Origin of the sequence: Aquabacterium sp., assembly GCF_016234775.1 — a bacterium.
In the GTDB taxonomy this organism is placed as follows: domain Bacteria; phylum Pseudomonadota; class Gammaproteobacteria; order Burkholderiales; family Burkholderiaceae_C; genus Aquabacterium.
The window spans coordinates 1-42329 of record NZ_JACRAH010000024.1 but is presented as its reverse complement, the minus strand read 5'-3'; the positions used below and the strand labels follow the sequence as shown (position 1 = coordinate 42329).

39 protein-coding genes are annotated in these 42329 nt (G+C 61.3%); 17 read left to right on the top strand and 22 right to left on the bottom strand.

What is annotated here, in order from left to right; all coding sequences use genetic code 11:
• Positions 1-73: 73 nt before the first annotated feature.
• Positions 74-553: a transcriptional regulator NrdR gene (nrdR, locus tag HY836_RS07590; protein ID WP_290675132.1), complete on the top strand. Its 480-nt coding sequence runs from the start codon at positions 74-76 to the stop codon at positions 551-553.
• A 64-nt stretch (positions 554-617) separates the two neighbouring features.
• On the opposite strand, the gene HY836_RS07585 is transcribed toward nrdR, so the two are convergent.
• The 6 genes from HY836_RS07585 to HY836_RS07560 form a co-directional block, all read right to left on the bottom strand.
• Positions 618-1082, bottom strand: a complete 465-nt coding sequence (locus HY836_RS07585; RefSeq protein ID WP_290675131.1) for a type IV pilin protein — start codon at positions 1080-1082, stop codon at positions 618-620.
• Between the two features lie 69 nt (positions 1083-1151).
• Positions 1152-5051, bottom strand: a complete 3900-nt coding sequence (locus HY836_RS07580) for a PilC/PilY family type IV pilus protein (RefSeq protein ID WP_290675130.1) — start codon at positions 5049-5051, stop codon at positions 1152-1154.
• Between the two features lie 26 nt (positions 5052-5077).
• Positions 5078-5650 carry a PilX N-terminal domain-containing pilus assembly protein gene (locus tag HY836_RS07575; protein ID WP_290675129.1) on the bottom strand — a complete coding sequence of 191 codons (573 nt, stop codon included), beginning with the start codon at positions 5648-5650 and terminating at the stop codon, positions 5078-5080.
• Positions 5651-5667: 17 nt separating this feature from the next.
• Complete coding sequence (locus HY836_RS07570) at positions 5668-6666, bottom strand: PilW family protein (RefSeq protein WP_290675128.1); 999 nt, start codon at positions 6664-6666, stop codon at positions 5668-5670.
• 8 nt (positions 6667-6674) lie between these two features.
• Positions 6675-7247, bottom strand: coding sequence for a type IV pilus modification protein PilV (gene pilV / locus HY836_RS07565; RefSeq protein WP_290675127.1), 573 nt, complete (start codon positions 7245-7247; stop codon positions 6675-6677).
• An 18-nt stretch (positions 7248-7265) separates the two neighbouring features.
• Entirely contained in the window at positions 7266-7844 is a 579-nt protein-coding gene (locus HY836_RS07560; protein ID WP_290675126.1) for a GspH/FimT family pseudopilin, read from the bottom strand.
• Between the two features lie 171 nt (positions 7845-8015).
• Between HY836_RS07560 and ribD the strand changes: the two genes are divergently transcribed.
• The 6 genes from ribD to HY836_RS07530 all read left to right on the top strand — a co-directional run bounded on the left by ribD (position 8016) and on the right by HY836_RS07530 (position 13542).
• Positions 8016-9173, top strand: a complete 1158-nt coding sequence (gene ribD, locus HY836_RS07555; protein WP_367114644.1) for a bifunctional diaminohydroxyphosphoribosylaminopyrimidine deaminase/5-amino-6-(5-phosphoribosylamino)uracil reductase RibD — start codon at positions 8016-8018, stop codon at positions 9171-9173.
• 81 nt (positions 9174-9254) lie between these two features.
• The gene (ribBA, locus tag HY836_RS07550) at positions 9255-10370 is read left to right on the top strand and encodes a bifunctional 3,4-dihydroxy-2-butanone-4-phosphate synthase/GTP cyclohydrolase II (protein WP_290675124.1); all 1116 of its coding nucleotides are present in this window, start codon (positions 9255-9257) and stop codon (positions 10368-10370) included.
• 82 nt (positions 10371-10452) lie between these two features.
• Entirely contained in the window at positions 10453-10917 is a 465-nt protein-coding gene (gene ribH / locus HY836_RS07545; RefSeq protein ID WP_290675123.1) for a 6,7-dimethyl-8-ribityllumazine synthase, read from the top strand.
• A gap of 38 nt (positions 10918-10955) precedes the next feature.
• Entirely contained in the window at positions 10956-11450 is a 495-nt protein-coding gene (nusB, locus tag HY836_RS07540; protein ID WP_290675135.1) for a transcription antitermination factor NusB, read from the top strand.
• A gap of 27 nt (positions 11451-11477) precedes the next feature.
• The gene (locus tag HY836_RS07535) at positions 11478-13022 is read left to right on the top strand and encodes a serine/threonine-protein kinase (protein WP_290675122.1); all 1545 of its coding nucleotides are present in this window, start codon (positions 11478-11480) and stop codon (positions 13020-13022) included.
• 19 nt (positions 13023-13041) lie between these two features.
• Positions 13042-13542 carry a TssQ family T6SS-associated lipoprotein gene (locus HY836_RS07530; RefSeq protein ID WP_290675121.1) on the top strand — a complete coding sequence of 167 codons (501 nt, stop codon included), beginning with the start codon at positions 13042-13044 and terminating at the stop codon, positions 13540-13542.
• A gap of 36 nt (positions 13543-13578) precedes the next feature.
• Here the strand turns inward: HY836_RS07530 and HY836_RS07525 are convergent, their stop codons facing one another.
• Positions 13579-15051, bottom strand: a complete 1473-nt coding sequence (locus tag HY836_RS07525; protein ID WP_290675134.1) for a Ppx/GppA phosphatase family protein — start codon at positions 15049-15051, stop codon at positions 13579-13581.
• A 169-nt stretch (positions 15052-15220) separates the two neighbouring features.
• Between HY836_RS07525 and HY836_RS07520 the strand changes: the two genes are divergently transcribed.
• A complete protein-coding gene (locus HY836_RS07520; RefSeq protein WP_290675120.1) occupies positions 15221-15997 on the top strand; it encodes a ZIP family metal transporter in 777 nt (258 codons plus the stop codon).
• A 174-nt stretch (positions 15998-16171) separates the two neighbouring features.
• On the opposite strand, the gene HY836_RS07515 is transcribed toward HY836_RS07520, so the two are convergent.
• Positions 16172-16594: a hypothetical protein gene (locus HY836_RS07515; protein ID WP_290675119.1), complete on the bottom strand. Its 423-nt coding sequence runs from the start codon at positions 16592-16594 to the stop codon at positions 16172-16174.
• Between the two features lie 39 nt (positions 16595-16633).
• On the opposite strand from HY836_RS07515, the gene HY836_RS07510 reads away from it, so the two are divergent.
• Positions 16634-17662 (top strand): glycosyltransferase family 4 protein, encoded by a 1029-nt coding sequence (locus tag HY836_RS07510; RefSeq protein WP_290675118.1) that lies wholly within the window; start codon positions 16634-16636, stop codon positions 17660-17662.
• 9 nt (positions 17663-17671) lie between these two features.
• Here HY836_RS07510 and HY836_RS07505 read toward each other — a convergent pair whose 3' ends face one another.
• From HY836_RS07505 to HY836_RS07495, 3 genes are all read right to left on the bottom strand, one after another.
• Positions 17672-18577, bottom strand: coding sequence for a DMT family transporter (locus HY836_RS07505; protein WP_290675117.1), 906 nt, complete (start codon positions 18575-18577; stop codon positions 17672-17674).
• Between the two features lie 132 nt (positions 18578-18709).
• A complete protein-coding gene (locus HY836_RS07500; protein ID WP_290675116.1) occupies positions 18710-19837 on the bottom strand; it encodes an aromatic ring-hydroxylating dioxygenase subunit alpha in 1128 nt (375 codons plus the stop codon).
• Positions 19838-20133: 296 nt separating this feature from the next.
• Positions 20134-21102, bottom strand: coding sequence for a PEP-CTERM sorting domain-containing protein (locus tag HY836_RS07495; protein ID WP_290675115.1), 969 nt, complete (start codon positions 21100-21102; stop codon positions 20134-20136).
• Positions 21103-21277: 175 nt separating this feature from the next.
• On the opposite strand from HY836_RS07495, the gene HY836_RS07490 reads away from it, so the two are divergent.
• Genes HY836_RS07490 through dxs form a run of 3 tightly spaced genes read left to right on the top strand, consistent with a single transcriptional unit; the run spans position 21278 to position 24459 of the window.
• The gene (locus HY836_RS07490; protein WP_290675114.1) at positions 21278-21535 is read left to right on the top strand and encodes an exodeoxyribonuclease VII small subunit; all 258 of its coding nucleotides are present in this window, start codon (positions 21278-21280) and stop codon (positions 21533-21535) included.
• 58 nt (positions 21536-21593) lie between these two features.
• Positions 21594-22526, top strand: coding sequence for a polyprenyl synthetase family protein (locus tag HY836_RS07485; RefSeq protein ID WP_290675113.1), 933 nt, complete (start codon positions 21594-21596; stop codon positions 22524-22526).
• A 34-nt stretch (positions 22527-22560) separates the two neighbouring features.
• Positions 22561-24459 (top strand): 1-deoxy-D-xylulose-5-phosphate synthase, encoded by a 1899-nt coding sequence (dxs, locus tag HY836_RS07480; RefSeq protein ID WP_290675112.1) that lies wholly within the window; start codon positions 22561-22563, stop codon positions 24457-24459.
• A gap of 96 nt (positions 24460-24555) precedes the next feature.
• Here the strand turns inward: dxs and HY836_RS07475 are convergent, their stop codons facing one another.
• Positions 24556-25065, bottom strand: a complete 510-nt coding sequence (locus HY836_RS07475) for a hemerythrin domain-containing protein (RefSeq protein WP_290675111.1) — start codon at positions 25063-25065, stop codon at positions 24556-24558.
• 166 nt (positions 25066-25231) lie between these two features.
• Between HY836_RS07475 and HY836_RS07470 the strand changes: the two genes are divergently transcribed.
• Positions 25232-25630, top strand: a complete 399-nt coding sequence (locus HY836_RS07470; protein ID WP_290675109.1) for a GtrA family protein — start codon at positions 25232-25234, stop codon at positions 25628-25630.
• Positions 25631-25711: 81 nt separating this feature from the next.
• Here the strand turns inward: HY836_RS07470 and argH are convergent, their stop codons facing one another.
• On the bottom strand, positions 25712-27127 hold the full coding sequence (gene argH / locus HY836_RS07465; RefSeq protein ID WP_290675108.1) for an argininosuccinate lyase: 1416 nt from the start codon (positions 27125-27127) through the stop codon (positions 25712-25714).
• Positions 27128-27198: 71 nt separating this feature from the next.
• Between argH and HY836_RS07460 the strand changes: the two genes are divergently transcribed.
• Positions 27199-28359, top strand: a complete 1161-nt coding sequence (locus tag HY836_RS07460) for a sensor histidine kinase (protein ID WP_290675106.1) — start codon at positions 27199-27201, stop codon at positions 28357-28359.
• Positions 28356-29132, top strand: a complete 777-nt coding sequence (locus tag HY836_RS07455) for a LytTR family DNA-binding domain-containing protein (RefSeq protein ID WP_290675104.1) — start codon at positions 28356-28358, stop codon at positions 29130-29132. The genes HY836_RS07460 and HY836_RS07455 overlap by 4 nt, the downstream gene beginning before the upstream one ends.
• 22 nt (positions 29133-29154) lie before the next feature.
• Here HY836_RS07455 and HY836_RS07450 read toward each other — a convergent pair whose 3' ends face one another.
• From HY836_RS07450 to HY836_RS07410, 9 genes are all read right to left on the bottom strand, one after another.
• On the bottom strand, positions 29155-29832 hold the full coding sequence (locus tag HY836_RS07450; RefSeq protein ID WP_290675102.1) for a protein phosphatase CheZ: 678 nt from the start codon (positions 29830-29832) through the stop codon (positions 29155-29157).
• Between the two features lie 13 nt (positions 29833-29845).
• Entirely contained in the window at positions 29846-30244 is a 399-nt protein-coding gene (cheY, locus tag HY836_RS07445; protein ID WP_290675100.1) for a chemotaxis response regulator CheY, read from the bottom strand.
• A gap of 58 nt (positions 30245-30302) precedes the next feature.
• On the bottom strand, positions 30303-31262 hold the full coding sequence (gene motB, locus HY836_RS07440; protein ID WP_290675098.1) for a flagellar motor protein MotB: 960 nt from the start codon (positions 31260-31262) through the stop codon (positions 30303-30305).
• Positions 31263-31265: 3 nt separating this feature from the next.
• Positions 31266-32123, bottom strand: a complete 858-nt coding sequence (motA, locus tag HY836_RS07435) for a flagellar motor stator protein MotA (RefSeq protein ID WP_290675097.1) — start codon at positions 32121-32123, stop codon at positions 31266-31268.
• A gap of 313 nt (positions 32124-32436) precedes the next feature.
• The gene (gene flhC, locus HY836_RS07430; RefSeq protein ID WP_290675095.1) at positions 32437-32973 is read right to left on the bottom strand and encodes a flagellar transcriptional regulator FlhC; all 537 of its coding nucleotides are present in this window, start codon (positions 32971-32973) and stop codon (positions 32437-32439) included.
• 49 nt (positions 32974-33022) lie between these two features.
• Positions 33023-33343 carry a flagellar transcriptional regulator FlhD gene (gene flhD, locus HY836_RS07425; protein WP_290675092.1) on the bottom strand — a complete coding sequence of 107 codons (321 nt, stop codon included), beginning with the start codon at positions 33341-33343 and terminating at the stop codon, positions 33023-33025.
• 873 nt (positions 33344-34216) lie between these two features.
• Positions 34217-35362, bottom strand: coding sequence for an acyl-CoA desaturase (locus HY836_RS07420; RefSeq protein ID WP_290675090.1), 1146 nt, complete (start codon positions 35360-35362; stop codon positions 34217-34219).
• Between the two features lie 73 nt (positions 35363-35435).
• On the bottom strand, positions 35436-36587 hold the full coding sequence (locus HY836_RS07415) for an acyl-CoA desaturase (RefSeq protein ID WP_290675088.1): 1152 nt from the start codon (positions 36585-36587) through the stop codon (positions 35436-35438).
• Between the two features lie 12 nt (positions 36588-36599).
• Positions 36600-37787, bottom strand: a complete 1188-nt coding sequence (locus tag HY836_RS07410) for a ferredoxin reductase (RefSeq protein ID WP_290675086.1) — start codon at positions 37785-37787, stop codon at positions 36600-36602.
• A gap of 335 nt (positions 37788-38122) precedes the next feature.
• Here HY836_RS07410 and HY836_RS07405 point away from each other — a divergent pair, with 335 nt between their 5' ends.
• Together HY836_RS07405 and HY836_RS07400 are read left to right on the top strand one after the other, a co-directional pair.
• Positions 38123-38836 (top strand): transposase, encoded by a 714-nt coding sequence (locus tag HY836_RS07405; RefSeq protein WP_290675084.1) that lies wholly within the window; start codon positions 38123-38125, stop codon positions 38834-38836.
• Positions 38837-39095: 259 nt separating this feature from the next.
• A partial coding sequence (locus HY836_RS07400) for a glutamate synthase central domain-containing protein (protein WP_290675133.1) occupies positions 39096-42329 on the top strand: 3234 nt, incomplete at its 3' end.

The window sequence follows — 42329 nt, the reverse complement described above, 5'->3', positions numbered from 1 at the left end:
TGACAAACCCGGCTAGGATCAAGGTCCGAAGCCGGGTTTTTTACTTCGTTCTTTGCAGGGAGTTGAAGACACGATGCGTTGCCCTTTTTGCGGTCATCACGACACACAAGTCGTCGAGACACGGGATTCTGACGAAGGGGATTCGACCCGCCGTCGTCGCAAGTGCAATGGCTGCGACAAGCGTTTCACCACGTATGAGCGCGCCGAAATCGAACTGCCGGCGATCGTCAAGCGCGACGGGCGGCGTACCGACTACGACCGGGCCAAGCTCAAGGGCTCGATGATGATTGCCTTGCGCAAGCGGCCCGTGAGCGCCGAGGCGCTGGACAGCGCGCTGGAGGCCATCGAGGCCAAGCTGCGCCAGTGTGGTGAGAAGGAAGTGGTCTCCACACAATTGGGCGAATGGGTGATGCGCGAGTTGCGCAAGCTCGACAAGGTGGCCTATGTGCGTTTTGCCTCTGTTTACCGCAGCTTTGATGACGTGAGCGAGTTCGTCGCGGCGATCAAGGAGACGGGGAACAAGCGGGGGGCGAAGGCGGGATCCGACGAATGAAAAAAGGCCCTCTTGAATGTTCCAGAGGGCCTTTTGGTTTTGAGTTGCGAAGAAGCTGAAAAGGTTATTTCCAGCATTCGGCCACGGTGGTCGATTTGCCTGATGGCGGTGTGACGCTTTTCAAACCGGTTTGATCAATGCCGAACGCGCCACATCTGTCTCCGTTCATCGTGCCGCTGCTCTTTGGCGTCATGAGGAGCTTGTAGGAGGTCGCCGTCGGGCTGTTGGTGTCAAAGCTGAGATCGTAGGCTAGGTCGTTGCTGTTGCTCAAAGCTGAGGCGACATTGGCGGCGGTCAGATCGCTTCCTGCCAGCGGTGTCTTGTAGGAATTGTTCGCAGCATAGTAGCGCTGCATGTATTGCGCTGCTTCCATCAGGGCTGTTTGCGCCTTGGCGCGCTGCCCACGCCGCACGTATTCGGTGTACGAAGGGTAGGCGATGGACGCCAGGATCCCGATGATGGCAACCACCACCATCACTTCGATCAAGGTGAAACCACGTGATGTGTGGATTGAGCGTGTGGATGACATAACTAGCTGTTCAACTCTTGGAAGTATCGGTGGGGGTGAAACAAGCGGGGCAGAGTGCCCCGTTGTTCATCATGGATGCGGTGGGTTGAGGAGTTGACGCCAGATGCGGTCTTTGACTTTGTAGGTGGAGCAGTTTGAGCCCGTGCCTGGTGCCTTGATGCTGAGATCGCCTCCAGCGTTCTGAATGCTGCCAACCACTTCTGGAGGGGTGCTGCCACAAGGGGGCTGTGGGGGGCCTCCACCGCCACCGCCTCCGCCAGTGTCGTCCTTGGTCAGAATCCGTTGTGATCCCCCGCCGTAGGTAAAGCCACTGTAGGCCGCGTCAGCGCCTGTGACCAGTCCGTCGCCATTGGTGTCCAGAATGGCAACCTTGGATTGTTTGCCTGTGATGGCGTCAATCAAGAAGCCATAACCCTTTGCGCCTGCCGCTGTGCAGGATTCTTCTGTGCTGCCAGGTGCAACGGCGCTGATCAGAACGGCAGAGCTGAATCGCTGCGGGTCATAAATAGCCTTGGGGAGCGCGACACCAGAAGATTCTGGTACGGCGAGATCGAGCACCCAACCAAGTTTCGCCGACTCGCCCGTCCATGACATGTCGGCGCTGGTCAGATCGAAGAACGTGGCTGTGTTGCCAGAGGACTGCGTGATCACCTCACGGCTGCTGATGCTTTGGTGCAGCAGATTGGCTCGAGTGATGGCGGGTGGAATCTCCGATGCAGTGGACTTTGTTGTCGAGATCTTGTCCCAGACGCCGTAGGCTGCTTGCCTTTGTGGGCTGAGGTTATCTGCGTCGTACAACAGTTTGCCCGTGTTGAAGACGACCACCTGCCCACCAAGTGGATGCGCGTAGACCAGGGGGGCAGCCAGGACGGGTTGTTCGGTGCCTGCTTCATCCTTGTCGGTTGCCGTAAACAGGGGGGTGCTGTCGTACCCGATGGAAACCGTCCCATTGGCATCCACATCAAATCGCCATATTCTGCCGAGCGTATCGCCTGCGTAAATGGTGGTGACGTAGCCAGTCTTGTTGTCCTTTACCAGGGTGACGCCTCCAAGTCCGTGCGCAGTGCCTGTCGGTGGAATAGCATTTGTTGGCGTCGGCAAATTGATGACAGTGATGCTGCCGTCCGCTGGGTCAATCGAGAGCAGTGAAGGGATGCCTTGGGTGCTGTCAACGCCATTGCCCACAAAGATGCGCGAGGTGCCGTTGGGCAGTTGACCAATTTGCGGTGTGGATGTGATGTAGCCTACTGCAGGCGAGGTCACATCCCATTTGACGGTCGTGGCATTGAGGCTGCTTGTTGGGTCTACCGTATCCAGCTGGAAGGCGAAGATGGACTTGCCTCCCGCGCCCATGGTGCCCACAACGATGTTTTGCCATTGCGTGCCTACATGGACGTCAGACTCCGTGAGCTGGCCATCGACCACGTACTCGTGGTAGTTGTTGGGGTATCCATAGTCCAGGCTTGAGATCTTGTCGAGCTTGGTTTGCGCATCAATTGGGATGTAGGCAAATACTTCTTGACCGGTGGCTGTATTGAACGCGTGCACCATGCCGCCATTACCGCCTACGAACAGCAGTCCACTGGTGCGGGCAGCCTTGCTGGTTCGGAATGTGGTGTAGGACGGGTCGGTAACGCCCAGATTGCTCCCGCTTTGAACGAACAGAGGTGTTGAGTTGATGAAGTCGGGCAGCAGGTGTTTGATGTCGCGTTGGCGAAGGTCTCCACTACCTTTTTCCCCCCTCAGGAACGCGATCATGTCTTTTCCAAGCGCGCTGTCATTGATGGCGACAGCACCGTTTGTTCTCCCTACATAAATGTTGCGATTGGCTGGCTGCGGCATGGTCGGGGTGCCATCCATGTTTTCCGCGTTCCAAAGTTGCGATGTCACTTTGCCAAATTCGTTCAGCGCGTAAGCCTTGATTGTGCCGGTCCAGGTATAAGGCGTGTATTCGGGAACGAACTTGATGTTGCCTGCAATCAAGGATGTGGATGCGGTGGCCAGTCCCCCTTCTTTGAACGAGTCGGAGCTGCTGCGGTTCACGATTGCATCGATCGACTCCTTCACACTCTTGGGGCTGCCAATGTTGAAGAACTGACCCCGTGAGTTCAGCGCAGCGTGCCAGATGTCATCGATGATGTCCGCCGTAGTTGAGGGCTTATCTGGATCGAAGGTTTTCCAGCACTCGCCACCGGTTTGGCCGCACTTGGCCAGACGCAGTAATGCATTGTTGTAATCGACCGAGTTGTTCAAAACATCGTTGGTCAGCAGTGAGCCTGTGAGGCCGAACCCCATGTAGAACTGCGTGAGGTGTCGATAGGTGGCTGGGTCGCTCTTGATCTGAGCCAGCAGTTTGTCGTCATCCGTCGTGCCTTGAGGCGTCACCGTGATGGCTTTGACATTGTCGGGGCCGGGCTTGGCTTTGTCTCCCTGAAGGTCGGTTAGCCAGGCGTCCATGGCGTAGTCCGCCAAAGTGTTGGTGGACTCGTCTTTGAACGGGTAGGTTAGTCCGTCAATGTCGATTGAGCCATTACCGTCCACGTTGGCTGTGATCGCAATGCTGGTTGGAACGGGGTCGTTGTAATAGCCGTCGGTCAGTACCACGTTGTAGGCGCGGCGGCAGCGCAGATGGGCGTTCAATGCGCTGCCATTGACCATGTCAGAACTCCAGGGGCTAAGGTTGTCCGTGCGCGTGAAGTAGTTCTTGACGGACAAGGTGGCCTGACGTGTGGGTGTGCCCCCGTATGTCTTGAGTACCCGAATCCATTTGGTCAGATCGTACTTTTGCTCGGTCGTCCACTCTCGCACACCTCGGTGAACGGTGGACGATGCAACGCCATCGACGGGGTTCGTGCCCTTGGGGTCGTAGAAATCGCTTGGGAGGCCCGTGGCATCTCTCTTGACACCTGGGTGCAAGCCACCCCAGCCCATACGGAACTGATTGCCCAGGGGCAGCAGTGCGTCAGGAAGGGCGCCCTGTGCGATGAACAGGCGTGAACGGTAGAACACGAACCAGTTGGCGTAGTTTTGAAGTTCTGTGGACTTGTCGCAAGCCGTGGTGCGCGTTGTCGTGTCAACGTCGCAATCGGTTCGGTCAGGGTAAGCATCTGGATACTTCACTTTCGACGCGTCAGCATTCAAGTTGAAGTAGGTGTAGCTTCCGGTTTCGCCAGGATTCAAGCCTGGCGTCAAAAGATAGACCAAGGCCGGCGAGTAGGGTCTGTTGACTACTTTGGGGTCGCCAGCTCTGTCTCGATTGACGACTGAATGCCACTTGGCAGTAAAGCCTGATGTGCCGTCTGGATTCGACAGTTCCTTGGTTAAGTCTACGGCCGACGTGGTGTCGACCCAGCCTGCGGGATACTTCGTGGAGTTGGCATCAAGCTGTTTGAAGTTCGAGTCGTAAACCTCTGGGTCATAGGCCAGTGGGTCCAGGTGGGCATTTTTTGGGTCTGCGTTGTAGAAGGGCTTGATGAGCCCATCTTTGGTAATGCCTGTCCAGGGCTTGTACTTGATGGCTGGGTTGTAATAGATCTGGTTGACTTGGGGGGACCTGGATTGGTACTGAAGAACCAGATCCCGTTCGTCTTTTCCGACAATCAGTTGGTTTTGGGAATCAAGTGGGACGGACGTCATGAAAATGCTGTCCGTCCAGTTCTGGCCTCCACCCGTGAAGCGATTCTTTTTCGTTTCAAGTGGATGAGCGAACAGGTATCTTGGGCCTTGAATGCCGAAACTCAGGGAGTGTTTACCGACCTTGAAAGTGCCTTCTGGCAGGTAGTGCTGAGTCATCGATCCCGATTCGTCAAACGTCAGCATCAGGTTGGGCAAGGGCTTGCCTTCTGGACGATTCACCAATGGTGACTGGTCCGGTACGGCATGGGCTGGCATCCACAATTGCTGGAGCATGAAGGCAAGCGTGGTCAGCCGGATTACATGGAACCGGCGAGCAGGTTGTTGGTCGTTCATGTGTGCTTCTCTCTCACTGAATGTGGTCAAGGCGTGCTGTTTGCGGCCAGTTGCAAAATAGACTGGAGCCAGACGACGGATCCTGCTTGCGTCCGCCCTTGGTCGTTTTCAACGTAGTTGTCACTGAATCCACGTGAAGTAACGACCACGACCTGTGTGGTGCCCAGTGCGCGGAACTGCGCCATGCACTCGGGTGGGTTTGCTACGGCAGGCGCACCGCTGTCCTCTTTAGCCAGAAAATCTGCGGGTACAGGCTTCTTTGGGGCTTGGGCGCCACGTTTCCATTTATTGAAGTCTTTCCAGTCTTCGGTGGCTACGGTCGAAACGGCAGCAGAGGGTGTGAGGCTGCCGGACGTCACTTGGTTTTCGCAATAACGCAAGCCAGCTTGGGCGCCTTGCATGGCTTGCCCTTGGCGACGGTTGTTGTCTGCCACGCTATCGGTGTTGATGGCGCCCTTCATGATGGCCACAGATGCCAGGCTGATCACGACCAACATGACCAGCGCGACGATCAATACCACGCCAGATTGGCTCGCATGAGTACGTCGCGATTGGGTTGACCAGTGTGTGCCGGGAAGTGAATAGATTGGAGTTGCCATGTTGCAGTTCTTTCGCATCAGGGCGTTGGCGTTGGCGTAGGCGTTGCTGAAGCAGGGGTGTTGACGCGGTTGTTCAGCACCACCGTACTGGTGAAGGCCCGATAGATGCGGCGGTCTGTTGGGGCTGCTGTGTCGAGCCGGACAATGTCGCCCGCGCAGTTGCGGTAGGGCCTGGCTTTGTCCAGCACGTTCTCGGTGCTGCGAACCACCACGCAGATGCGTACCGATACGACTTGGCTCCACGAGTCACGCAGTGTGGGATTGGTTGACTCAGGGGGTTTGCCTACTTGCTCTGCTGTGGCATAGCGAACGATGTTGAGTGGCCGCTTCGTGACGGGGTCCAGCGAGGCAACGCCGTAGCGGATGAGCATTTCCGAAATGTTCTCAACCAGGGGTTGGGCGACGGGGAATTTTGTCGTGGCATTGTCTGCCCCGCCATTTCCTATGCACGATAGGGTGGGGGGCGTGCCGGTTGTGTTCACGAAGAAGCGGTTGTCTGCCACGAAGTGTGTGCCGCCTGTCGCTGGTGGGATGGCGAAGCCTCGACAGTCCATCGGGCCGGTTACCTTGGTCTTGTCGTCCGTTACCGTGGGAAGGGCGTCGCTGTCAGCTTCATAGCGAACCAGCAAGGCGTCAGACCCTGTTGACTTACCCGTGGCTACGCACGTAACACTGGTAGGATTCGGCTCGTTATCTGTCGATGTGTCAAAGCCGCCGTCGCAGCCCAGCAAATTGAGTTGTTTGTCTAACCGGCGTACCAGCACGCCTGTAGCGGCATCGGTACCAGTGGGCTGGCTGTAATCTGCCATGGTTATATGGTTGCGCAGGATGCCCAAGGCGAGTGTGGCATCTTCCGTGACCTGCGCCAGGGCCGCGGATTGCCTGGCGCCTGCAGTGCTGTTGATGAAGTTGGCGAAAACTGCCCCTACGACGACCAAACCGATGGCCATCGAGACCAGGATTTCGACCAGGGACAGGCCGCGTTCGAGGGATTTTTTGTTCAGGAGTGGGTGCATGGTGTGGCTCACACATTGATCCGGAAGTACATGCACCGAAGGGCGCCAGACAAGCTCGCAGTCTTGACGCTGTCGGCTAACTCGTCTTGGGGTGGGCAGGTCGATGGGCTGGGCGTGCCTGCGTCAGATGCTTCTTTCGGGTCCAGCCAGATCAACCAGACATCCACACCATTCTTGCCTGAGGCCGTGTCCACCGCCGAGATGCGTGCCGTGCCTGTGGGTAGGCTGTCGCGGATGTTGGTCAGCCAGTCGAACTTATCCTGTGCCGCCATTTCGGCTGGCGTGCAATTCGAGTTTGAGGCTGTGCAAGTCTTGGTGATGGTTGGGGCGCTTGTCGTCTCCGTGAATGTGTATTCGCCCGCTTCAAATCCCGTGCGGTTGGCACGCATGCGATCCGCCAGATCACTCACCAGCAGGGCGCCCATGGCACGCACCTCGCTTGTTTTGGTCAACTTGGTGGAGTTGATCTGCATGGCGAGCATGGTGAGGATGCCCAATGCGATCACCAGGATGGCGACCAGTACTTCAATCAGGGAGACGCCTTGTTGATGGCGATGTTGGGGGGGGCAGAGTGAGCGCATCTTGATGGACTTGTTTCTTCAGGGGCAGGTGCCGGCGGCGGTGCGTCCCGTGATCGAGATATCGAGTTTGACGCAATGGTTGCCGTTGCCTTTGGTGCCGACTGTGAATGATCCACTCAGACCCGTGCCGATACCCACAGCCTGAAACGTCATGCTGGCAGTCTTGTCTGCTGTGGCTACGGCGCCTGCACGGGTACCTTGCTCAACCAGCAGGATGGTGTCCGTGTCGGATTCGTAGGCGCCCAAGGCGCCGCTGCTGTTTGGGTAGTCCACGAACACCATCCAGCCCTGGCTCCAGGAGCCCAGTACAACGTCACCCTTTGCTTTGCAACTCGGCGTACTGGACGACGCATCCGCCAACGGACAAATACTCACCGGCCCACTGCGCTTGAGTGCCTCCGAGCGCGCCATGTGAATGGCCGTGGTCAGGCGATCCACATCGCTTCTGACTTGCTGCTTGACCAGGAAGGCGCGCAGCTGCGGCGCGCCCACTGAGGCGAGGATGGCCACGATGGCAACGGTTACCATCAGCTCAACCAGGGTGAAGCCTTTGTGGGCCTTGCCCGAAATAGTGCGCAATACGTCACGGTTTGTCATGCGTGCGATTTTCGCTCTGCGGTGGGCCGGTGGCCAGTCGGGCTGATGGCGCTTGCGCCGCTCGTCGGATCAGCGGTCGAATTCGGGCGATGAGCGGACACCCTGTTTCGGGGGGAGGGGGCGTACTAACCCCGAATGGGCTGGCTGCCGTGATTTGAGAGAGGTTTGAGCGTGAGCGTTGATGATGCCTTCCTGATGCAAGCCGTCGCCCTGGCGCGCGAGGCCATTGGCCTGTCCGAACCGAACCCCCGGGTGGGCTGCGTGCTGGTGTCTGCCTCTGGCGAGGTGCTGGGGCAGGGGCACACGCAGCAAGCCGGCGGGCCGCATGCCGAAGTCATGGCTTTGCGTGATGCCGAATCGCGCGGCCTGTCCGCGGCGGGGGCCACCGCTTATGTGACGCTGGAGCCCTGCGCCCACCACGGCCGCACGCCACCCTGTGCCGATGCCTTGGTGCGTGTCGGTGTGGGGCGGGTGGTCATTGCCTTGATGGACCCCAATCCGCTGGTCGGCGGCAAAGGGGCGGCGCGCCTGCGTGAGGCCGGTATCGCCGTGGATGTGGTGCCACCCACGCACCCGGCAGCTGTGGCATCGTGGGAGCTCAACATTGGTTTCCTGTCGCGGATGGTGCGGCAGCGCCCATGGGTGCGGATGAAGATGGCCGGCTCGCTGGATGGGCGCACGGCGCTGGGCAACGGGCAGAGCAAATGGATCACCGGCGAGGCCGCGCGGGCGGATGGCCAGGTCTGGCGTGCGCGTGCTGGGGCGGTGCTCACGGGGATCGGCACCGTGTTGGCAGATGACCCTCGACTGGATGTGCGTGCCATCGAAACACCACGACAACCCTTGCGCGTGGTGCTGGATTCGCACTGGCGCACGCCAGTCAACGCGAGGATCTGGGATCTACCGGGCGAAGCGCTGGTGATCGGTCTGGAGGATGGGGATCAAGCTGAAGAAGGCGCAAGTGAGCGTGCCGCCGCCCGGCACCAAGCCCTGGTCGATGCCGGTCGGCCGGTCCTCGCCTTGCCGGCCGACAACAGCGGGCGCCATGTATCGCTCCCCGCCGTGCTGGCCGAGTTGATGCGGCGCCACGTCAACGAACTGCACGTCGAGGCGGGGGCGCAACTCAATGCAGCCCTGATTGCCGCCGACCTGGTGGATGAGTACCTGATCTACCAGGCGCCCAAATTGATCGGGCCGGGGCGTGCACTGGCCGAATTGCCGGACCTGGATGACCTGACCGGGGCCGTGACATTGCAATTTCACGACGTGCAAATGGTGGGTGACGACCTGCGCATCCTGGCGCGACCGCCTGGGCGAGGGCGGTTCTGATCCACGAAAGCCCCCGCAATCCTTTGCGGCTACCCCGTGTTTTCCCCCAAAACAGGGCGCCGGCCCGCCTACAATCGCGGGATGCCCATTTCACCCATCCCCGAGCTGATTGCTGAACTCGCCGCTGGCCGCATGGTCATCCTCGTCGATGAAGAGGACCGCGAGAACGAAGGCGATCTGGTGCTGGCGTCTGATCACGTCACGCCCGAAGCGATCAACTTCATGGCCAAGTTCGGCCGTGGCCTGATCTGTCTGACCCTGACGCGCGAACGCTGCGAGCGGCTGCAACTGCCGCCCATGGCCACCCGCAACGGCACCAAGCATGGCACGGCGTTCACCGTGTCCATCGAGGCCGTTGAAGGCGTGACCACCGGGATCTCGGCCGCCGACCGCGCGCGTACCGTGGCGGCCGCCGTGGCGCGTGATGCCAAGCCCACCGATCTGGTGCAGCCTGGACACATCTTCCCGCTGCAGGCGCAGGATGGCGGCGTGCTGATGCGCGCCGGGCACACCGAAGCCGGTTGCGATCTGGCTGGCATGGCTGGCTTGACGCCGTCTTCCGTGATCTGCGAGATCATGAACGACGACGGCACCATGGCCCGTCTGCCGGACCTGGAGATCTTCGCCAAGGAACACGGCATCAAGATCGGCACCATTGCCGACCTGATCCAGTACCGCAGCCGCAATGAATCGCTGATCACCAACCTGGGCAAGCGCAGCATGCAGACGCCCGAAGGTGAGTTCGAGGCCAATGTGTTCCGCGATCGCACCGGTGCCCTGCATCTGGCGCTGACGCTGGGCAACTGGACTCAGGACGACGAGGTGCTGGTGCGCGTGCACGAGCCCTTGTCCGTGCTGGACTGGCTGGACGCTGGTAACCGCACCCACTCGTGGGCGCTGCCCAAGGCCCTGTCTGCCGTGCGTGAAGCCGGTCGCGGCGTGATCGTGCTGCTGAACGCGGGTGACGATACCGAGCAGTTGGGTGAGCGCTTGCTGCCCAAGACCCCGGTTCAGGCGCCCAAGACCCCTGTTGACCTGCGCACCTACGGTGTGGGCGCCCAGATTCTCAAGACACTGGGTGTGAACCGCATGCGCCTGATGGGCAACCAGCAGCGCCTGCCCAGCATGGTCGGCTATGGCCTGGAAGTCACCGGCTTCCTGACGGCCGATGGCCAGACTCTGGCGCCATCACATTGAATTTTGTAGGGATCGCGCGCTGTTAGCTCTTAATTTCGCTCTTTCTGTTTGAAACCTCGCTCTTTATCTGGAATACAAAACTATGCAAGGCGCTGACAAAGGACAAGCCGGTCGCTTGGACGGCAAGGATCTGCGTGTCGGGATCGTTCAGGCTCGCTTCAATGACGAACTGACCTCCCGCATGGCCTCCAACTGCATCGACGAGCTGGTCAAGCTGGGCGTGAATGCCAAGCACATCCAGCACGTGACGGTGCCTGGCGCACTCGAAGTGCCCGTGGCCCTGCAGGCCATGGCTGACAGCGAGCGTTTCGACGCGCTGGTGGCCCTGGGTTGCATCATCCGTGGTGAAACCTATCACTTCGAGCTGGTGGCCAACGAAAGTGGCGCGGGCGTGACCCGTGTCAGCCTGGATCACCATGTGCCAGTGGCCAACGCGATCCTGACCGTTGAAAACCAGGCGCAGGCTGAGGCCCGCGTGGACGAAAAAAGCCGTGACGCCGCCCGTGTGGCCGTCGAGATGGCCAACCTGCTGGATGACCTGCTGTGAGCCAAACGCCTGAATCCAACGCCAAGCCGGACGCGCCTCTGGAAGGCCGCCCCGCCCGCAAGTCGGCCTCGGGTGCGCCTTTGCGTGACCGTGCCAAGTCTTCCCGCCGCCGTGCCCGTGAGTTCGCGCTGCAAGGCCTGTACGAATGGCAGATCAACACGCGTGATGCGGGTTCGGTCGACGCCCACATCCGTGAGCAGGACGAATTCGCCAAGTGTGATCGCGCCCATTACGACGCGTTGCTGCATGGTTGCATTGAACAAAAAGTGCAACTGGATGCAGCATTGCTCAAGTTTCTGGACCGACCTGTCGAAGAATTGTCGCCTGTCGAGCATGCCGTGCTCTGGATCGGTGCGTACGAACTGACGCATTGTCTGGATGTGCCATACAAGGTCGCCATCAACGAGGCGGTCGAGCTGGCCAAGAGCTTCGGTGGCACCGACGGGCACAAATACGTCAATGGCGTGCTGGACCACCTTGCGCCCAGCCTGCGCCCTGACGAGGTCAAAGCAGCGCGTCCTGCCAGGAAGTAAAGGGCGTTTTATCGGGGTACTCGGTACGTGTCGGAGCCAACTCAACCAGCGGTGACGCAGCCTTATGACGAGGAGGCTGAACGCTTGGCGGACGATCACATCGACACGATCGCCGAGACACGCCCGCTGCCCGAGCCCGAGACCGTATCTGCGGCGCGCGGGCGCCCGGATCTGCTGCCCAGCATTGGCCACATCGGCCGCTATGCGCTGAAATACAAGATTGGTGAAGGTGGCCTGGGGACCGTGTACGCGGCCCATGACCCTTTGCTGTCGCGCCTGATTGCGATCAAGACGCTGCATGTGGACATGTCGCCATCTGATCGGGAGCAGTTCAATGCGCTGTTCCTGAATGAGGCCAAGGCGGCCGGCAGCTTGAACCACACGCACATCGTGACGATGTACGACGCGGGCACGAGCGAGCAGGGTACCTACATTGCGATGGAATTGCTGCGTGGCAAAGATCTGCGCCAATTGCTCGCGATGGGCTGGAAACCGACGCCAGCGCAATCTGCCCTGATCGTGCGCCGTGTGGCCGATGCGCTCTCTTACGCGCATCACAAGGGCGTGATCCACCGCGACATCAAGCCCGCCAATATCTTCATGGTGGGGCGCACGCAGCCTCGTGTGCTGGATTTCGGCATTGCGCGCATCCGTCAGGCGGAATCGCTGGCGCAGCGTGATGACCCGCAAAGCCGCTTCCAGGAAATCGTGGGCGGCTCGCCTTATTACATGGCGCCCGAGCAGGTGCAGCACAAGCCGGTGGACCGCCGCGTGGACGTGTATGCGCTGGGCGTGGTGCTGTACGAGTTGTTGACCTTCAAGCGCGCCTTCAGCGGCAACAGCCTGGAAGAGATCGCGGACGGCGTGCTCAACAAGCCCGTGCCGCTGGCGCACGAGGTGAACCCGGATGTGCCCAGGGTGCTGTCCGAGATCGCAGCGCAGGCCATGCACCGTGATCCTGAGCAGCGTACGCGCTCGGCCAGGCGCCTGTCCGCCGAGTTGCGCTCGTGGCTGGAGGGGGTGGAAGGGCGTCAGGATGCGGCGGCCTTCAGTCGTGGTGGCATGGCTTCTCGTGTTGGTCGGCCTGGTTTGTGGACCGTGGCTGTTGCCGGATGGGTGGCGGCCTTGCTGGGTGTGGGGTGGTTGGTCTACCAGTCGCGAACGAGCCATGTGCCCGCTGCGCCGGTGCGGGAGGTCAGGCAGTCACCCGTGCCGGCCAAGCCAGGCGAATCTGTCGTGGTGGCTACTGCGGCAAAGAGCCCCCCCGTTTTGACCACAATGGCCGCTGTGACGCAGCCTGCGGCCGCCGTGCCGGCTTCGGCTTCGCCAGTTGCATCGGCTGCCGTGCCAAGTGAAGCGCCCCAGGCCAACGGCACCTTGAAGCTGGCCATCAGCCCATGGGGCGAAGTGCTGGTGGACGGCCGTGCCGTAGGTGTCGCACCGCCTTTGCATCAGCTCAGCCTTTCACCTGGCGCGCATGTGATCACCATTCGTAACGGTGAAGCCCCGGATTTCCGGCAGACTATCGAGGTGCGTGCCGACAAGGTTGTGCGCGTGAAACATCAATTCTGAAAATCAAGATCGCTGAGTCATGAAGTCTGAAAGCGTTGCCCGCAAGGGTTGGGAGTGGAGCACGGTCACCATGCCGGTTGCTCTGGTTGCGGTGGCCGGCGTCCTGTCGGCCTGTTCTGCTACGAAGGGCTATGAGCAGCCCAAGCCTGCGGCCGCGCCCGCTGCGCCTGCTGTGGTCGCTTCTGCGCCGGCGCCGGTTGCGCCAGAGCCTGTGGTCAAGAACCCGTCTGCGGCTGATATGGCGCTGGTTGATGGCCTGAAGGCCTATCAAGCTGGCCAATACAAGATGGCTGAGACGCAGCTGAAAACCGCCCTGCAAGGCGGCTTGACTGCGCCCGCCGATGTGGCCAATGCCAACAAGCATCTGGCCTTCATTTATTGCACCAGCAAGCGCGACACGCCCTGCATGGCCGCCTTCAAGGCCGCCAAGGCCGCTGATCCGTCTTTTGCCTTGAGCAAGGCCGAAGCCGGGCACCCGATGTGGGCCCGCACCTACAAGAAGGCCTTGGGCCTCAAGTAAGGCCGCGCGCCTCTCGCGGTCAGTTGCCTGGCCAGATCAGGCGAGCACGATGTCCAACTGCCTGTCTCCCTGACCCGCCCAACGGCGGGTTTCTTCATCCAGCAGGTGAATCGTGCGCGGGTGTTGAATGGCCCATCGGCGATTGAGGTGCAGCCTGGCTCGGCCACCGCGTACGCGTTGCAGGGTGGCCACCTTCTCGGGCAGGTCGATGCGGGCGTGATGCAGGATGGTAGCCAGGCGAAGGCACAGCACCTGAGACATGAAGGCCGTGTCGTGCAGGTGTTCAGCCAGCTTGATCAGCTCCCCGCGTTGACCCAGCGCCAGTGCCGCCAACCTGCGCAATTGCGACTGCGAGAAGCCTGAGGCATCCACATGTCCCAGCAGGTAGGAGCTGTGACGGTGGTGATCGTGGTGAGACACCATCATGCCGATTTCATGCAAGGCGCTGGCCCAGCCGAGTTCGCGGGCGTCTTCGCCATCGGCGCTGGCAGCAGGTTCCCCCAGTGTTTGCCACAGTGCCAAAGCGCGAACACGCACGCGCTCGGCATGGGCGGCATCCACACGGAAGCGTTGTTGCAGCTCTCGAACCGAGGTGTCGCGTGGGTCGGGCAAGCGGTGGTTGCGTGCGGCTTCCAGGCGCTCTTCCAGATCGAAGATCACGCCCTGGCGCAGGGCGCCCTTGGCGGGGCGCAAGGCCTCGATATCGAAATGCTGCGACAGCGTGTAGAGGATAGACAGGCCGCCGCCCAGCACCGCCTTGCGTTCGGGCTTGAGGCCGGGCAGGTTGAGGTTTTCAGTTGAGCCGGCTGCAATGCATTGCTCGATGCACCAGCGCAGAGATTCGGGTGTGATGCAGCCATCGGTGATGCCGTTGGCGGCCAGGATCTGCGACACCGCACCCACCGTGCCGGACGAGCCCAGGGCCTCCTGCCACAGGTGACGGCCAAACAGCGTCAAAGCCTCTTCCAGCTCGGCCCCTGCGGCGATCTGGGCTGCACGGAAGTTCTCTGCCGTGTAGCGCCCCTGCGGGAAGTGCTGCATGGACAGGCTCACGCTGCCCACGCCAAACGATTCGGCTTTTTGCGGCGTGCGGCCGTGCCCCAGGATCATCTCGGTGGAGCGGCCACCAATGTCGATCACCAGGCGTGGCAACTCGCTGGGTTGCAGGCGGGATACGCCTTGATAGATCAGTCGGGCTTCTTCCCGGCCGGAGATGACCTCGATCGGGTGGCCCAGCACGCGGTCGGCACGTTGCAGGAAGGCGTCGCGGTTGCGGGCTTCGCGCAGGGTCTGGGTGGCCACGGCGCGAACCTGCCAGGGCGCAAAGCCCTTGAGCTTGATGGCAAACTGCGCCAGGCACGCCAGACCACGCTGTGTAGCCTCTTCGGTGAGCAAGCCGCGCGCATCCAGGCCTGCGCCCAGCCGCACCGTTTCCTTGAGATAGTCCACCCGCTTGTAGCGGCCCTTGACCAGCTCGGCGATTTCAAGCCGGAAGCTGTTGGAGCCCATGTCGATGGCGGCCAGCAGGTGAGGGAAGCGGCTGTTGTCCAGACCAGGGGTCTGGGTCTTGCTTGTTGTCTTGGCAATGAGCTTTTCCATGGGGCTTATTCTCCCCGCTTTGCGTGACGAATCTGTCCTTGCGGAGGGCTGTAGTTGACATGATTGCTAAGATCAGCGCATGACTTTGACTTACATCGTGACCGCGACCTTTGTCGGTGGTCTGATTTCGGTGCTGTTGGCTGCGGCCGTCTCGGCACCTTTGCTGGGCTTGATCGTTCGCCATCTGGTGAGCCTGTCCACCGGCGTGCTGCTGGGCACGGCGCTGCTGCATGTGTTGCCGGAGGCCTTCGAGTCGGGCAAGGATCCTCAAGGTCTGTTTCTCACCTTGCTGGGTGGCCTGCTGTTTTTCTTTCTGCTGGAGAAAGCCGAGCTGTACCGTCACGGGCATCACCACGAGCACGATGGGCACCACCACCACCATCACTTCGATCGAGAGCAGGCAGGGCGTGGCGGCTGGAGTGTGCTGGTGGGTGATTCCATCCACAATTTCTGCGATGGTGTGCTGATTGCCGCGGCGTTCCTGGCCGATCCACATCTGGGCTTCGTGACCGCACTGGCCATCATCGCGCACGAGATCCCGCAAGAAGTGGGCGACTACATCGTGTTGATCAATGCCGGCTTCTCGCGCATCCGTGCCCTGGTCTACAACATGATCTCGGGCATGGCGGCCGTGGTTGGGGGTGTACTGGGCTACTTCCTGATCGGGCCGTTCAAGGAATACCTGCCCTACATGATGGTGGTGGCTGCCAGCAGCTTCGTGTATGTGGCGGTGGCCGATCTGATCCCGCAATTGCAAAAGCGCCTCAATGGTCGCGATACGGTGCTGCAGATCTTCTGGTTGGCAGCCGGCCTGGTGATGATCGGCTCGATCGTGCACGGCATCCACGATCATTGAGTCCATACCCGATCAGGACAAACGTGCTTCCCTCGGCGCGCTGAATGTGCTTAAAATAAAGGCATAAATAAAGTCAGTTAACAGGGGGAATCATGCGATCAATGTGTCGCTTCATGGGCCACTTGCGCGGCCCCGCATCCGGTATGGATGTGCAAACTTGGCGGTTTACCGCATTCAGTACACCAAATTCCTGCTGATGGGCTTGCGCCGAGAGATCTGCTGATCCTCGGTGCGCTTCGCTATTGGCATTTCGATACCAGGGCTATTTGATACCTGGTGTGCTTTCTTGCGCGTGTGTGAATGTTTTCGCGCATGTGTTCCGCTGTTCGCTGCTTGTTTTCTTTGCGGCGTGTGGGGGTGTGCGCCCGTGCGATGTGGTTGTTTTGTTCGTGTGTTGATTATTAATATTAAAAAGGGGTGGTTATGGCTTTGCCTAAAGTATTGTTCATCTGGGATGACAGTGATTTGAATGATGTGAATCTCGAACATCCTGAAAAAGGAAATGTGGGCGTGGGGGGGACCGATTTTCTGTTCGGGTCCGTCTCTCACGAGTTGGGCAAGCGAGGCATAGGCCAGGTGGCCGTCTTGCATCGACATGCTTCCAATACGCTATCGAAATCGCTCAGGGATATCGTGGTGCCACAAGGCGCTTCGCTGGCCGAGACACTGAAGTCCGTGGCGGGTGACTTTGACTTCATCGTGGCACGCCCAGGCGATCAACTGGTCCAGTTGATGAAGGTGCTGCCTTCGAATGTGCGTGTCATTGCCTGGGCCCACAACCATTTGCGTGGCCCCATGTTGAAGTGGCTTGGCAGGGAGCGGCGCGTGGTGGCTGTGGTGAACGTCGGGCGCGAGCAAATGCTGCTGACGCGTCTGTCGGCCTGTTATGCCAAGAGTACCTGGATTGACAACCCGGTTTATGAGGCCGAATCAACTGATGGTGAGCGCAGGGGGTGTCGCGCCGTCTATATGGGTGCGCTGGTTCCATCCAAGGGTTTCTTGAGTCTGGCAAAAATGTGGCCGGCCATCAAGGAGGCTGTGCCCGATGCGCAGCTGGATGTCATCGGCTCGGTAGATTTGTATGGTGCGGGATCAGGTGGTGTCGGCTATATTGAAAAGGTGCGCCATCACCTGGGTCACAATATCGAGGATGCCGGGGTTTGCTTCCACGGTAAATTGGGTGTTCAAAAAGCCGATGTGATGAACCAGGCTTTGGTGGGTTTGCCCAATCCAACGGGTTTCACGGAAACATCCTGCCTGTCAGCGCTGGAAATGTCCTCGGCTGGATTGGCGCTGGTTGTGCCTCATCGTTGGGGTTATTGCGATACGGTCAATCCGGCGCAATCGGGGGTTTTTGCGTCAGGTGGTCGGTCATATGTGCGCAGTGTGGCCGCCTTGCTGAACAACCCTGATTCAGCAAGGCGCATTGGGGCCACGGGCCGCCAGTGGGTCAGCGACAACTTCAGTTACGACCGGATTTGTCAGGAATGGCAAGGGCTGTTTCAGCGCTTGCTGGAAGGCAAGGCCTTGCGCAAGCAGGCGCCGACCTACCCGACGGGCCGATACCCCCATGGGCTCTTGTACCGGTTTGATTTCCTGGGGCCTTACGCGCAACCCTTGGTGGATGTGACCGACAAAGTGGTCGGGTGGAACATGCGGCGTTGATGGGTATCGCTACTTGTTCGTGGTCGGCGCGTTCGGCTTGAATTGAGTCGATACGATGCCGGCCCCGACAATCAGCGCCATGCCGATCACGCCGTCCACGCTGAGCTTTTCACCGAAGAGCAGCATGCCGAACACGCTGGCGTGCACGATGCCGAGGTACTGCAGGCTGGCGTTGACCAGCATGCGGCCTTGCGCATAGGCGCGGGTCATCAACAATTGGGCGATGGTGGCAAACACGCCAACCCCGATGAGCGCGGCCCAGGCTTCAAGCGGGATGCTCACCATCGGCGTGTGGTTGGCCTGGCCCGGGATCAGCCAGATCAGGGCGCCCAGTACGGTGCCTGTCAACGAGAAATAGAACACCACGCGCACTTCCGGTTCGCCTGCGCGGCCCAAGGCCGTGACCTGTACATAGGCCATGGCCGCCAGCATGCCCGAGAAGATGCCCAGCAGGCCCGCGACAATCTGATCGCGCGCCAGCGTGGGGTGCAACACCAGGCCCACGCCCACGAAGCCCACGAGGATGGCGATGATGAGGCGCCGGTCGACTCTGGCTCCACCCAGCAGGCCGGCGCGGATCAGCAGATAGGCCGCCATCCACACCGACGACATGTAGTTGAGCGTGACCGCCGTGGCCAGTGGCAAGGTGCCGATGCAGTAGAACCACAGCGACAGCGCAAACACACCGGCAAAGCCTCGCTTGAGGTGCAGCATCGGCACCTTGGTCTGCAGGCTGGAGTCTGAGCCCCATGCGATGGCCGCCATCATGACAGCCCCCACCAGGCCGCGCGCACTGACCACCGCGGCCGTGCCGAAATGCGCCGAAGCCAGCTTCACGCACACGCCCATGCAGGCGAACAGCAAGGTCGCCAGTACCATCTGGGCATAGGGCGAGATGCCGGGCTTGGAAGACATGGACATCGGTATAAAACGCTGGAGCCTTGCCTGACCCAGCGACCACCGAGGAGCCGGCTTGGCCGGTCCACTGGTGGTTGCCCCCTTGAGGGGGCGCGCAAAGCGCGTAGGGGGTGAGGTTCTTCCCTCGCGTCAGCGCGTAGGGGGGGAGATCTGCCTTCTATACCACTCGTGGAAGTGCTGCATGCCGTCTTCCATCGGGCTCTGATAAGGCCCGACTTCATTGTCGCCACGCGCCAGCAAAGCCTTGCGGCCGGCATCCATGCGCTCGCCGATCTCGTCGTCCTCGATGCAGGTTTCCATGTAGGCGGCTTGCTGTGCCTCCACGAATTCGCGCTCGAAGGCGGCGATCTCTTCGGGGTAGTAGAACTCCACCACGTTGAGCGTCTTCTGCGGGCCTTGCGGGTACATGTTGGACACCACCAGCACGTGCGGGTACCACTCGACCATCATGGTCGGGTAGTAGGTCAGCCACACGGCGCCCTGGTTGGGCTTTTCGCCACCACGGTAGTTCAGCAGCACTTCGCGCCACTTCTTGTAAACGTCCGAGCCAGGCTTGTCGAAGGACTTGGCCACGCCCACGGTCTGCACCGAGTACTCCTGGGCCATGTCCCAACGCAGGTCGTCGCATGTCACGAAGTTGCCCAGACCAGGGTGGAAGGGGCCGACGTGATAGTCCTCCAGATAGACCTCGATGAAGGTCTTCCAGTTGTAGTTGCACTCGTGCAGTTCGACCTTGTCGAGCACGTAGCCGCTGAAATCGAGGTCGCCACCGGGCTTGAAGCGCGCGTCGATGCCAGCCAGATCAGCGGCGATGTCGCGGCCGTTGTCTTCGAACAGCAGGCCGTTCCAGTTGCGAACCTTGTAGTTGTTGAGGTTCAGGCAGGGGTCGTGGTCGAAATGCGGCGCGCCGATCAACTCGCCCTGGTGGCTGTAGGTCCAGCGGTGCAGCGGGCAGACGATGTTGTTGCGGCTGTTGCCACGGCCCTTGAGCATGACCGCCTGACGGTGGCGGCACACGTTCGAGATCAGCTGGATGCCATCGGGCGAGCGCACGAGGGCGCGGCCTTCGAGTTCCTGGGGCAGTGCGTAGTAATCGCCCACCTCGGGCACGCTCAGGGCGTGACCCAGGTAGCGAGGACCGGACTGGAAGATGCGCTCAAGCTCCTGTTGGTATAGCGACTCGTCGAAGTAGACGGACACGGGCAGTTGCGTGTGACTGCGGCTGAGGGCGTTGAGTGCGGTACTCAGGTCGGACATGATCCCCAGGATCTCCAAAAACCAATGTCAACCCCCCTTGGGCTTGAAACAGGCACCAAGGGTTTTGAACAATCCCTGGCTTTTGCCAGGGGCCTGACACTTCCCGAGCCCTGCTGCGCGCCAATCGGCAAGCCAAACCCTGACCGACAAGGTTGAAAACCTGTCGGTGGTGGGCTTGAGCCAGCGGGCGAAAGGGTTCGGGAAAGCCCGAAATTGTACCCTCAGGGGGGAGTGAGGGCCAATACCGGGTACTGCGTCAGGTCAAATGGTCGGCGCGGCCACCCAGTCCGGGGGGATCAGCGGCGGCGACGCTGCAGGGCCAGCATCACCAGGCCACCCATGCTCAGCATCAGCAGGGATGAGGGCTCAGGTACGGCAGAGGGGGCGCCCAGGTATTGATAGCCATTGATCGAGGTGAATGCGACGCCGTCTTCAACCTGGATGCCCAGATAGTCTGAGTGGCTGGCATCTGTGCTCAGCGTGCAGTTGGCCAGATGAAAGCAGCGCGAACCGTTGTAGAGCTGGAAGTTCAGCACGATGTCCGTGTTGGTGGGCGCCTCGAAGGTCAGCACGGTCTGGCCGGTGTAGCGACCGTTTTCAGCATCGCCGTTGCTGTAGACGCCATTGGGGCCGCCTAGCGCCCATTCACGGAACAGATCCTTGCCGGCGCTCTGCCTATTGGTCAGGGTGGGCATGGCTTCCAGTGGGCAGCTGATGCCGTCGGAGCCATAGTCCACGCAGGTGGCGTTGGGGTCGAAATCAGGGTTGGCGGTCACGTACTCGGCAGAGACGTAGCGCGAGGAGTCAGCCTGCATGAAATGACTGATCTGCTGGTAGCGCTGAAAGGGTGTCATGCCCAGGCCGGCGAAGGTGGTGTCGTAGTCCAGTGTGATGGTCAGGCGGGCAGTTGCCGCGGGCCCGGTCAGGCGGATCGTGTCGTAGATGTCCATCCGGGCATAGGATTCGGCGATGTTGATGGGCGTATCTCCCTGCGTCTGCACCGACGTGACGGACTTGAACATGCCGGTTGTAGGATCGGCCCAGGCATTGACCGATGCTGCGACCTGCCCTGATGTCACCGTTTGAACGCCACCTGTGGTGAATGTGTCGTACGGTGAGGGTGCGCTGGCGTAGTTGTAGGTCTGCGAGGCCATTTCTTCTGCGCTCAGCCCCCAACTGAAGACGGCGTCTGCATGGGCGACGGAGGCGGCAAGACTCAGTGCAGCGGCGCCAATGGCGCTCAGGGTATTGGGGAGAGAACGCATGAAGGTTTTCCTCTGATTGGTTATGCTGATTCAGCGATCGGGTTTATACCAATGAAAGCCTTGGGTGCCCCCCCCCTCTCAACGGGGGTGGCATCCATGTGCGGGGTGCGGCGCAAGTCAGCGGCAGGAAATAGAATACGCGTTTGCCCTCAACGGGGGCCTCTCAGACCACGCCATGGCCAAACCCGCCAAAACCATCGCAGCCGCCACCGCCGAGACCCCTCCCATGCCCGCCAGTTACGAAGAAGCGCTGGCCGAACTGGAGCAATTGGTCGGCAAGATGGAAGCCGGTGCCTTGCCGCTGGACCAGTTGCTGGCCAGCTACCAGAGAGGCGCTCAGTTGCTGCAGTTCTGCCGTACACGGCTGGAAGCTGTGGAAGAGCAGGTCAAGCTGCTGGAAGACGGGCAACTCAAACCCTGGGATGTGGCATGAGCGCCGCACGGCCGCCCGAAGGCGCTCGCCCCGCACTGCGCAGCACGGAGGTTTCCTGATGTCCCCTGAAGTGTTCAAGGACTGGTCGGCCCAGGTGCTGGCCCGTGTGGAGTCGGCCCTGAGCGAATGGGTGCCCGCATCGGCACCTGCCGGCCTGGGTGATGCGATGCGCTATGGCGTGCTGGATGGCGGCAAGCGCCTGCGTGCCTTGCTGGTTCAGGCAGCGGCAGATGCCGCCGGTGCAGGCGCAACCGCACAGGGCCGGGACGCGGCCTTGCGTGCAGCTTGCGCGGTGGAGTTGATTCACGCCTATTCGCTGATCCACGATGACATGCCTTGCATGGACAACGACGTTCTGCGCCGGGGCAAGCCCACGGTGCATGTCCAGTTCGGCGAAGCACAAGCCATGCTGGCCGGCGACGCCATGCAGGCCCTGGCCTTCGAGGTGCTCACACCCGATGCCGATGAGGGCGCTCCTGCGGCAACCGATCCCGTCTTGCAGGCGCGCCTGTGCCGTTTGCTGGCTCGGGCATCGGGGCAGTCAGGCATGGCAGGCGGGCAGGCGATTGACCTGGCCAGCGTAGGCCACGCCCTGGATGAGGCCACCTTGCGCGACATGCACCAGCGCAAGACTGGCGCCTTGCTGCGCGCCAGCGTGCAGATGGGCGCCGCCTGTGCCGGCTTGCAAACGGACAGCGCGGCCTGGAAGGCCTTGACCGAGTATGGTCATGCGATGGGCCTGGCCTTCCAGATCGTTGATGATGTGCTGGACGCGACCCAGGGCTCCGAGACTCTGGGCAAGACGGCAGGCAAGGATGCCGATGCCAACAAGCCAACCTATGTGAGCCTGCTGGGCCTGCAAGGCGCCCGCGATGAAGCGGATGGCCTGTTGCGGCAATCCCTGGCTGCGCTGGCTCGCAGTGGCTTGTCTGCGGCGGACACGGCGGCGTTGGCGGCACTGGCCGAGCGCATCGTGCATCGCGATCACTGAACACAACAAGAATTCCCTTCAAGGACGTCTCAACATGAGTTACCCCCTGCTGTCCAGGATCGACAAGCCCGCCGATATCCGGCACCTGTCCCGGTCCGAGCTCAAACAGCTGGCGTACGAACTGCGCGATTACCTGTTGCACAGCGTGTCCCGCACGGGCGGTCACCTCTCGTCCAACCTGGGTACGGTCGAGCTGACCATTGCCTTGCACTATGTGTACAACACGCCGGATGATCGTCTGGTGTGGGACGTCGGCCACCAGACCTATCCGCACAAGATCCTCACGGGGCGCCGTGACCGCATGCCATCCTTGCGCCAGCTGGGCGGCATGAGCGGTTTCCCGCGTCGTGACGAGAGCGAGTACGACACCTTCGGCACGGCCCACTCGTCCACATCCATCTCGGCCGCATTGGGCATGGCCTTGGGTGCGCAATTGCGTGGTGAAGCCCGCAAGGCTGTGGCCATCATCGGCGATGGCGCGATGACCGCCGGCATGGCGTTTGAAGCCCTGAACAACGCGGGTGTGCCGCATGCGGGCAAGATGCCCAATGTGCTGGTGGTGCTCAACGACAACGACATGTCGATCTCGCCACCGGTGGGTGCGCTCAATCGCTATCTGGCCCGCCTGATGTCAGGCCGCTTCTACACGGCCGCGCGCGAGAGCGCCAAGCAGATGCTGCGCAATGCGCCGCCCTTGTTCGAGCTGGCCAAGAAGCTGGAAGAACACGCCAAGGGCATGGTCGTGCCCGCCACGATCTTCGAAGAATTCGGCTTCAACTATGTGGGCCCCATTGATGGCCACGATCTGGATTCGCTGATCCCCACGCTGGAAAACCTGCGTGATCTGGAAGGCCCGCAGTTCCTGCATGTGGTGACCAAGAAGGGCTATGGCTACAAGCTGGCCGAGGCTGACCCGATTGCGTACCACGGGCCAGGCAAGTTCGATCCAGCTGTGGGCCTGGTCAAGGCGCCTGCCGGTGCCGAGCCGCCCAAGCCCACCTTCACGCAGGTGTTCGGCCAATGGCTGTGTGACATGGCTGCGGCCGATCCGCGCCTGGTGGGCATCACGCCGGCCATGCGCGAAGGCTCAGGCATGGTGGAGTTCCACCAGAAGTACCCCGGCCGCTATTTCGATGTGGGCATTGCCGAGCAGCACGCCGTGACCTTTGCGGCCGGCCTGGCTTGCGAGGGTTTGAAGCCTGTGGTGGCGATCTATTCGACCTTCCTGCAGCGTGCCTACGATCAGCTCATCCATGACGTGGCCATCCAGAACCTGCCTGTGGTGTTCGCGCTGGACCGCGCCGGCATCGTGGGTGCTGACGGCGCCACCCACATGGGTGCGTTCGACATCGCGTTCACGCGTTGCATCCCGAACATGAGCTTCATCGCACCGGCTGACGAGGCCGAGTGTCGTCAGGCCCTCAGCGCGGCTTACGCGCAGAACCACCCCGTGGCCGTGCGTTATCCGCGTGGTGCAGGCGCAGGCGTGCCCGTGCCGACCAACCTGGATCCACTACCTTGGGGCAAGGGTGAAGTGCGCCTGCAAGGCACGCAAACCGCGGCTGGCCAACGCGTGGCCATCCTGGCCTTTGGCACCTTGCTGCAACCCGCCTTGAAGGCCGGCGAAGCCTTGGGGGCCACCGTGGCCAACATGCGTTTCATCAAGCCGCTGGATACCGAGTTGGTGGCGCAACTGGCCAAGAGCCACGACCTGCTGGTGACCGTGGAAGAAGGCTGCGTGCAAGGTGGCGCGGGTGCCGCTGTGGCGGAAGCGTTGGCTGCGGCCGGCCTGTGCAAACCCATGATGATGCTGGGCTTGCCGGATCAGTTCGTCGAGCACGGTGAGCCTGGCAAGTTGCTGGCCATGTGCGGGCTGGATGCGGCGGGGATCGAGCAATCGGTGCGTGCGCGCTTGGCCGCTGGTCAGGCTTGATGCCACCGAGCGTGGCAAGGGTCACTCGCTGTTGACCGCATCAAAGACAAAGCCCTCGCGAGAGGGCTTTTTTCATGGCATCACATCATGGTTGCATCAGGACGTGGCGGAGGCGTCTGCTGGGGCCTCGCTGTCACTGCTGCTGCAACTGCCGCCACAACCCGAGATGGCTTCTTCTGGCAGTTTGTCCGGGTTGCTGACCTTGCCCGTTTCGGGGTCGTAGCCCATGGTCTTGAGGTGCAGGGCCAGGCCAAAGTCCATGTTCTGCGCGTGATGCGGGAACCAGATCGTCAGTTCATGCGCCATCTGGCGGATCGGCGCGAAATCGCCAGCCTGCCCGAGCGCTTCGCCCTCGCGCAGTACCTTGAGCACCACGGCGTGTTGAGAACTGTGGCAGTTGCCGGGTGCAAAGCCGGTGTCCTTCATCCACTGGTCTTCTCGGGCGAAGTGATCGTCGGTGTGCGCGATCAGGGCTTGCCAGTTGGCCAGCAGGTTGGCGTCATCCGAGGCTTCGACCTGGGCCAGCAGGTCGACAAATTCCTGGTGCGTGGTGTCCATCACGGGCATGGACAGGGACAGGGCTTCAGACCAGACAAGCGTAGACATGGCAGCGTTTCCTCAGTGGGCCCTTGTGGATGGAAGAGGGCCTTCAATCATTGAGGGGCGAGCGTAGCCGCTGGCCTGCCGTGAGGTTTTGCGCTGGCGCAAGGGCCGTGCGAGGCTGGCGTCTCGAGCAGGCTAAGATGGCCGCCGTTTCACGATGAGGTCCACCTTGCTACAGCGTTTTCGGTCATTGATCCTGTTTTGTGTGTCCGGTGGACTGGCGCTGTTTGTGGACATCGGCGTGCTGTACGTGAGCCGGCCCTGGCTGGGCGACTATGGCGGTCGCGCGCTGTCCTTCCTGGTGGCGGCCACCTTCACCTGGCTGTTCAACCGCTACATCACCTTCAGCGGGCCGAAGGAGGGCAGCGTGCTCAAGGAGTATCTGAGCTACCTCTCATCCATGCTGGTGGGAGGCGCCATCAACTATGGTGCCTATGTGGGCAGCCTGCAGGCCTTTGACGCCGTGCGCGCGCAACCCGCCTGGGGTGTAGCGATCGGTAGCCTGGCTGGTCTGGTGTTCAACTACCTGTCGGCGAAACGCATCATGATGAAAGATGCGAAGGCCTGATCATCAGGTGCCAAAGCAAAAGGCCGTGGGCATGTGCCGCACGGCCTTTGTCATGTGGCGTTGGCGCGCCGTGGTTCTGGATCAGGCCAGACGAGCGCGATGGCGTGCCACCTGCGCACGCACTTGCGCAGGCGCTGTGCCGCCCAGCGTGTTGCGGGCGTTCAGCGAGCCACGCAGGCTCAGCACCTCATACACGTCCTGCTCGATGGTGGCGTTGTAGCTCTTGAGCTTGTCCAGCGGCAGCTCGGACAGGTCCACACCAGCGGCGATCGCGTCCTTCACGGCATGCGCCACCACTTCGTGCGCATCACGGAAGGGCAGGCCCTTCTTGACCAGGTAGTCGGCCAGGTCGGTGGCGGTGGCGTAGCCCTTCTTCGCAGCGCGCTCCATGGCTTCAGGCTTGACGGTGATGCCGGCGGCCATCTCGGCGAAGATGCGCAGGGTGTCCTTCAAGGTGTCAACCGTGTCGAACAAGGGTTCCTTGTCTTCCTGGTTGTCCTTGTTGTAGGCCAGGGGTTGGCCCTTCATCAGGGTGATCAGGCCCATCAGGTGGCCCACCACGCGGCCGGTCTTGCCACGCGCCAGTTCAGGCACGTCGGGGTTCTTCTTCTGCGGCATGATCGACGAGCCGGTGCAGAAGCGGTCAGCCAGGTCGATGAAACCGAAGGACTGGCTCATCCACAGGATCAGCTCTTCGCTCAGGCGCGAGACGTGCACCATCAGCAACGAAGCGGCCGAGGTGAATTCGATGGCGAAGTCACGGTCACTCACACCGTCCAGGCTGTTCTGGCAGACGGCAGGCAGGCCAGCATCATCGACCATGCCCAGGGTGCGGGCGACGCGTTCGCGGTCCAGCGGGTAGCTGGTGCCGGCCAGAGCAGCCGAGCCCAGCGGCAAGCGATTCACACGCTTGGCGCAATCGATCATGCGTTCGGCATCGCGGGAGAACATCTCCACATAGGCCAGCAGGTGGTGGCCAAACGCCACGGGCTGGGCCACTTGCAGGTGGGTGAAGCCAGGCAGGATGGTCTCTGCGTTCTGCTCGGCCACGTCCACCAGGGCCTTTTGCAGCTCGGTCAGCAGCACGCCGATTTCGTCGATTTCACCGCGCAGCCACAGGCGCACGTCGGTGGCGACCTGGTCGTTGCGCGAGCGGCCGGTGTGCAGGCGCTTGCCGGCGTCGCCCACCAGCTGGGTCAGGCGGGCTTCGATGTTGAGGTGCACGTCTTCCAGGTCGAGCTTCCACTCGAAGGCGCCGGATTCGATCTCGGACGTGATCTGGGTCATGCCCTTCTGGATGGATGCCCAGTCATCGGCGGACAGCAGGCCCTGCGCGTTGAGCATCTCGGCGTGGGCCAGCGAGCCCTGGATGTCGGCTTTCCACAGGCGTTTGTCGAAGAAGACGCTGGCGGTATAGCGCTTGACCAGCTCGCTCATCGGCTCTGAAAACAGGGCCGACCAGGCCTGGGACTTCTTGTCGAGTTGGTTGGTGCTCATGGGGTAGGGTCCTGGATGTGGTCCGGAAAAAGTGGTCCAGCATCGCGCTCTTCGCGCAAAATGTGCAAACCATGGATTCTACTGAGCCCAAGGCCTCCGGCGCCAGCCAGGCCCAACAAGCTGCTGCCTGGGAGCTGTCCACCCAGTTTTCGCCCACCCAGTTCGGGCCGGGGGCAGACGGCCGTCAGGCGCCGCCTTCGCCGTTTGACGTCTGCCACGTGGGCGTGGTGCTGCGGGTGGTGCTGGGCGTGCAACTGGTGGTGGCGCTGGGCGTGGCCTTTGCGTCGTTGTCTCCCGTGGATTGGCTGCATCGATGGGCGCAGTCCACCGTGCTGACCCTGCCAGCCAGTCTGCTGTGGCTGGTGGTGGCCTGTGCGCTGCGCAAGCCGCTGACGCGCGCCAGCGACGCGGTTCAGTGGGGGGTAGCCATGGTGTTGGGCGCCGTTTGTGGCGGGTTGGGGCAACTGCAGGCTTCCTGGCTGGACCTGGCCTTGAGCGGTTTGCCCTTTGTGTGGGGCTGGCCGCAGGTGCCGCCGATGTTGACCGGTGGTGCCATTGCGGCGGTAGGGCTGTCCTGGTTGAAGCACCGTGCTCGCAGCGAGTTGCCGGCACATGCCTCGGCCCGCCTGGCGGAGCTGCAGGCACGCATCCGTCCCCACTTTCTGTTCAACACGCTCAATACGGCGATTGCACTGGTGCAGATCGATCCGCAGCGCGCCGAAGCCGTGCTGGAGGATCTGGCCGAGTTGTTCCGTCAGGCGCTGTCTTCGCCGACCATGCGGACCACCTTGCGTTCCGAGATTGACCTGGCGCAACGCTACCTGAGTATCGAGCAGTTGCGCTTTGGCGAACGTGTGACCGTGCGCTGGGAGCTCGATGAGGAGGCCGGGCGAGCCGAGGTGCCGGCACTGATCCTGCAGCCGCTGGTCGAAAACGCCGTGCGCCATGGCATCGAGGTGTCGCCGCAGGGCGGCTGGATCGTGGTGCGCACCAAGGCGCAGTCGGGCAGGGTGGTGCTGACGGTGAGCAACTCGGTGCCGGCTGAAACGCCAACGGTGTCGTCTGCTGGTCATGGCATCGCCTTGCGCAATGTGCGCCAGCGTCTGAAGTTGATGCACGATGTCGAAGCCGAATTTGAAGCAGGCCTGCAAGGCGGCGGGGACACGCGTCAGCCGCCTGTTTACGTCGTGCGCATGGTGGTGCCCCTGCCGCGCAAGGAGACCGCTCAATGAGTTCATTGAAGATCGCCATCATTGACGATGAGCCCTTGGCACGCATGCGCATCAAGTCGCTGCTGTCGCAAGCCAGCGTGCCCAATGAGCTGGTCGCGGAGTTCGGGGAGTCCGTGACGGGGCTGCTCTGGCTGCAGGAGCAGGATCAGGCGGGGCGCTCACCCGACATGCTGCTGCTGGACATCCAGATGCCCGGCCTTGATGGCATGGTGCTGGCGGCCCGCTTGCGTGATCTCAAACAGCCGCCGGCCGTGGTGTTCGTGACGGCGCACGCCGAACATGCCTTGCGTGCCTTTGATCTGGCTGCAGCAGACTACCTCACCAAGCCCGTGCGCCTGGAGCGCTTGAACGCCACGCTGGACCGTGTTGGGAAACTGGTGGCGGCCAGGCAACCCGAGTTGGCCGCTTCCGATGGATCTGGTGATGAAGATCTGTTCTTGGTGCAGGACAGGGGGCGTCTGGAGCGCATTCCGCTGGCGCAGATCCTGTACTTCAAGGCTGAGCAGAAGTACGTCACCTTGCGCACGGCCGATCAAAGCCATGTGCTGGCCGATTCACTGACCGACCTGGAAAACAAGGTGGGTGATCGCTTTATCCGTGTTCACCGCAATGCACTGGTGTCCAGGCATGCCATGAAGGCATTGGAGCGCCGCGCCGACGATGCCGATGGCGGCGAAACGTGGGCGGTGCAGGTGGTGCCGACGATGGAGTGGTTGTCGGTGTCACGCCGCCAGGTGACGGCGGTGCGCGAGGCCATGGCCGCTCAGGGCTGAGCCTCGCGTTGAGCCAGTCGGGTCAGAAACCCAGGCTGGCCAGCAGATCGTCGACTTCGCCCTGGTTGGTGACGACATCGGAGCGGCCTGCAGCGTCGACCACAGGGCCTTCCAGAATCACGCCATCGACGGTTGGGGTAACGGTCGGATGGCCGTGACCATGTGCCGTCAGTGTGGCTTCCACCTTTTGCGCCTGCTCGGGTGGGGCCGCCTGAACCAGCAGTTTGACCAGTTGGGATTCCAGGTCATTGGCCAGCTTCACGACCTTGGCCACCACCTGGCCTGTCAGGTCATGAAAGTCTTGCGCCATCATGATGTCGGTCAGGTGTCCATCCACGCGGTGCGTGGTGGTTTCCACATCCTGCACGAAGTTCATCACCGCGCCACTGGCCACAGCCTTGACCGGGTCGGCCACAATCAGTTGGGCCAGGCGTCGTGTCTCTGAGGCGATGTGCTCCTGGTCAGCTTTGGCTTTGTCGACCAGATCGAGCACCTTCTCCGCGGCATCGGCTGTCTTGGTGGCAATGTAGGTCAGGCGGCTGCGTGCATCCGGCAGATCTTCCACCGTGTACTTCAGATCGGGCAGCACTCCCAGCATGTTGAGCGTGTCGTGCAGTTGCCGCGTCAAGGTGCCGAGTTGTTGGAAGATCTCGGGCGACGCCGCCGGCATCTGCATATTGTCCGGAAGGTCCATTTTCATGATGAACCTCCGTTCAGGCCGTGGCGGCCAGTTTCTGCATGATCTTCTGGACCTTCTCTTCCAAGGTGGCCTTGGTGAAAGGTTTGACGATGTAGCCAGCCGCGCCAGACTGGGCGGCCAGCACGATGTCTTCTTTGCGGGCTTCGGCCGTCACCATCAACACGGGCAGGTGCTTGAGGCTGTCGTCGGCCTTGATGGCTTTGAGCAGCTCGAAGCCGTTCATGTTGGGCATGTTGATGTCGCTGACCACGAAATCAAACTTGGCACTTTTCAAAATGTTCAATGCAGCGGCACCGTCTTCGGCCTCTTCAGCATTGTTGTAGCCGATCTCCTTGAGCAGGCCCCGGACGATCCGGCGCATGGTGGAGAAGTCATCCACGATGAGAAATTTCATGTCTGCGGGGTTGCTCATGGCTCATCCTTGTTTCAATCGGCGGCGTCCACAGTGTTGTGCCGCACTCGCTAGAGGCTTATCGACCACTGCCGGCCGGCCTTGAGGGTTTTGTGTCTTCTTCGTCACCGTTGTCGACGCCCTCGGGTGGGACAGATTCCGCACGAGCGGAGTCAAAGAAGCGGTCTTCGGCTTCCCGGTTCATCACGATGATGCTGATGCGGCGATTCATCGGGCTTTCGGGATCGTCTTTTTCATAGGGTACGCTGGAGGCCAGCCCTTGCACGCGCAGCACCTTGGTGCCCGGCAGGCCACCCGCGATCAGTTCTCTTCGGGAGGCATTGGCACGATCGGCGGAGAGCTCCCAGTTGCTGTAGCCACGTTCGCCGGCACTGAAAGCCTTGGCGTCCGTATGCCCCTCGATCGTGAGTTTGTTGGGCACACCGTGCAGCACATGCCCGATCGATCGCAGGATGTCTTGCATGTAGTAGTTCACGTCCGCAGCGCCACTGTCAAACATGGGGCGGTTAAGGTCGTCCACGATCTGAATGCGCAGGCCTTCTGCGGTGATGTCCAGCCGGATCTGCGTCTTGTATTTGGAGAGGCGATCATCGTTGGCGATCACCTCTTCAACCTTGGCCTTGAGTGCGCGCAGGCGCTCGGTCTCGGCGCGTGCCTGTTCCTGGCGGATGGCTTTCTTGCGGGCTTTTTCTGCAGCAGTCTCGGAAGACTTGCCCTTTTTCATCTGGCCGACGGTCTCCGTGAGGTTGTTGCCGCCACCCTTGATGACAGAACTGGCATCACCGGCGCCCGAGCCGCCAAAGAAGGCGACCTTGAGCGGCGAGTTGAAATAGTCGGCAATGCCCTTCTTGTCGCCTTCTGTCGTAGAGCCGAGCAGCCACATCAGCAGGAAGAAGGCCATCATGGCGGTCACGAAGTCGGCATAAGCAATCTTCCACGCACCACCGTGAGCGGCATGGCCGCCCTTCTTGATGCGCTTGATGATGATCGGCTGGACCTTCTTCGAATCTCCTGCCATGGCTTACTTCTTCTTCACGTGAGCTTCGAGCTCGGCAAAGGTGGGGCGCTCGGTGGAGTACAGCACCTTGCGGCCGAATTCGATGGCCACTTGCGGGGCATAGCCTTGCATGCTGGCCAGCAGCACGGTCTTGACGACCTGGAATTCTTTGGTGCCTTCATCGAGCTTTTGCTCCATCAGGCCGCCCAGGGGTTCCACCACACCGTAAGCCAGCAAGATGCCCAGGAAGGTCCCGACCAGTGCCGAGCCGATCATGCCGCCCAGCACGGCTGGTGGCTGGCCCACCGAGCCCATGGTGTTCACCACGCCGAGCACCGCGGCCACGATACCGAAGGCGGGCAGGGCGCCAGCCAGTCGGGCCACGGCAGCCACCGCACCATGCAACTCGTGATGGTGGGTGTCGATTTCATTGTCCATCAGCGATTCAATCTCATGGGCGTTGAGGTTGCCGGAGACCATCATGCGCAGGTAGTCGGTCACGAACTCGACCACATGGTGGTCATGTCCCAGGTTCGGGTACTTCTTGAACAGGGCTGAGTTGTGGGGCTCTTCAACGTCCTTTTCGATGGACATCAGGCCTTCTTTGCGGACCTTCTGCAGGATCTCATAGAGCATGGCCATGAGTTCCATGTAGCGGTCTTTGGTGTACTTGGAGCCTTTGAAGAGCGGGCCAAACTGCGCCAGCACGGCCTTCACGGTCTTGGGCTGGTTATTCACGAGGAACGCACCGATAGCGCCACCGGCAATGGCCATCATTTCGGTGGGCAGGGCCTTGATGATCACCTGCATGTTACCGCCGTGAATGATGTAGGCACCGAAGATGCAGCCTAAGCAGACTACGTAGCCAATGAGGACGAACATGGTTGGTCGCGTTCCGGTCGAATCATGTATGCATCATCGGCAGTTGGCGCCGATTTGATGATGTGAACAACGCCACGGCTCGGGCGTTTTTCACGCTCAGGTACCACCTTGTGAAAGCGCAGGCCCGCTTGTCAAAAAAAGGCGGACCCGATCAGGGGTCCGCGTGAAAGCACAAGTTCAGTGCTAGGAGGAGACAAGCAAGGACGCTTCGCTTCCAAACCGTCCGTCTGTTCTTACGACGCTTCTGAAGGGTTCTTGAGGGCTTTGTCGGCCGAGTTGATCAGAAAGCGTGCGAAGTTCACGAAGACGGGGTTCAGTGCATGTGCAGGCCACCGGCTGCCTTGCCTTTGCCGGCACGAGCGGGTGGGTTGCACAGGCCGCAAACAAAGTGGCGGGCGATTTCATGCGGGTGGGTCACGAAGTGGCCACCGCACTTGGAACAGGGGGTCAGAGTGAGCATGCCGTTGTCGATGAACTTCACCAGGCGCCAGGCGCGGGTGACGGACAGCAGGGGCTCCAGGCCTTGGGATGCGGTTTGCTCCAGATACAGCTGATAGGCCTTGATCACGGTGTCAATTTCGTCGATCTCGGCGGCCTTGTTCAGGTATTCGTGGATGTTGAGGAACAGGCTGGCGTGGATATTGGGCTGCCAGGTCATGAACCAGTCGGTCGAGAAGGGCAGTTGGCCTTTGGAGGGCGACTTGCCTGCCACTTCCTTGTACAGACGCAGCAGGCGCTCATACGACAGATCCGTCTCGGACTCCAGCACTTGCAGGCGGGCACCCAGGTTGATCAGGGTGACGGCGCGGTCGATTTGCTTGGCTTCGGTCAACAGGCTCTTGGTGCGCATGATGCGGGCTCCTACGACGTTGGGGCTTGGGTTAGATGGCGGCTGAGGCTCAGCAGGCTTCCTGGTGGCGGCCAGCCATCAGGATGTTGGCGTGCAGGCGGGTGACGCTGTCGTTGCTGTTCTTGCCGTGGTTGGTCAGCAGGCCCCACACCATGTCATCTTCGACGCGCATGCGGCACAGCAGATTGTTGCCGGAGGCGATCTTCATGATCTGGGCCGGGGTCAGGGTGGCCAGCATGGTGGCGGTGTCTTCCGAGATACCCAGGCGGAACAGGGCTTGTTCGCGATCGGCGCGGATCAGGCTTTGTGCCAGCATCAGGTAGGACAGGTTGGCTTCGCGGATTTCAGTCAGGATTTGATCGGCGTTCATGGCGGTGTCCTTTGATGAATCGGTTTGGAAGGTCTGTTTGCTGAAGCTTTTGTTTGTGCCGGTTTTGTATCTCGTCGGCATGGATCAAATTCTGTGCTTCACCCCTCGATTTCTGAATAGGCAGGGTGCTGTAAGGCTCGTCGGATGGGTGCTGAGTGTCTTGTCAGAAAAAGCCTGACAAGGGCGACCCCGAATCTCGAGCGATTGAACTCTCGCCTGGTGAAATGCTTCTCTTCGGTGGTGCGCCATCGTCCGCGCGGTTTTTCGGGGGAGCGCGGGGCGCGGCCGAGGTGGCATGCGTCCGGGCTTCAATGTTGGCGGTCCCGCTTTGCGGGACTGCTCTACGGTGCTCGTCCAGCTCAGTTGGCTGCGCAACTCGGCCTGCGGCCTCAAACATGCTCGCCATCCCCTTGCTTGCAGCAAGGGGCAAACCTGAACTTCCCTGCGCGCCTTCGACGCCAACAAGGCGCCCGGCCGCACGCCCCCTCAGCCTTTCTTCGCCCCGCTGGTGGCCTGCCAAGGTTGCGGCCTGAGCATGCGGACAGCGAGGCGGAAAAGGGTTGAGCCGGTATCTGGCGGGGCGCCTTGTTGGCGCCGAGAAGCGCAGTGGGGAAGTGGGCACGCGCAGCGTGCTTCGTACTCTGACTCGCCGGAGCTGTTTGACCGGAGTGGTCGTCAGAGCACGCAGGGAGTTCTCCGGCGCCACTTCCTCGCGAGCATCGCAAGGGAGTCCCGCTTGCAAAGCGGGACCGCCAACAATGAAGCCCTGCCGGATACCGGCTCAGCCCCCGCCTTGCGCTGCCCCGCCAAAACGCGCCAACACAAGCAAGAACCAGTCATCACGGCAAACAAGCCATCAACCAACGAAGGCGCTCACACCGAAGTCTTCAACGACGTCAACGTCCGCTCCCCTCCCGGGAAGCTGTGACGAACAATCCGCACCGCCACGGTTGCCAGTTGCCCCGGCAAACTGCCCGTGTTGTAAGGCACCCCATGGCGCTGACACACCTCACGAACACGCGGCGCCACATCGGCATATCGGCGAGCCGGCATGTCCGGGTACAGGTGGTGCTCGATCTGATGGCTCAGATTGCCCGTCATGATGTGGAACAGCTTGCCACCCCTGATGTTGCTCGACCCCAGGATCTGGCGCAGATACCAATGCCCCTTGTGCTCGCCTTGCACCAGGGCCGGGTCAAAGGTATGCACCCCAGCCGTGAAGTGGCCGCAGAAGATCACCACAAACGTCCACACATTGCGGATCACGTTGGCCACCACATTGCCCAACAACACGGCCAGCAGTCCCTTGATCAGACCTGCCCCCAAAACCAGCGACACCAGCCCACCGACCAAGGGCCACAACACATAGTCCTTCTTGATCTGCAACCACATCTTGGCCTTCACGTTGGGCCACAGTGCTCGGATGCGTTCCTGCGTGGCCTCGCGGTTCGTGCGCAGCCGCTCGAACTCCATGTTGTGGATGGCAATGGCCCATTCGAACAGCAAGGCCACCAGGATCGCATATGGCGCCTGCGTCAGGAACCGTGGCTCCCACGGTGTTTCGGCAGACAGCCGCAACATGCCGTAGCCGAAGTCCCGGTCCAGCTCATGCACATTGGTGTAGTGATGGTGCATGTAGTTGTGGAAGTGCCGCCAGTCTTCCTTGCTGCAGGTGCTGTCCCACTCGTGTGATTTGCCATCGAAGCGCGGGTCATGCATCCAGTCGTACTGCCCGTGCATGACGTTGTGCCCGAACTCCATGTTCTGCAGGCACTTGCTCAAGCCCAGCAGCGCTGCACCTATCCAGAATGAGGGCAACCAGGGCGTGGTCAGCAGCAAGGCGCGGCCTGCCGTCTCGAACCCACGTATCACCCACAGCAGACGCGTGATGTAGCGCGCATCCTGAGGGCCCACCTTGGCCATGGTCTCGCGTCGGATGTCGTCAAGCTCACGGACGAAGGTGTCGAGCGCCTGCGGTGTTTGCGGGCCAGGGCAGGGCTGGCCGCTTGTACTTGTCATGCGTTACCGATCAATCAGCGTTGAACTGGCTTGCGACGAAAAAAAGGCTGCCTTGCGGCAGCCCCGTGGACCATCAGGCTCGTTCCGGCAGGATCGATTCCACCTCGATGTGCACGGCCTTCTGTGGGCCACCAGGCAGGCTGTAGCGCGCGATGCGCTTGAACACCGTGGCCATTTGCCAGGCGAAGCTGCCCGTGTTGTAGGGGATGCCGTACTTGGCGCACACCGCACGAACCTTGGGTGCCATTTCGATGTAGCGGTTGGCCGGGATGTCCGGGTAGAGGTGGTGCTCGACCTGGTGCGACAGGTTGCCGCTCATCAGGTGCATCAGCTTGCCGCCCGAAATGTTGCTCGAACCCAGGATCTGACGCAGGTACCACTGGCCCTTGGTTTCGCCTTCGATCGACTCGCGGCTGAAGGTGTAGATGTCTTCCGTGAAGTGGCCGCAGAAGATGATGGCCCAGGCCCACACATTGCGGATCAGGTTGCCCACCACATGGCCCATCAGCACGGCCAGCGCGGTGTCAACAGCATGACCAAAGCAGGCGCCCACAGCCAAGCCAACCAGTGGCCAGCCGATGTAGTCGCGGCGAATCACCTTCCAGATCTTGGCGCGCACCAGCAGCCATTGCGGGCGAACGTCAGACCACTTCCGGCGGCCGATCACGACCTTGTCCATCTGCATGTCATGGATGGCCACGAACCACTCAAAGAACAGCGCCAGCAGGGCAGTCAAGGCCAGCTGGAAGGGGTGCAGCCAGCTCCAGCGCAGGTCGGACGACAGGCGCAGCATGCCGTAGCCGAAGTCGCGGTCCTTGCCGATGACGTTGGTGTAGGTGTGGTGCACGAAGTTGTGGGCGTGGCGCCATTCTTCGCGTGGGCAGGTGTTGTCCCACTCGAAGGTGTCACCGTGGAAGCGGGGGTCGTTCATGAAGTTGAACTGGCCGTGCATGACGTTGTGGCCCAACTCCATGTTGTCGATGATCTTGGCGATGCCCAGGATGAAGGCGCCCAGCAACCACGTCGGTGGGAACCAGCCAAACATCAACAGGCCGCGACCAACGATTTCGCAGGTGCGCACGGTCAGCAAGATGCCCTTGATATAGCGGGCGTCACGCTCGCCGAGCGTCTGGCGGTGTTCGGCGCCGATGGCGTCGAGTTCCTTCTCGAAGGCCTGCAGTTCTTCGAAGGTCTTGGGGCCAATTTGCATGGTCTTGGTATTCATGGCGCGCTCAACTCAATTCAGGGATTCAAGATCAAGGTCACTCATGGCGCTGCTCACGCACAGGCGAATGGGCTGGCCTTCGCCGTCGATGCGTTCGCCCGATGTCAGGTCGCGCACCGAGCCGTGGTTGAGGCGGCAGGTGCATTCATGGCAGATGCCCTGGCGGCAGCCATGCTTGATGGACAGACCGGCGGTTTCGCCCGCGATCAGGAGCGTCTGATCGCCTGGTGCTTCGAAGGTCTGCGCCACGGCGTCACGCATGATGCGCACTTCATGGCGGGCATGTGGATCGCCGCTGGGTTTGGCGGGTGCAAAAGCCTCCAGATGCAGGCGCGTGGCGATACCGGTGTCTTTCCAGTTGCCAACAGCGGCTTCTTTCCAGAGCGCACGTGCGGCGTCCATCAAGGGGGCGGGACCGCAGCAATAAGCAGGCACCTTGGTCCAGTTGGGGACGAAGCGCCCCAGCAACTCGGCGTCCAGAACCTGTTGCGTGGCAGGTGTGGCGTTGGCGGTGGATGGGCGCCCGGTGTTGTCCGATGGCGTGTTGGCGACGCTGTCGATGGCCACGTACTGGAAGCCGGACCAGGATGTCGCGAGCTTGTCCAGCGTCTTGGCGAAGATGCGGTCGTCTCGGCTGCGCGCAAAGTAGATCAGCGTGGCTTTGGTCTTGGGGAAATGGCGCTGCAGGTGCTCCAGCATGGCCATGCTGGGCGTGATCCCGCTGCCGCCGGCAATCAACAGCACTTCGGCTGGCAAGGGGGAGGGCAGGGTGAAGCTGCCGCCAGCCTGTTCGATTTCGATGAACTGACCCACGCGGGCCTTTTCATTGAGATGGTTGGACACCAGGCCGCCAGGTTGGCGTTGCACGGTGATGGCGAAGCGGTTGGCGTGACCCTCGACCATACGAGGCGAATAAGCGCGGCGATGGCGCACCCCATTGATGGTCACGCCAATCATCACGAACTGACCGGGCTGGAATCCTTTGAAAGCGGGGCCGGCTTGCAGCACCAGGGTGGTGGCGGTACCCGTTTCAACCTGGCGCGCCACGATGCGCGCGTTCAGGCGGTGCACGGTCAGCAAGGGGTTGATCAGGCTGAGGGTGTCGTCAAAAGCCAAGGGGCTGATGCCCAGGTGGGACAGCCAGCCCGACAGACGGGCCGCCGCTGCAGTGGGCAGGGGGACGGTGGAAGACTCAGCCATGTTTGTTTCTCTCTCCAGTACTGCACATCCGACATGGCCTTCTTTTGTATGAAGCCTATGTAATGCAAATCGGTATCTCCAGGCTGAAGCGTACCGAGCCTTGGCCTGTGGTCACAACGGGGGAACTCCTTGAAACGGGCTGCCATCCCCTTGAATGAGGGGCGTTGAAGGTGGAGCGAGTGATGTACGTCAACATGTTTTCGGTCAGGGCGCGGACCTTGTGTTGTGCTGACGTCATCCTGAGCGCGTGAGGCACCTGGGGCTCGGGGTGGTGGTGTCATTTGCCGGCCAGCCTGCAATAATTGGGGACACATCAACGTGGACGAGGAGATTCTGTGGCACGACTTCCGCGTCTGGGCGTGGCCGGCTGGCCGCATCTGGTGGTTCAGCGCGTGCACGATGGCCAATTGCTGGCGCGTGACGAGCAGGACTGCCTGGCGATCCTGGAGGCCTTGAGAGAGGCCAGCAGGCAATATGGCCTGTCCATCCACGCCTACTGTCTGGCGCCAGATCACCTTCATCTGCTGGCCACGCCTTCCACCGACGAGGCGCTCAGCCTGGTCATGCAGGCCCTGGGGCGCCGTTACGTGGCCGCCTACAACCGGCGCCACGAGCGTCAAGGCGGGCTCTGGGCGGGCCGCTACCGGTCCACCGTGCTGGACCCGGCGCAATACTTGCTTGATGGCATGGCCTTGGTGGAGTCACACGCCTGGCGTGCCGGCCAGGTGAGCAGGGTGGAAGACGATGTGTGGAGCAGTGTGCGTCACCACCTGGGCATCAAGACCGACCCTTTGATCTCGGATCACGCCCTGTTCTGGGGCTTGGGCAACACCCCTTTCGAGCGCGATGCGGCCTGGCGCCGTCGGCTGGAGGCAGGTTTGTCTGCGCCTCAGATCGAGCGCATGGCCCAGGCCATGCACAAGGGGTGGGCCTTGATGCCGGAGGAGGCCGCCAGCAAGCTGGAGACTTCTGCCGGGCGGCGACTGGTGCCGCGGCCGCGAGGGCGACCACGCAAGTCGCTTCTTGTGCCTGAAAACACCACAGACTGATGATGTGTCCCTATTTATCTGCTGTGAAATCGTTCCTGTATGAATTAATGTGATCCGACCCTAATTATTAATTCTTGAAAACCCTCGGATTCGGGCGTATCCTTGCCGGTCCCCCGTGTTGTTTTTCCACACTAACTTCTGGAGCGCCCTCATGAGCCAGGCGACTTCGGGAACCTCGTTCCCTATCAAACCCGTGTCTGACGCTGCAACCACTTCCGTGGCCACTGCTCAGGAAATCAAGGCCGCAGCCGAGCTGGGCATGTACGCCAACGCCGAGCATGACGCTTGCGGCGTCGGCTTCGTGGCTCACATCAAGGGCCAGAAGGCGCACAGCATCGTGCAACAGGGTCTGAAGATCCTGGAAAACATCGACCACCGTGGTGCGGTGGGTGCAGATCCTTTGATGGGTGACGGCGCGGGTCTGCTGATCCAGATTCCCGACGAGTTCTACCGTGCCGAAATGGCCAAGCAGGGCGTGGCGCTGCCACCTCCCGGCGAATACGGCGTCGGCATGATCTTCCTGCCCAAGGAAAGCGCTTCCCGTCAGGCTTGCGAGCAAGAGCTCGAACGCGCCATCAAGGCTGAAGGCCAGGTGCTGCTGGGCTGGCGTGATGTGCCTGTGGATGCCGACATGCCCATGTCGCCCACCGTGCGCGAAAAAGAACCCGTCATCCGCCAGGTCTTCGTGGGCCGCGGCCATGACATCCTGGTGCCCGATGCCCTGGAGCGCAAGCTCTACGTCATCCGCAAGACGGCGTCCACCAAGATCCAGAGCCTGAACCTGACCCATGGTTCCGAGTACTACGTGCCCAGCATGTCGTGCCGCACCATCATCTACAAGGGTCTGCTGCTGGCTGACCAGGTCGGCAAGTACTACAACGACCTGAAGGATGAGCGCGTGACCTCGGCCCTGGCCCTGGTGCACCAACGCTTCTCGACCAACACCTTCCCTGAATGGCCGCTGGCTCACCCTTACCGCATGGTCGCCCACAACGGCGAAATCAACACGGTCAAGGGCAACTTCAACTGGATGCGTGCTCGCGAAGGCGTGATGAAGTCGCCCGTGCTGGGCGATGACCTCAAGAAGCTGTACCCCATCAGCCTGGACGGCCAGTCCGACACGGCCACGTTCGACAACGCGCTCGAACTGCTGACCATGTCCGGCTACCCGCTGGCCCAAGCCGCCATGATGATGATCCCGGAAGCCTGGGAACAGCACACCACCATGGACGAGCGCCGCCGCGCTTTCTATGAGTACCACGCTGCCATGATGGAACCATGGGACGGCCCCGCCGCCATGGTGTTCACCGACGGCCGCCAGATCGGCGCCACGCTGGACCGCAACGGCCTGCGTCCCGCCCGTTTCATCATCACCGATGACGACCTGGTTGTGCTGGCCTCCGAGTCCGGCGTGCTGCCCATCCCCGAGAACAAGATCGTCAAGAAGTGGCGTCTGCAACCGGGCAAGATGTTCCTGATCGACTTCGAACAGGGCCGCATCATCGAAGACGAAGAGCTCAAGGCTCAGTACGCTTCGGCCAAGCCTTATCGCCAGTGGATCGAGAACGTCCGCATCAAGCTCGACACCATCGATGCCAAGGGCAGCGCTGGTGAGTTCAGCGAATCGCTGCTGGACCGTCAACAGGCTTTCGGCTTCACGCAGGAAGACCTCAAGTTCCTGATGGCCCCGATGGCCACCAACGGTGAAGAAGCCACCGGCTCCATGGGCAATGACTCGCCCCTGGCCGTGCTGTCCGACAAGAACAAGCCGCTGTACAACTACTTCAAGCAGTTGTTCGCTCAGGTGACCAACCCACCAATCGACCCCATCCGCGAAGCCGTGGTGATGTCGCTGGTGTCCTTCGTTGGTCCCAAGCCCAATCTGCTGGACATCAACGCGGTGAACCCGCCGATGCGCCTCGAGTTGTCCCAGCCTGTGCTGGACTTCGACGACATGGCCCGTCTGCGCAACATCGAAAAGCACACTGGCGGCAAGTTCAAGCCTTACGAGATCGACATCACCTACCCGGCCGCATGGGGCCACGAAGGTGTGGAAGCTCGCCTGGCCTCGCTGTGCGCTGAAGCCGTGGAAGCCATCCAGTCCGGTCACAACATCATGATCGTGACCGATCGCAAGATGGACCGCGCCAACATCGCCATCCCCGCGTTGCTGGCCCTGTCGGCGATCCACCATCACCTGGTCCGCAAGGGTCTGCGCACCTCCGCCGGCCTGGTTGTGGAAACCGGTACCGCCCGTGAAGTGCACCACTTCGCCGTGCTGGCTGGTTACGGCGCCGAAGCCGTTCACCCCTACCTGGCGCTGGAAACCTTGACCGGCATGGCCAAGGATCTGCCTGGCGACCTGTCGGCTGACAAGGCGATCTACAACTACGTCAAGGCCATCGGCAAGGGTCTCTCGAAGATCATGTCGAAGATGGGCATCAGCACGTACATGTCGTACTGCGGCGCTCAGATCTTCGAAGCCATCGGCCTGAACAAGGAGCTGATCGACAAGTACTTCCGTGGCACTCCCACGCAAGTCGGCGGTATCGGCGTGTTTGAAGTGGCTGAAGAAGCCATCCGCAACCACACGGCTGCTTTCGGCAACGACCCCGTGCTGGCCAACATGCTGGACGCTGGCGGTGAATACGCCTGGCGTACCCGCGGTGAAGAGCACATGTGGACGCCTGACGCGATCGCCAAGCTGCAGCACGCCACCCGTGCCGGCAAGTTCGACACGTACAAGGAATACGCCCAGATCATCAATGATCAAAGCAAGCGCCACCTGACGCTGCGCGGCCTGTTCGAGTTCAAGATCGATCCGACCAAGGCGATCCCGCTGGAAGAAGTCGAATCTGCTGCTGACATCGTCAAGCGCTTCGCTACCGGTGCCATGTCGCTGGGCTCCATCTCCACGGAAGCCCACTCGACCCTGGCCCTGGCCATGAACCGCATCGGCGGCAAGTCGAACACCGGTGAAGGCGGCGAAGACGAGAACCGTTATCGCAACGAGCTCAAGGGCATCAAGATCGCTGCTGGCACCAAGGTGTCGGACGTGGTCGGCGCCTCGCGCATCGAAGCCGACTACGAAATGAAGGAAGGCGACAGCCTGCGCTCGAAGATCAAGCAGGTGGCTTCCGGCCGCTTTGGCGTGACGACCGAGTACCTGGTGTCTGCCGACCAGATCCAGATCAAGATGGCCCAGGGTGCCAAGCCCGGTGAAGGCGGTCAGCTGCCTGGCGGCAAGGTGTCCGACTACATCGGCAAGCTGCGTCACTCGGTGCCGGGCGTGGGTCTGATTTCGCCACCTCCTCACCACGACATTTACTCGATCGAAGACCTGGCTCAGCTGATCCACGATCTGAAGAACGTCAACCCCAAGGCTGACATCTCCGTCAAGCTGGTGTCTGAAGTGGGTGTGGGTACCGTGGCAACCGGTGTGGCCAAGGCCAAGGCCGACCACATCGTGATCGCTGGTCACGACGGCGGCACG

What these genes read in the sequence shown, in the direction of transcription:
- nrdR (WP_290675132.1), top strand. Translation starts at nt 74, where the DNA reads ATGCGTTGCCCTTTTTGCGGTCATCACGACACACAAGTCGTCGAGACA.
- HY836_RS07585 (WP_290675131.1), bottom strand. Translation starts at nt 1,082, where the DNA reads ATGTCATCCACACGCTCAATCCACACATCACGTGGTTTCACCTTGATC.
- HY836_RS07580 (WP_290675130.1), bottom strand. Translation starts at nt 5,051, where the DNA reads ATGAACGACCAACAACCTGCTCGCCGGTTCCATGTAATCCGGCTGACC.
- HY836_RS07575 (WP_290675129.1), bottom strand. Translation starts at nt 5,650, where the DNA reads ATGGCAACTCCAATCTATTCACTTCCCGGCACACACTGGTCAACCCAA.
- HY836_RS07570 (WP_290675128.1), bottom strand. Translation starts at nt 6,666, where the DNA reads ATGCACCCACTCCTGAACAAAAAATCCCTCGAACGCGGCCTGTCCCTG.
- pilV (WP_290675127.1), bottom strand. Translation starts at nt 7,247, where the DNA reads ATGCGCTCACTCTGCCCCCCCCAACATCGCCATCAACAAGGCGTCTCC.
- HY836_RS07560 (WP_290675126.1), bottom strand. Translation starts at nt 7,844, where the DNA reads ATGACAAACCGTGACGTATTGCGCACTATTTCGGGCAAGGCCCACAAA.
- ribBA (WP_290675124.1), top strand. Translation starts at nt 9,255, where the DNA reads ATGCCCATTTCACCCATCCCCGAGCTGATTGCTGAACTCGCCGCTGGC.
- ribH (WP_290675123.1), top strand. Translation starts at nt 10,453, where the DNA reads ATGCAAGGCGCTGACAAAGGACAAGCCGGTCGCTTGGACGGCAAGGAT.
- HY836_RS07530 (WP_290675121.1), top strand. Translation starts at nt 13,042, where the DNA reads ATGAAGTCTGAAAGCGTTGCCCGCAAGGGTTGGGAGTGGAGCACGGTC.
- HY836_RS07525 (WP_290675134.1), bottom strand. Translation starts at nt 15,051, where the DNA reads ATGGGCTCCAACAGCTTCCGGCTTGAAATCGCCGAGCTGGTCAAGGGC.
- HY836_RS07520 (WP_290675120.1), top strand. Translation starts at nt 15,221, where the DNA reads ATGACTTTGACTTACATCGTGACCGCGACCTTTGTCGGTGGTCTGATT.
- HY836_RS07515 (WP_290675119.1), bottom strand. Translation starts at nt 16,594, where the DNA reads ATGTCGATGCAAGACGGCCACCTGGCCTATGCCTCGCTTGCCCAACTC.
- HY836_RS07505 (WP_290675117.1), bottom strand. Translation starts at nt 18,577, where the DNA reads ATGTCTTCCAAGCCCGGCATCTCGCCCTATGCCCAGATGGTACTGGCG.
- HY836_RS07500 (WP_290675116.1), bottom strand. Translation starts at nt 19,837, where the DNA reads ATGTCCGACCTGAGTACCGCACTCAACGCCCTCAGCCGCAGTCACACG.
- HY836_RS07495 (WP_290675115.1), bottom strand. Translation starts at nt 21,102, where the DNA reads ATGCGTTCTCTCCCCAATACCCTGAGCGCCATTGGCGCCGCTGCACTG.
- HY836_RS07490 (WP_290675114.1), top strand. Translation starts at nt 21,278, where the DNA reads ATGGCCAAACCCGCCAAAACCATCGCAGCCGCCACCGCCGAGACCCCT.
- HY836_RS07485 (WP_290675113.1), top strand. Translation starts at nt 21,594, where the DNA reads ATGTCCCCTGAAGTGTTCAAGGACTGGTCGGCCCAGGTGCTGGCCCGT.
- dxs (WP_290675112.1), top strand. Translation starts at nt 22,561, where the DNA reads ATGAGTTACCCCCTGCTGTCCAGGATCGACAAGCCCGCCGATATCCGG.
- HY836_RS07475 (WP_290675111.1), bottom strand. Translation starts at nt 25,065, where the DNA reads ATGTCTACGCTTGTCTGGTCTGAAGCCCTGTCCCTGTCCATGCCCGTG.
- argH (WP_290675108.1), bottom strand. Translation starts at nt 27,127, where the DNA reads ATGAGCACCAACCAACTCGACAAGAAGTCCCAGGCCTGGTCGGCCCTG.
- HY836_RS07460 (WP_290675106.1), top strand. Translation starts at nt 27,199, where the DNA reads ATGGATTCTACTGAGCCCAAGGCCTCCGGCGCCAGCCAGGCCCAACAA.
- HY836_RS07455 (WP_290675104.1), top strand. Translation starts at nt 28,356, where the DNA reads ATGAGTTCATTGAAGATCGCCATCATTGACGATGAGCCCTTGGCACGC.
- HY836_RS07450 (WP_290675102.1), bottom strand. Translation starts at nt 29,832, where the DNA reads ATGAAAATGGACCTTCCGGACAATATGCAGATGCCGGCGGCGTCGCCC.
- cheY (WP_290675100.1), bottom strand. Translation starts at nt 30,244, where the DNA reads ATGAGCAACCCCGCAGACATGAAATTTCTCATCGTGGATGACTTCTCC.
- motB (WP_290675098.1), bottom strand. Translation starts at nt 31,262, where the DNA reads ATGGCAGGAGATTCGAAGAAGGTCCAGCCGATCATCATCAAGCGCATC.
- motA (WP_290675097.1), bottom strand. Translation starts at nt 32,123, where the DNA reads ATGTTCGTCCTCATTGGCTACGTAGTCTGCTTAGGCTGCATCTTCGGT.
- flhC (WP_290675095.1), bottom strand. Translation starts at nt 32,973, where the DNA reads ATGCGCACCAAGAGCCTGTTGACCGAAGCCAAGCAAATCGACCGCGCC.
- flhD (WP_290675092.1), bottom strand. Translation starts at nt 33,343, where the DNA reads ATGAACGCCGATCAAATCCTGACTGAAATCCGCGAAGCCAACCTGTCC.
- HY836_RS07420 (WP_290675090.1), bottom strand. Translation starts at nt 35,362, where the DNA reads ATGACAAGTACAAGCGGCCAGCCCTGCCCTGGCCCGCAAACACCGCAG.
- HY836_RS07415 (WP_290675088.1), bottom strand. Translation starts at nt 36,587, where the DNA reads ATGAATACCAAGACCATGCAAATTGGCCCCAAGACCTTCGAAGAACTG.
- HY836_RS07410 (WP_290675086.1), bottom strand. Translation starts at nt 37,787, where the DNA reads ATGGCTGAGTCTTCCACCGTCCCCCTGCCCACTGCAGCGGCGGCCCGT.